The following is a 57671-nucleotide window of genomic DNA, read 5'->3' on the forward strand; positions in this document are numbered from 1 at the left end:
TTAAGTAATTATAATCTCTTAACTTGTGTCGCATTTTATTAGACCATTACACCTACCTACTTTATAATCCCGACTGAACAAGGGCGAGAATGGGTTAATAGATATTGGGAGCTAGTGAATGAGCTTAGGGTTGATTGGAATATTCTTGCCTAACCCATCCATCAAGCGGGACGCGCTAAAGCGTGCCCCTTATGTCAAACGTTAGCCATGAACCGCAAAACCGCCTTGGAAAATTTACTTAATCTCAAACTGCCAATTGAGCAGGTAGTCTTCGATTTATCGCAATTTGAGTGGGATAGTGAAGTTGAGTTGGTGAGCTTAGAGGCTGCGCAAATACAAAACGTACTACAGTTATTTATTCAAGGCACCATTACAGCTTTAGAGGTTGAGGCTTGGGCTAATGCAATTGAATGCCGAGAGGATATAAAAATGGAACCAACATTGGTTAATGAAGCATTGCATGAGTTTGCAAATCCGCAGCTCACTCAGCCACTGTCAGTTGAGCGGGCTAGTTTCTGGCTTTCTCTACTATTGCTGGCTAACCCATCCATCAAGCGGGACGCCTAACGGCGCCCCTTATGTCAAACGTTAGGCTTATCTAAAACCACTGCCCTGCAAGCCGCATGGTTATTGGCTCGCAGGGTATCTGTTTTTGGTCTTAGTTGCCGTTTTAGTTTAGTGTAGTTTGTCAGTTTTAAGGTTGTTTGCTGCGTTGGGCTAAGCACGTAAATCTCAGTTTAGTTTGTGCGGTTGCTGTGTGTTTTAAGCTTTGTGGTTTTAAGTTACTATTTTAGTTATTCACGGTTTTGGGGTCGGTTGTTATGTCACCATTTTTTCAGTTTCACGGTGGGCTGTTTTCTTTACAGCCTAACCCATCCATCAAGCGGGACGCGCTAAAGCGCGCCCCTTATGTCAAACGTTAGGGTTTTAGTGGAGCGTCTAGTTTTTTTACCTGTAGCTTTTGCTCTCGCAATCATTGCATCTCCGTTTCATCTGTCATACTTTGCTTTTGCAATTTTAGCTGGCCTTGGTATCATTCTTTTTGATTTTGTACGGGGCAAAGAAGAGTCTTTTGAACCCCAATTTGGTTATTGGTCTGTGCTTCTCGGTTTAGTTTGTTTGGCTATTGCGTTTTACATAAGTAATAGCTATGCCATTACATTTGAAGCATTAGACCATGATAGAACTTTTCCAAAACTTGTAAGGCGTCTGCCGTATTTTGGTGTTACTTTTTTAACTATTGGGGCAGTCATTGTTATTAAATCTATTTTTAACAGGCGTTAACCCTAACCCATCCATCAAGCGGGACGCGCTAAAGCGCGCCCCTTATGTCAAACGTTAGGGTTTAGCGAGCTAATCAATCTTGACTTTGATGTAATAAAGGTATAATTTATATACCATGATAACTTTTGAATTTGACGAAACAAAAAGTCAGGCGAATCTTCTAAAACACGGTATTAACTTCATTGATGCTCAAGCATTGTGGATTGATTCAAGTTTGTTAGAAATACCGGCCAAAACAGAAGATGAACCAAGATTCCTCATGGTAGGCATTATTAACGGAAGATATTGGTCAGCCGTGATTACATACAGAGTTACAAACATCCGACTTATTTCTGTTCGTCGCTCACGCACCGAGGAGGTTGCATTATATGAAAGCTAAAGATTTTGACCAGCAGTTTGATGAAGATATTGACATCACACAGTCTCTTGATTTATCAAAAGCAAAGCGCGTTTTACTAGAGCAAAAACGCGTCAACGTTGACTTTCCAACATGGATGATTGAGTCACTAGACCGAGAAGCTGGAATCCTTGGTGTTACTAGACAATCTATCATTAAAGTATGGCTTGCTGAGCGCTTGGAACAAGCTACCCTAACCCATCGTTCAAGTCGGACTGGCTAAAGCGCGCCTCTTACCTCTAACGTTAGGCTTTAACAACCATGATGAAAGCTGTTTGAAATGAAAACAAAACAATTTACAGTGTTTCTTACTTTCGCTTTTTGCATAATCGCAATCGCTGGGTGCACTAATCAAGCGTGGTATGAAGGTGCAAAACAAGGTGCGGAAAATAATTGTCGCAGTCAACCTCCAGGCGAAAGTGAGCGGTGTTTAGAAAAGCTGAATAAAAAAACATATGAGGAATATGAAAAAGAACGTTCAGAACAAAAATAACTTTGGCTGCTTAGCAAAGCCTAATCCACTATTAGAGCTGCACATGCTGAATCGCGCCACTTATTTCAAACGCTGGGATTTTTATAATAATGGACTTTAATGATAGTTACTGCCACTCAAATAAAATTTAAGGGCCTACTTTCCATGTTTTATTTTTTCCTTATGGTTAGGAAAATAATGAAGCAACTAGATGAAGTTGATGGGTTATTATTTTACAAGCTAAGTTGGTTTCATACATTAACTGGCTGGAGAGATGTTGAATCAATGAAGCAGTTTCGAAATAATGGTGCTCATCTTGATGCTATGAAAAATAAAAAGAAAATTGGTTTAGCGAAGAGTGTAACATGGGAAACAAAAGATGAGCCTAGCTGGGATGAGGCAAAAAGAAGGCTGATGGGGATTAAATTCTGATGCCAAATCCATCTATCGGGCGATATACGTTGCAGCGCAATTCTTAGTCAAACATTAATCAATGCCATGCTAAAACTCTACTTCATGTTCGTCGTGGCAGTTGGATTTTCTGGTGGTTTATTACTTTTAGTCTCGCATATTAGCCTGTTACTAAATGGTGAAAAACTATTTGGTGACGTTGAGAAAAAAACAAAAACGCGCATGGGGTGATACTGATGTAAGTAGTTACGCTGGCCACTTGATCATTGGATATATCGATAATAACAAGGTGAAAAAATCTTTCACTGAGCAAAACTCAATCCCTACTTTCTTCTACAATGTGGGCGACAGTGTTGCCTTAATCCAAAAACCAAACAAACCTAACAAAATCATGGCTTATAGCAATGTGGTTTTATTTTCAGCACCACTGGCTATTTTGCTACTGTCTGCAATGGCTGCCTATGTTGCGTTTAAGTAGCACTGCCTGACGCATACATCAAGCTAGACGCGCTAAAGTTGCGTTTGTGCTAAACTTTGATGACCGTAACGACGTCCACTACGTTAAAGTTATTTTGCCTATTAATTAGCCACAACCCGTTTAACACTTCATTAAACTGCGCTAGCAATGCTATCCTCTTAACTCAAAAATTAGACAGAATAGGATTTCTCATGGGCCGCACAGTTAGTATTTTAGTCATTTTAATTGGATTGCTTTCTGGCTGTGCGAGCACGTCGCCCAATATTGGCAAAAGTGAAACCGTTATTCCAGTCAGCCGAGCTTGGGTAGATGGTCGGGTTGTTGAATATATAACGACGGATATTTCCGATGCTGATATGGCAAAAATGTTAGGCGTTAACCACGTTCCAAGGCTGGCTGAAGCAGCGAGCGCACAACCTGGGCATTCTTTGCTGGAAAGAGTTTATAAGTTTCCTAACAATGAACAGATGGGTATTTTTCAATCTGCGCCTAGTCCAGCTGGTGGTGAAAATCAAGACCTCCACTATAGCCCTCTATGGCGCGTAGTGCTTGTTCGTTGGAAAGCACCACAATTTGTAAGGGAGATTAAGTCAGAAGCTGGCCTGTTTGAAGCAGAAGAAAGGCAAGAGTTATCTTTGGAGGTTACTAATATCGTGGTCAACTGCCCAATAACCCGAGATAGTAATGGCCAGACGCTCAAGGGTGTTCGCTAACGCCTAGCTATATATCAAGCGTGAGACAATAAAGCGCTAACCAACATTCAAACAGTCGGTACTGTAGTTGAACATAGCGAATTTCAGGAGAAATTAATGGCAGCAGGAACAATTATTACAGTGCTTTCAAACATTCCTTGGGGTCAAGTAATAGAATCTGCACCAAAAGTCGCAGATGCCGCAGAAAAGCTTTGGAATGCAGTCATTAACCGAAAAAAGGGTGATCAACCAACAGGCGCAAATGCCAAGAATGTGGTCGATGCAGCGCAATCTGATACTGAGATTTTGAAGAGCCGGCTTTCAGTACTTGAGGAGCATGTTCTAAGCCTAGAAGATCAAATGAGTGCTTCAACCGAGTTAATAAAAACGCTAGCAGAACAAAATAGTCAGCTGGTGAGAAGAGTTGAGTTAAACCGTACCCACTTACTTTGGCTTGCCGTTACGGTCATAATTGTGGTCATAGCGTTGGCTGGACCTCTCACTTTTCTGTTACTTCGGCAATAAGGCTTAACCAATAAGCCACAGAATTTTATGACTTGCCAAAGGTTGCAGTCATTAATATTGAAGTGTATAAAGAAAATTAAAAACTTAAGTCACTGGCAGTTTAATTGCCACACTTAAGCCGCCAGTAGCTATATTGCTTGCCGCAATTGTGCCGTCATGCGCTTCTATAATCTGTTTGGCAATGGCTAGTCCTACGCCATGCCCATCCGTTTGACTGGTGTTACTGCCTCTAAAGAACGCTTGAAATATGATGTCCAGTTCGTCCTCAGAAACACCTGCGCCTTGGTCGTTTACTTCAATGTTAATGAACGCATTTACGACACTAGTTTTAATTGAAACACGTGATTGACTAGCGCTATATTTAAGTGCGTTGCGCACGACATTATCAACGGCACGGTGTAGTAAATCTTGCTGCCCGAGTATGCTAAGTGGCGCGTCTGGTGTCTCAACTTGCGGTATATAATCAATGGTGATTTTTCTTGCCTCGCCTTCAAAGCGCGCATCTTCTAACACGGTAGTGAGCAATTCGTTTAAATTGACGGGCTCTTTATCTAGCTTAATCACGCCTGATTCTAGGCGAGAAAGCGCGAGCAACTCACCGACTAAATCATCCATGCGTACAGATTCGCGCTCTATACGTTTGAGTGAAGATTCCAGTTTATCTGGTTGTTGACGCGCTAAACCTACAGCTATTTGCAAGCGTGCCAGAGGCGAGCGCAACTCGTGTGACACTTGGTGCAGCAAGCGTGTTTGGCTTTGCAGCAGGGCCCCTAGTCGAACGGCCATCACATCGAAGGCATTGCCTAAATCAACCAGCTCATCTCGCCGCGATCCCATAGATTCGCCAATTCTCACATCAAGATTGCCATTAGCGGCACTGGCGAACGCTTGCCGTAACTGCTTAATTGGTTTTGAAAAATACCAAGCCAAAAGTGCCGCAAAAATGAAACTGGCAAGTGCGCCAACTAATATAGGTATCAGCGGAAACCAACGTTTATGTTTGGGTTTAAAGGGTTTAGAAAGCACAGGTGGTGAAAAAGCTTTATCATGCGTTTGCATTTGAACTTCATGTTCGCGCTGCATCTCCTCTTGCTCATGCACAATGGAGACGCCAATGCCAACACCAATCACTGAAGTTAACTGTGCTAAAAAGAAGAAAATAAAAAACTTCCAATACAAACGACCCATTTGCTATCCTAAATTTTTGTACGTTTGCAGGATTAACTTTTAAGCAATTGATAACCTGAGCGAAACACCGTTTGTATACAGTGCCGCCCATCTGGCAATAGCCCAAGTTTGTGGCGTATGCTACTTAAATGTACGTCTATGCTGCGGTCGAATCTAGCCAATGGACGCCCTAGCGCTTGTTCAGACAAATCTTGCTTAGAAACGATTTGACCTGCATTTTTAGCTAGAATTTCTAATAAACTGTATTCAGTACTAGTGAGCACCACGGGCTGACTATCCCATTCCACAAGTCGTTGTGCAGGCCAAATGCTGAGCGCGCCTACTGTAATTTTAACGCTGGCATTGCTTGTTTCTAGCGGCTGTACTCGCCTTAAAATAGCCCGAATACGCGCGACTAGCTCGCGTGGACTGCTTGGTTTTGGCACGTAATCATCTGCACCGAGCTCTAAACCGACGATACGATCAGTATTATCGCCCTTAGCCGTGAGCATAATCACAGGCACATTGCTATGCTGGCGTATAGCTTTTAGGGTTTCTATGCCGTTTAACCTTGGCATCATCACATCCAATACCACAATATCAAATGTTTGTTCTAAAAGCATTTGTGCACCAGCCAAGCCGTCGTGCGCCACTTGCACGTCAAAATTCTCTTGCTCAATATACTCTTTGAGCATTTCAACCAGTTCAACATCGTCATCAATCAGCAATACTGTTTGCATGTGTCGCTTCTACCCTAATCATTTCAACTTTACTTATTTTAAATCAATATTAAAATCAATCTAATGTTAACCATTATTGATAGCCATCATAACCAGCCATTACGCTTGCCACAATCCTAGATTGTAGACTTTACTCAGATTTACATGCACTTAACGCTCTTTAACATGACCTGAATGCACAATGACATCGTCTTAAACAAGTATGAAAAGTGACTCCATCGCAGCTTGTACACTTTAAGCAACTTTTAATCATACAAAGTTAAAAATACAAAGGATTGATCATGAACACCTCATTCAGATTTAAACAAACGTTTTCATTTAAACAAATACTGCTTGCCTCATTTTTAGCAGTCTCCCTGCCTGCTGCAAGCCTTGCTCACGCAGAACATGATGGTGATAAAGGCCCTCGTTGTGAGCGTGGAGACAAGTCACATCAAGGTATGCATGAAGGTAAAGCGCCCTATTTACGCGGCCTGAATCTAACCAGCGCACAAGAAGACCAGTTATTTAACTTAAACTATGCACAAATTCCAGTGATGCGTGATCAGCATAAACAACATCAACAGCTAATGAAAGAGTTGCGCGAAACGGCGCAAGCTGAAAACTTTGATGATGCAAAAATACAGCAACTTTCGGATAAAGCAGCTAAGTTAGAGAAAGATAAAGTACTCGCATGGGCACGTCACGATGCAAAAGTGTTTGCACTACTAACACCGGAACAACGCAAGAAAGCACGTGAGTTTAAGATGGAAGAACACGACTTTGGTCACGGCGATGAACAAAGAGATAATGACGACAAGCGCCCTACTCGCCTTAAACAGCAAAACCGTCCGCTAGAAAATCGTAGTATTTAATTACTGTTTTGATGGCTAATAAAAAGCGCCTATTGATATCCTCAATAGGCGCTTTTAAAATTACAAATTTGATAGTTTTAAACGCTCTCGAAAGCCTCACATAGTTGGCTTAATAGCTGACCAAATAATGGAATGATGTCGTCTTTATCGTGCGGGCTTTCATCATCCGTCCCAGCAATCACAAAGGCTACGGTTAATTTGTCCAAATTCTCTCTAAACTCAAACCAATGATCCACTTGGGCATCACCTATCAATTGAAATTTTTGTAGCCCTGTCTCTAAAATTTCCATTAACTCCGCATCTGGCAAGCCAGCGAAGAGTGTTTTTGCGATAGTGATTTGTGCGGTTTGAAAGTTTGGAGTGATGTCTTCACGCGCTAATGGCGTGGTGAAGAATGCATACGCTAACAACGCATAAGCTTGATACACGCTTAACATATCAAAGTTATCCATGCGCTCTTCCATGGGTGAGCGTTCCGCCGCTTGAATCGCCTTAAAAGTGACATAACAGCTTAAATAATCAGCAGAAGCAAGCGCATCGTAGTCGTTCAAATCTATATTTGGTTTGGCCTCATCGTCACGTAATGTTTCAGTCAGGCACAAAGCGTGCATCAGCTTGATGCGTTTTGAGTATTGCATTTCCATATTTAACCTTATTTATTTTATTTAAATTTAATTTTAAATGAGTTTAATCCAGTGCAGGTATCGCTTCTAGTAATTCGTGCAGTTCCAGCCAGCGCTCTTCTGCCACTTCTATTTGATTAGCCAGTTCAGCTTGTTTCTTCAACAATTGCTGCAGTTCCGCTTTATCCGCGGCGCTATAGAGTTCGCTGTCATTTAAGCGGTCATCACAGGTTTTTTTCTCAGTTTGCCATTTGGCAATATTCAATTCTAGTTGTTCCACTTCTTTTACTAGCGGACGGCGTTCGGCGATTCTAGCTTGGCGTTCGGCTTTATTGGCGGCACGGTCATTTTTGTTAGATTTTTCAGTCGGATTTTGACTTTCAGCGACGGCTTGCGTCGCTTGTTTTTCTTTTAAACGTTGCTCATTTAGCCACAGGCTATAGCCTTCTAAATCGCTATCAAATGGTTCGGCTTTGCCGTCTGCCACTAAAATAAATTCATCGCAAGTGGCGCGCAATAAGGCTCGATCATGCGAAACCAATATCACGCCACCTTGGTAATCTTGTAAGGCTAACGTTAACGCATGGCGCATTTCAAGGTCTAAATGGTTGGTTGGCTCATCTAGTAACAGCAAATTGGGGCGAGTCCAAATTAGCAGAGCCAACGCTAAACGTGACTTTTCTCCGCCAGAGAAATTTGCACAAGGCGAACGCGCCATATCCCCTTTAAAGTCAAAACCGCCAAGATAATTCATATGTTCTTGCTCGCGCGTGAGCGGGTCTAGCTTCATCATGTGTTGCAATGGCGATTCATCTGGGCGCAATTGCTCTAACTGATGTTGCGCAAAATAGCCGATATTTAAATCTTTGCCTTCAACGCGTTTGCCGCTTAAAGGCTGCAACTCATTAGCGAGTAATTTAATCAGCGTCGTTTTACCAGCACCATTACGCCCTAATAAACCCAAACGTTCGCCTGGCCTAATCGCTAAAACAATATTCTTGATTAACGCAACATTGTTATAGCCAACAGACATTTCATCCAGCACCAATAATGGATCTGGTGCGGCCACTGGCGCCCTGAATTCAAAGTTAAATTGTGAGTCCACATGCGCAGCAGAAATCATTTCCATACGCTCTAGGGCTTTAATACGGCTTTGCGCCTGACGTGCTTTGGTGGCCTGCACACGAAAGCGATCAATATAGCTTTGCAAATGCGAGACTTTGCGTTGTTGCTTTTCAAACATAGCTTGTTGCAATGCTAGCTTTTCAGCACGCTGACGCTCAAAGTCAGAGTAACCGCCGCGATACAAAGTTAGTGTTTGCTGCTCGATGTGCGCAATGTGGTTCACAATCGCATCCAAAAAGTCTCTATCGTGTGAAATCAACAATAAGGTACCACGATAGCTTTGCAGCCAGCCCTCAAGCCAAATCACTGCATCTAAGTCTAAGTGGTTGGTTGGTTCATCTAACAACAGCAAGTCTGAACGGCACATCAGGGCGCGCGCTAAGTTTAAACGCACACGCCAACCACCAGAGAAAGTAGAAACCGCTTGCTGTAAGTTAGCTTGGCTAAAACCTAGGCCGCTCAACAATTCAGCCGCGCGTGCCTTTGCGCTGTAACCATCGATGTCCATCAAGCGATGATGTAGCTCGGCAATCAACTCACCTTTGTGATTGGCTTCCGCATCCGCTAGCGCTGCTTCAATATTGCGCAATTCCGCATCACCATCTAACACAAATTCAATAGCTGGCATCGCCAACGCAGGAGTTTCCTGCGCCACATGCGCCACTACCCAACTGGCTGGCATATCTAAATCGCCAGATTCCAACTGCATTTCACCACGCAACAAGGCAAAAAGCGATGATTTTCCAGCGCCGTTAGCACCTGTTAAACCAACTTTATGGCCTGGGTGGAGCTGCAAAGAAGCTGCTTGAATAAGGATTTTTAAGCCGCGAACTAGCGTAAGTTGTTTGAATTGAATCAAGTGAGGACCAATATTAAATCGACATTAAATAAAGTATTGGTCAACCAGAGTTTGACCAAAAGCGCTATTCTAAATTATTACACTAGACTATTCCTAGAATAGTCTTAATAAATCTCTAAGGAAATATCGTTTGGATTTACACAATTTTACTTACATTTGCCAATATGGCTTTGTATCTAATCGTCTGTAGACGTCAATATTGAAGTAAAATGAATTCAATTGATACGATTCCAAATTTACATCCTTGAAATGTAACATCAGCCACTCTAAAAATAATAAAAGACAAAGTAAACTCAGTTAAATATGGTCAAAAAATCACTACTCAGGCTTTATCGCATCGCGCTTTGGCTTGCAACTATCATCATAGTCATTTTTTTGATTGCCGCACTCGTCATTCAATTTTATGTGTTCCCAAGCATTAATCAATACAAAGACAAAATCGCTAACTTCGCGACACAAGCGGCGCATCAAAAAGTAGTCATCGGCAATATTGACGCAGGTTGGCAAGGGATTAATCCACATTTATCCGTATCGAATATTGACATTTACGATACTGAAAATCGCCCTGCCTTAACCCTTAAAGATACAGACATATCGCTTTCATGGTTAAGCATCCCACTACTAGAGCCACATTTAGCCAATTTCACTATCCGCTCACCTGAGTTAACCATACGCCGCAATTTGAATGGGGATATTTTTGTTGCAGGTATTAGCATGCAGGGACAGTCCAAACCAGATTTACCAAATTGGTTATTGAGGCAATCTCAGTTTGATGTGCTCAATGCGAAAGTAATCTGGTTAGATGAAATGCGTAACGCACCTGCGTTGAGTTTAGAAAAGCTGAACCTGCAAGTAGTCAGCCCTCCTTGGAAAAGCTTTATCAAAAATCATCGCGTGACGCTGAGCACCATTGTTTCAACTGGCACAAGTGAGCCCATTACGATTAATGCTAATGTCTATGGCAACGATATTAGTCGCTTATCTGAATGGCACGGCAGCCTAGAAACCAAGTTAAAAAATGCGAACGTAGTTGCCTTTAAACCATGGTTTGATTACTCAACGATTACATATCCTATTAACTTGCAAGCTGGCGTTGGCAGCACAGACACTACCATTGAGTTTGCTAAAAGCCAGGTGCAATCTGTGACTAGCAACGCAGCGCTAGACAATGTTCAGTTACTTCTCAAAGTTAATACTGAGCCGCTGATATTAAACAAACTAGTGGGCGAGCTAGATTGGAAAAACTCAACAGCAGAGCAATCATTTAGCGTGAGCCACTTAACGCTCAACACTAGCAATGGCTTGACTTTGAAAGATGCCGCTGGTGCTTATAGTAAAACGAAACAGGGTAATGAAAAATTCAATCTCAAGCTTGCACATATAGACTTAGCATTTATTAAAGCCTATTTAGTACAACTGCCTCTGCCTGCGGAAATATCGCAAAAGATTAATAGCTTATCCCCCACTGGCAAACTCAATGATTTGCTGCTTAGTTGGGATGGCAAACAATCTGTGACGCAGAAATATCAATTCAACGCTAAGTTTGACGATTTAGGCATACTTGCCTATGAAAAAATTCCAGGCTTTAGCAACCTGACAGGAGAGATTAAGGCTAATCAAAACTCTGGAAAAGTCATACTTAACTCACAAAATGCCAAGTTAGATTTTAAAGACGTTTTACGCTGGCCAATACCAGCAGACAAGCTAGCTGGAGACATTAGCTGGGACATTAGCAATAAAGAAACTACCATCAAAGCGAGTCATCTGAACATTAGCAGCCAACACTTGGCTGGCACGCTCAACGCTGAGTATTTAATGGATGGCAAACAAGGTGGCTATCTTGATTTGACTGGTAAATTTGGCAAAGGTAACGCGAAATATGCATCATTCTATTACCCGACTATCCTCGGTAAAGACACCTTACATTGGTTAGATACTTCTATTTTGTCGGGCCACGCTGAAGACATCAGCATGACAGTAAAAGGTCGATTAGCAGACTTTCCATTTGTAGACAGCAAAAATAATTTAAACTCTAAATTAGGTCTATTTAGAGTCACCGCCAAAATCAGCAATAGCACGCTGGAATATGGCACTGATTGGCCTGTGATAGAAGGCTTAGGCCTTGATTTACTATTTGAAGGCAAACGCATGGAGCTAAATGCAAATGCTGGCCATATATTTGGCAACCAAATCGTTAAAAGCAAAACCACTATTGCACAATTAGATGCTGACTCGCCAATTCTAAGCATTGAAAGTGAACTCAAAGGACCGACGGCTGAAGCCATTAAATTTGTGAATAAAAGCCCTGTTTCAACGGTAACATTAGGTTTTACTGATGACTTAAAAACCAGTGGTCAAGGTAAGCTCAATTTAGGCTTAAAAATTCCTTTGCAAGATTTAGATTCTGCACAATACAAAGGTTTGTACCAAATCATGAATGGCAGCATGGATAGTGCAAGCATTCCAGCCCTCACCAATATCAATGGTGCGCTGGCATTTACAGAAAGTAGCCTATCAGCAAAAAATATCAATGCAAGTGCCTTCGGTTCGCCTGTGGTGGTTAACATTGACTCTGGCAAAGATAAAGTTGTACACGTCACAGCCAAAGGTAGATTGAATGATGTGGCTATTAAACAAGCACTACTGGATCAGGACCCTGTTAATCGCTCTTGGGTAAAAGGTGCAAATTACATTTCTGGCAGCACCGATTGGGTAAGCGACATCACTATTCAGAAACCAGTTGTTACTATCAATGTACGCTCAGATTTAGTCGGTATCACCTCACGTTTACCTGCGCCTTTTAACAAGACCGCAAGTGAACGCTGGAACATGCGTATGGAGAAAAAACAGGATGCCTCCACAGATACCATCACGATGAATCTTGCTAACAAGCTAGCTGCAAAAATTTTGCGCACTGGTACAAATGACAACCTTCAGATTGATCGTGGCAGTATTAGACTCAATGCTAATACGACAAGTAACGCCATCAATAGCAACGAATTAACCAGCAATGTAGAGCTAGGCAATGTTAAAGGGCTGCAAGTTTACGGTAACTTAGATTATCTTGATGCAGATGCATGGCGTAATGTGATGCAGGATTTTTCTGGGGCATCAAAACCTGGGGAAGCAAAGCTTAGCTTAGCTTTACCAATACAAAAGCTAGCCATTAAAATTAATGCGCTTGATATATTCGATAGACGTATCAATCAATTAAAAATATCCAATAGCTCGGATAAAGATGGTCTACATGCCAACATTCAAAGTAAGGAAATTTCTGGCGACTTACAATGGCTAAGCCAAAACAATGGAAAACTCATTGCGCGCCTAAGTAATTTAACCATACCAGAGCCTGCGCCAAATCGAATCAAAACAACTAAAGAAGCTGCGGCAAAAGAATTCTTTAAACTTGAGCAAGACTACCCATCGTTGGATATTACTGCGGGTAACTTTGAGTTTAATAAGAAAAATTTTGGTGCTTTGGAATTGATTGCTTATCCGCAAAAAGATAATTGGAACATTCAAAAGCTCAAACTGAGCACGCCTGATAGTCAGCTCAACGCTGAAGGCCAATGGAATAACTGGGTGAGAAGCCCAAACACTTTTCTTTCTATCACATGGAATATTAAGAACTTAGGTAAAACGCTTAGAAATATGGGTTACCCTGACACCATTAAAGGTGGTGACGGAACACTTACAGGACAACTACATTGGCCTGGTAGCCCTCATGAGTTTAATCCAGCAGGTATGGATGGTAGTTTTGAATTGGCAATGAATAAAGGTCAAATTTTAAAAGTACAACCGGGTGTTGGGCGACTGCTAGGTCTACTTAGCCTGCAAAGCCTGCCCCGCCGTTTAACCTTGGATTTTAGAGACTTATTCAGCAACGGCTTTGCTTTTGATAAAATAGATGCAACCGTTAAAATCGACAAAGGTGTAATGCGTAGTGATAACTTCGTCATGTCGGGTCCAGCGGCAGATGTCAATATTAAAGGTGAAACTAACTTGCAAAAAGAGACTCAACATTTAACTGTAAAAGTTTTACCGCATGTAAGTGATAGCCTCTCCCTTGCGGCACTAGCAGGAGGGCCGTTAGTAGGTGCTGTTGCTTTCTTAGCGCAAAAAATATTAAAGGATCCCTTAAACAAAATTGCCTCTAGTGAGTATGAAATTATTGGCACATGGGATAACCCACAAGAAGTAAAATCGTCAGAGGTTTATGACGCTAAACCAGCGTCGAGTATTGACTCACCTCTCAATTAATCTTTTCAATTTGAAACCATCTCAACCTAACAATCGCTTAATAACAAAATATTTGGATTAACTATGGCAATTACTTCGCGCTTAAAAACAACCAAAGCAAAACCTAGCAGTTTAAATACTGACAGTAACATGATTAAAATTGCCGCCATTCAAATGGCATCGGGTCCGCAAGTTTCTGCAAATCTAAATGAAGCAGAACGCTTAATTGAAGTTGCCGCGAATCAAGGTGCAAAGTTAGTTGCGCTGCCAGAGTATTTTGCCATTATGGGTCTTAAAGAAACCGACAAAGTATCGGTAAGAGAAGAGGAAGGTAAGGGTCCAATTCAATCGTTTTTAAGCAAAATGGCTAAAAAACATAAAATATGGCTCATTGGCGGCTCAGTGCCGCTTAAAAGCAACTTCCCAAATAAAGTGCGTAATAGTTGCTTGGTATATGACGACAAAGGTAAACAAGTTGCCCGCTACGACAAAATCCATTTATTTGGTTTAGATTTGGGTAATGAGCATTATCACGAAGAAAAAACTATAGAATCAGGCGATCAGGTTCAAGTCGTTGATACGCCTTTTGGTAAAATTGGCTTGTCGATTTGCTATGATTTACGCTTTCCTGAACTTTACCGCGCCATGGGTGAAGTCAACATGATTATAGTGCCCTCTGCGTTTACTGATACTACTGGCAGAGCGCATTGGGAAACCTTAATTCGTGCGCGCGCTATCGAAAACTTATGTTATGTAATTGCACCTGCGCAAGGTGGTTATCATTTATCAGGGCGAGAAACGCATGGTAACAGTATGATTGTTGACCCGTGGGGTGTTATTTTAGACAGATTACCGCGTGGCTCTGGCGTGGTAATTGCCACTATGAATCCGCAATATCAGGCCAGCTTAAGAAAAAGCTTACCTGCACTTAAGCATCGTATTATTAAGTAAATTTTATAAGCACTTGAACGTAATTAATTAAATCGGAATCAGCATTAATGACCACTAAAGTCGATACATTAACAAACTCCTCTAAAACATTAGGCACGCATTTTGACCTAGCTACCGAGTCTTTACTTGCGCCAGCTAGCCTTGATATTGCGAAGCTGCAAAATGTTTTAGGCGATATGATGTCGCATAAAATTGACTATGCTGATTTATATTTTCAATACAGCCGCGCTGAGAGTTGGGGGCTAGAAGAGGGGCAAGTTAAATCAGGCAATTTTTCTATTGACCAAGGTGTGGGCGTACGCGCAGTCAGTGGCGAAAAAACCGCTTTTGCTTACTCTGATGATATTACTTTAAGCGCACTTCAAGAAGCCGCCAAAGCCACCAAGGCGATTGCTAGCCTCGGCACTGAACAAACCGCTAGTTCAGTTATCAAACGCCAAGCATCGCAACTATATCTTCCGCAAGATCCAATTGCTTCGCTTTCAGCCGATGCTAAGGTGCGATTACTTGAGCGTTTAGAAGCAATCGCAAGGAGTTTAGACTCTCGTATTTCCCAAGTGACAGCATCCATCGCGGGTGAATACGAAGTAGTTATGGTCGCACGCCACGATGGTGTCATGGCGGCAGATGTACGCCCTCTTGTGCGTCTTTCAATCAATGTGATTGCAGAAAGTAATGGTCGCCGTGAGCAAGGCTCAAGTGGCGGTGGCGGTCGCTTTGACTATAGTTACTTTACTGAGGCTATTCTGCAAGAATATGCTCAAAAAGCCGTGCATCAGGCCATTGTAAACTTGGATGCGCGCCCTGCCCCAGCTGGTAGTATGACAGTAGTGCTAGGCGCTGGCTGGCCTGGCATTTTGCTACATGAAGCCATTGGTCACGGTTTAGAAGGTGATTTCAATCGCAAAGGTAGTTCGGCTTTTTCAAACATGATAGGTCAACAAGTCGCCGCTAAAGGCATCACCATTGTGGATGATGGCACGATTCAAAATAGACGCGGCTCACTGAGCATGGATGACGAAGGCAACCAAACTAACAGAACGGTATTAATTGAAGATGGCATTCTGCGTGGCTATATACAAGATACACTCAATGCCCGCTTAATGAATATGCCTATAACAGGCAATGCGCGCCGCGAAAGCTATGCACATATTCCCATGCCGCGTATGACCAATACCTATATGTTAAACGGCACATTACCCCCAGATGAAATCATCAAATCAGTCAAAAAAGGTCTATATGCAGCTAACTTTGGTGGCGGTCAGGTAGACATCACCAGTGGTAAATTCGTATTCAGTGCCGCTGAAGCCTATATGATTGAAGACGGCAAAATCACTTACCCAGTGAAAGGCGCTACGTTGATTGGTAACGGCCCAGAAGTGCTAAAACGTGTGTCTATGATAGGTAACGATATGTCTCTAGACAGTGGCGTTGGCACCTGTGGCAAAGAAGGTCAAAGCGTGCCTGTAGGTGTGGGCCAGCCTACCCTTAAAATTGATGCTCTTACAGTGGGTGGAACTGCATAAACACTTCTGCATAGAACCTTAGGTTGAAAAGATGAATATCATCAAAACATTCGATTTTAATCAGTGGAATACCAGCGTTGACTCTTCTGTAAGCGACGAAGTAATAGATGCCTTAGAGCATGGGCACGTGATTGCGCTGCCTCAACTTGAGTTTAAGTTATTACATGAAGAGCAAAAATTCCTCTCTACCGATTGGGCAGATAAAAAATCTAAAAACATCTCATTAAGACCTCGTGCAGGCGTATCTAGCGGATTGAAAGGCGCAGTGGGCAGCGAAGCTGATTTGGCAGCAATTCAGGCGATGATTCAGCGCTACGCCGACCAATCAAAACAACTTATCTCTGCATTATTGCCAAGCTATGTGCCTAACCTTACGGTTGCCAATACAAGCTTCAGACCGCTTGAAGTAGAAACGCGCGCGACTTCTTATCGTAAAGACGATACGCGCCTGCATGCAGATGCGTTTCCATCAAACCCTACGCAAGGCACGCGATTACTCAGAGTATTTAACAACGTAAACCCTTACGGCAAGCCACGTGTTTGGCGTGTAGGCGAACCATTTAACAAAATGGCAGAAACCTATTTACCTAAAACTAATGCATTATTACCTATGCAAGCATGGCTAATGAAGCAACTTCACATTACCAAGAAAACACGTACCGAATACGACCACCGCATGCTGCAATTGCATGACCAGCTCAAAGCCGATATGCATTACCAACAACATGCACCTCAGCAATTAGTCAACTTTATGCCGGGAACCACTTGGATTGTTTATTCTGATCAAGTACTGCATGCCGCCATGGCGGGACAGTACATGATGGAACAAACGTTCTATTTACCCGTCAATGCACTTAAATCACCAGAAACCGCACCGCTTAAAGTATTAGAGAAAATGTTAAACAGATCATTGATTTAAGTGATTAACAGAAAGAAAAAGTAACTCACCATTGCCTGTGCCGTTATAATCTAGCCTTTCAAAATTCCATAAAATTCATTCATGTCGCAGACTTCACTGCTAGTTCCAAAATCAGGTCAATCTAACCGTGTTGAACTCTCAACCAATGGTGAAGATGGGCTAGCTTTAGCCGAATTAGCGCTTAAAATTAAAAGTGCCACGCCTACTAAACCATTAGTGATTATCACCGCCAATGCTTTTGATGCGCAGCGGCTGCTAGAAGAAATTCCGTACTTTGCACCAGCTCTCACGGTTAACTTACTGCCTGATTGGGAAACGCTACCTTACGATCAGTTCTCACCGCATCCTGACTTAATTTCAGATAGACTCACCACGCTTTATCAAATTAGCCAAAATTCATGTGATGTGATTATTGTGCCATTATCGACTGCGCTAACTCGCTTGAGCCCCAAGGCCTATTTAAGTGCTAATACCTTTATGCTTAAAAAAGGTCAGATACTGGATACTGAAGCCTTGCGTCGCCAATGTGCGGAAGCGGGCTACCATCATGTGAGCCAAGTTATTTCGCATGGTGAATTTAGCGTGCGCGGCGGCTTAGTTGATTTATTCCCGATGGGTTCTGCCCTGCCTTACCGTATCGATTTATTTGATAACGAAATTGAAACGATTCGTACGTTTGATGTCGATACCCAGCGCAGTCTTTATCCTGTGCCAGAAATCAGACTGTTACCTGCACGCGAGTTTCCGCTTGATGAAGCGGGCGTTGCGCTATTTCGCGGTCAGTTTAGAGAAGCTTTTGAAGGCGATCCACAACGTGCAAAAATCTATAAAGATGTCAGCAAAGGCATCGCCTCTGGTGGTATTGAATGGTACTTACCTCTATTTTTTGAGCAAACTGCCACCTTCTTAGATTATCTGCCAACTGATTGTGTGCTGTGCTTGCATGGCGATTTAGACCAAAGCGCACAACAGTTTTGGCGCGAAGCGCAATCTCGCTACCGCACATTAGCGCATGATGCGGAACGTCCACTATTAACGCCTGAAACTTTACTGATTAAAACAGAAGATTTCTTTAGTGCCACGCATCCGTTTACACGTATTTTATTACACACCAATAGTAAATCTACTGGCCTGCCTGCGCTGGATATTGAGCGCCGTGCTGAACAACCTTTACACAAACTGCAAAGCTATATTAGCGATTTTTCTGGTCGCATTTTAATTGCTGCAGAAAGCCTAGGTCGCAGAGAAACAATTTCACAGTTATTTGCAGAACATGGCTTGCAACCGACCATGATTGAAACTTGGGCAGACTTTGTTGATTCTAAAGAAAAAGTCATGCTCGGTGTTTCACCGCTGCATCATGGTTTTTGCTTAGAAAGCAAAACTGTTAGCAAATCCATTGCCGTCATTACCGAAGCCGAGCTATATGCCGCTACGGTGCGCCAACAACGGCGTAGAGAAAAAGAAAAGGCGCGCAGTACTGAAGGCATGCTCAAAGACTTATCTGAGCTTCGCATGGATGACCCCGTTGTGCATGAGCAGCACGGAGTTGGGCGATACAAGGGCTTAGTGAATATAGATTTTGGTGAAGGCGAAACCGAGCTTTTACTGCTTGAATACTTTGGTGAAGATAAGCTTTACGTACCAGTGTCACAGCTTTTCTTAATCTCACGTTACTCAGGTGGCCCACCTGAATCAGCACCCTTGCATCGCTTAGGTAGCGGCAACTGGGAAAAAGCTAAGAAAAAAGCACTGAAGCAAATTCGTGATACTGCGGCTGAATTACTTAACTTATACGCACAACGCGCATCACGTCGTGGCCATGCGTTCACATTGAGTCTGCACGATTATGAAACCTTCTGCGAAGGCTTCCCGTTTGAAGAAACACCAGATCAATTAGAAGCGATTGAAAACGTTATCAAAGACATGCAATCTGGTCGCCCGATGGATAGGCTAGTTTGTGGCGATGTAGGCTTTGGTAAAACGGAAGTTGCCTTGCGCGCCGCTTTTGTGGCGGTAATGGGCGGCAGACAGGTGGCTGTGCTGGTGCCAACCACATTATTAGCCGAGCAACATTACAACAATTTTAAAGACCGATTTGCTGAATGGCCGATTAAGATTGCTGAAATATCGCGCTTTAGAACTGCCAAAGAGCAAAAAGAAGCTTTAGCGGGTTTGGAAGCTGGCAGTATCGACATTATTATCGGTACGCATCGTTTGATTCAAAAAGATGTGAAGTTTAAGAACTTAGGCTTAGTCGTATTAGATGAAGAGCACCGTTTTGGTGTGCGTCAAAAAGAACAACTAAAAGCATTACGTGCTGAGGTCGATATACTCACGCTCACCGCCACACCGATTCCACGCACACTCAGCATGGCAATGGAAGGCTTGCGCGAGTTTTCAATTATCACCACGCCGCCGCAAAAGCGTTTGAGCATCAAAACATTCCATACTGATTATTCTGAAGGCATCATTCGCGAAGCCGTCATGCGTGAGTTTAAGCGTGGTGGTCAAGTGTATTTCTTGCACAATGAAGTAGACACTATTCACTCCATGCGTGAAAAACTCGAACGCATTTTGCCTGATGCGCGCATTGCGGTTGCGCACGGCCAATTGCGTGAACGCGAGCTAGAGCATGTGATGCGTGATTTTTATAATCAGCGTTATAACCTGCTGCTTTGCACAACGATTATTGAAACAGGCATTGATGTACCGACCGCCAATACTATCATTTTGAACAAAGCCGATATGTTTGGTTTAGCGCAAATGCACCAGTTACGTGGTCGCGTGGGTCGTTCGCATCACCAAGCTTATGCTTACTTGCTCACAGATCCAGATCGTAAAATTACCGTACAAGCGCAAAAACGCTTAGATGCCATTCAACTGATGGAAGACCTAGGTGCGGGCTTTCACCTTGCCATGCACGATTTAGAAATTCGTGGTGCAGGTGAGTTATTAGGCGATAGCCAAAGTGGTGAAATGCAAGAAATTGGCTTCCATTTGTATTCTGATATGCTCAACCATGCAGTGAAACAGCTTAAAGCGGGTAAAGAACCTGACTTAAATGCACCGCTTGGTGTAACGACTGAAATCAATCTACACACGCCAGCGCTGCTACCCACTAAATATTGCCCCGATGTGCATGAACGCTTAGTTATTTATAAACGCCTCGCTAACTGCGTCAATGACGATGATTTAGACAATATGCAAGAAGAGTTAATCGACCGCTTTGGCTTGCTACCAGAGCAAGGCGAAGCGCTGATTGCCTGCCACAGATTGCGCATTGCTGCTAAAGCAATTGGTATCATTAAAATTGACGCCAGTTCGGAAGCGATTCAGCTACAATTTAACCCCAAAGCCGACATTGATCCAACCAAACTGATTGCTTTATTACAACGTGACCGCCGTTGCCGCATGAATGGCCCTGATAAGTTAAGAGTAACAATAGGTTTAGAAGACCTGAACCTGCGTACTGATTTTGTGAAAACTTTACTAAAAGAATTTATTTAAAAAATTTACATTAGAAAGAAGCTGAAAATATGCTGGAAAAATTTATCGCTATCGTCGCCACATGGATTATGGGCGTCATTTCAACTATGGGCTACGGTGGCGTCATGCTACTCATGGCAATTGAGTCGGCATGTATTCCTTTACCTTCAGAAATCATCATGCCATTTGCTGGATTTTTGGTTTCTAAAGGTGAAATGACACTCCTAGGCATAGCATTAGCAGGCGCGCTTGGCTGTGTAATAGGCTCAATTCCCGCTTACTACGTCGGCATGTTTGGCGGCAGACCGCTAGCCGAGCGCTATGGCAAATATCTTCTAATTAGCAAAAGAGATTTAGACTGGGCAGACAATGCTTTTGCAAAACACGGTCAGTTAATTATTTTTCTGGGTCGTATGCTACCTGGTGTGCGTACTTTTATTGCTTTTCCAGCGGGCGTTGCACGGATGAATATGTCTAAATTCATCATTTACACATTTATAGGCTCGTTCATTTGGTGCTGGTTGCTTGGTTACGCAGGCATGAAAACTGGGGAACACTGGGAAGACTTAAAAGTATATTTCCATGAGTTTCATTACGTGATCTTTGCGGCAGGTTTACTCTTTGTGATTTGGTATGTGCGTCGGCATTTTAAGCAACATTAGAAAAAGTTAGTTTTAAACAAAGCACTCATTAAATGATTTGCGCCCGCACTAGTGATTGATTACTATACGGACAGAGCAAACCTTAACTATAAGATTTAAAAAGAAAAATAATATGCAAAAATCAATATCCACAATGTTATTAAGCGGACGCATGCGTCCGCTTAATAACTGTTAGCCATAAGGGCGAGAAATAGATTGGCAAAACAAATTTCACCTGCTGGAGTTATGGCTTTAAAAGAAGCTCTTTGCTCTGTTTATTGGTATAAATCAGAGTTAAGAGGATTTTTACAATTATGCTTATCAAACCCTTCGATTCTTAATAAATTCAATTGGGAAAATTACAAACGTCAGATTGCATCTGACGTTGTCGATTTTTTGTTTCAAAATCCAGAAAAACATATTGGAGATTTAACAAAAATTTGTTTTGAAATTTGTAAATTGAATGATTTTTCTAATTTAAAACAGCTTGAAGATGGTACTCAAAAGGTTGAAAAAGCCAGAAGCGCTGTTGAAAGGTTAAAGCAACTTGTAGAACCACATCAAGACTTAGCAAAAGAACAAGATGATATAAAAAAACGTCAAAATCAAGCTGCTCAAAAAATTAAGGAAAATAAAGCTGTTCGGGAAAAATTAGACTCTATTAAAAATAAATATATGGCATTGGTTAGTTCAGAAAATGCTCAAAGCAGAGGTTTTGAGTTGGAAAAAACTATGTATGAACTTTTTGATTTATTTGATTTAGACCCCAAAGCATCATTTAAAAATCTAGGTGAACAAATTGATGGTGCATTCTCACTTGAAGGTACGGAATATCTTTTTGAAGCAAAGTGGCAGAAAAATTTGGTCAATAAAGCTGATTTAGCAGTATTCTCCGATAAAGTTAAAACAAAACTTGAAAACACATTAGGGATTTTTCTATCAATTAATGGATTTTCTCAAGATGGTGTATCCGCACATCAGGCTGGTGGCGCGGCTATTATTCTCATGGATGGTGGTGACCTAATGGCTGTTCTCGAAGAAAGAATAGATTTCACTAGCCTACTTTTGAGAAAAAAACGCCATGCTGCTCAGACCGGTGGCATTTATCTAAACTATTATCAAATGGTAGCTACTGGCAATGGCTAACCAATCATTCAAGCGGCACACGCTAAAACGTGCCCCTTAACTCACACATTTATATCCCGTCCTTGTCAGAATAGTTAGGTTTTAAAGATTAAAGTCAACAATCAGCACTCGTGAAACTTCAGTGCACTTTCATCCCCTGCTGCCGCGCCTGAGTTGTTTAGGCTTAATGGGAGGTTTCGGAAAGCGGCTGTTTGAACGAAGTGAGTTTCCGCTTGACGCCCATTAAGGCTAAGCAACTCGGGGAACAAGTGGTAGGGGGTGCTCTTTTCTTTGGTTACTTACTTTTGAGCAAGCAAAAGAAAGTAACTCGCCTAGTGGCGAAATAAACAGTTTGCAAGTCAGCCAGTTTATCAAGCTTTCAAAGCCATCAGCTACAACTCCACCAACTTCCCCACACTTAAAAACAACACCGCCTTTTTAACAGCTAAACCCTCACTGGTAAACAACCCTGCATAACGCTCCAACTGCGGGCGATGCTGTTCTGCCAAAAGACTTAATTCATCCAATGTATTTTTTTCTTCATCCAAAGCCGTCAATTTGTAATCCACAATCCAACGTACACCGCCTTCAACAAAAGTGCGATCAATCACATGATTTTTCACGCCAGCCTCTTCCGTTTGCAATAGACTTAACTCACTAACAGCATCAAAATGATTCTGCAAAACCCACTGCCCCGCTTCACTTGCCAGCGTGTTTTGCAAATCAGTTAATACTTGCGCCGCGCCCTGCTCAGCAAGTTGTTTAGTATGCCCTTGTTGCACCAACCACTTTTGCATGGCTGGCTGACATTGCTGTAAACGTTGACTTGTCCAAGTTTGTAAATCTGTTTTGGCAAACAGCTCCATGTATAAATGCGCGAGTGTGCCGCAGTGTTTTTGAAAATCCATGACACGGGCGCTATCACTTGTGAAATCCTCTAAACTATCAGCTTGCTCACTAATGCGTAGATTTGGCTTCTCCATAACGTTGGAAACGCTTACAAAATACTCACTTGGCAAACGTTGCAATTGCGGTTTAAATTGCGTTATGTCCAGCGTTGATGAAGTACTAGCACTTTGATTAAAAGGAACTGCTTGGGTGAAATCAACCTCCACCGCAGGCCATAAAGCTTGTAATAAGGAGTTTGCCGTAGGTTTAACTTCACCCTCTTTATTAGCTTGCATGCTAGCAATCAAATGTAACTGCCTATGCGCGCGGGTGGCGGCCACGTAAAGCAAACGCACTAACTCATTTTCTGCACGTGTTTTCTCTAGGTTTTTAAGAAAGTCATACACGTCAGCGCCAGTATTATTTTTAGCAACGGCTTTACTCTTTAATGGCGCAACAATTAAATGCAAATGGTTTTCCACCATCACTTCTTGCCACAATACTAATTCATTATCGCTATGCCTAGGTTGTCGGTTTAATGCAGGCAATATCACTGCATCAAACTCTAAGCCTTTAGATTTATGAATCGTTAAAAACTGAACGCTGCCATCGGCTTCTATATCGGGTTTGGCGTAAAGCTTTTTCATGCCTAACTCTAAGGCTGCAATATCAAGATGCCCGCTACGGCCAGTTTTTTCGACCAAATCAAAAAACACTTGCACGTCACGATTATCGCCAGTATCCACCAAGCATTTACCGCCACCAAGTTGTAGCCATGTACTTTCTAACCAACGGCGCAAAGGCATGCGGCCTTGTCCATTAAATGCAGCAGTTAATACGGTATTAACGTGCGCTAAACGCAATTGACCATCGTCACTCAAGCGGCTTAATCTCGCTTTATCCTGCATTAACTGCCAAATGGTCGCACGGTGATTATCCCCAGCCAACGCATGCAAATCTGCTAGCGTTAACCCACACCAAGGAGCACGTAATAAATTGAGCCAATGCGTTCTATCTGCACGATGATGTAGCGCGCAGACCAATGACAACGCATCTTGCACGGTTTGCCGCTCATTCAAGTGCTCTATCTCAACAGCTTGAAACTTTAAGCTTGGATGATTACGTCTAATTTCAGACACCAGTTCTTTTAAATGGCTGCGACTTCTGACTAAAACGGCAATAGTATTGCTGTCACCATTCTCAGCACGAAGTTTGACGATTAAATCCGCCACATAACTGGCTTCAATCTGCTTAAGGTCGGCTTTTGCACTTGCCTCTTCTGCATATTCTAAAATCAACGGATGTAATGTGACGCCCTCGCCTGTCACTTCTGGTCGCGTTGCAGTGAATTTACGGTAACTAATCGCACCTTGATTGATATTATCGTCTGCTGGGAAAACTTGCTTAAAGGCGTGATTAATCCAATCGACCACCGCAGGGTGAGAGCGATTATTACGGCTTAGCTGCAATCGTGTGAGCGGCAAATGACCAATACCAAACTCGCTGGCTTGCAGAAATAAGCTTACATCCGCTTTGCGGAAACGATAGATAGATTGCATAGGATCGCCCACGCAAAATAGCGTGCGCCCATCATCTGGCTGCCAGCCTTCAATGAGCTTTTCTATCAACCGCGTTTGCACTGGGCTGGTATCTTGAAACTCATCAATCAGCAAATGTGAGATTTTATAATCTAGCTTTAACGCTAAATCAGTCGCGCCTTGCTCGTTTTCTAGCGCCAGTTGCGCACTTTGTGCAATGGCAACGAAATCCACCTCGCCTGCCGCTTGAAAGACTATCCACAAATGCCGCTCAGCTAATATCAGTAAGCGAGTGAGTGCTTTAATAATGGCTTGATTCTCGGCAATGTTTGCTAAAGCAGGTAAATCGAGCACGCTGGCAATGACTTGGCTATTTTCTAAGCCATTCACTATTTCAAAATAGGCTTCTTTATAAGTTTTACCTTCATCAGTCGCAGGAAAACCTATATTTTTATTGAGGCTTTTACGAAAGGTACGCTCGGTTTTGGTCACTAGAAAATTTGCAAGTGCTTGCCATTCACTTAAACATTCTGCTTCTGCGATAAGTGGCTGCTGCCATTCACGTAAAGGCGCAATATCAGCATCTGCCTCTAAATTGCCAGCGGCATATCTGGCAAGCGGCATGAGTAAACTTTGCGCTCTAGCAGTTAATGTATCAAGCACATCTTGTAGGCTCTCAGCAATTAAGTGTTGAAGCGCGACCGCTGTATTTTGCGAGACTTCCTCAATATCCTTAGTATGCAAATCTACCGCATGTGGCAGCCATTGGTCACGTCTTGCTAGCATTTTTGCCAACAACTCGGCGAGCTTTTCACTATTGTTATCTAAATAACTTAGGGCAATAGTGACGGTATCATCTAGTTCTGTTTCATGCACAATGTGCGCTATTGCTCTACGTGAGGCTTCTATGTAGTGACTATCCGTATCGTCACTCACGGCAGGTTGACCACCAAACTTACTCAGCAAAGGCATCTGCCGCGTTAGGCTGCTACACAAGGCATCTATGGTTAAAATACGCAGTCTGCTTGGCTGATTAATAATATCCCAGGCTTTAGATTTGGATTGCGTGAGCGCGGCATTTGCTAACTCACGTGTTCTTAATTTGTGAGCGGCGGTTTCTATGGTTTGGTTTTGCGCATTTTCTAAACTGAGCAAAATACGGTTACGCATTTCAGCCGCGGCTTTATTGGTAAAGGTCAGCGCGATAATTTCTTCTGGCTCATTCACTGTCGCCAATAGTTTTAAGTAGCGCTGCGTGAGCAACTCGGTTTTACCTGCACCAGCAGGTGCTTCTACAACAAATGAAGCGAGTTCTAGTGCGCGAACACGATTTAATGTGTCCATTTCATTTAAGTCTAAACTAGTTAAATCAAGAGAATTCAAAGTTGTCACTATGCATTCCCTCCATTTTTCAAAGCCACTTGCATGTTCTCAAATTGCAACAATCGTTCAGGTAAACGCAACAGAGGTTTAACATCGCAGTAAATCAAATCAGCTTCGTTGCTCATGGTCATGTGCGCGACGCCCGTTTTGATTTCTTGTGCAATATTAGTCAAGCTTGTATACCAATGCTCTAGTAAAGCATCCCAATCTGGAAACTCATAAAACGCTGAGCTTTTAGTTACTTTTTCTAAGGCTGTTACTTTTGGTAGCACATCCGGTTCCGCAGACAAGCCGATAAACTTGGTTTCATCACTACGGATTTTGGCAAAACTAACCGCTACCACTTGCTCATACTTTAGCGCCAGCACCACATAAATAGGCAACTGTGGCTCTGTGATGCGGTCTTCTGCCCAACTTGAACTGCTTACAACTGTGCTGGTCTTGTAGTCGATGACGACTAATCCGCCTTCTGCGAGCTTGTCTATACGGTCTATGCTTAAATTAAGTTTTAAACCTTCAACCTCAAGCTCAAACTTCTTCTCGCAGGCATCGACCACAAAATCAGCGCGCTCAAGCTCTAATGTCAGCCATGCTTGCATGAGTTGGCGAAGCCTGTTTCTTTCAATTTGCAAAACTTGGGGAGGAATGTGATAGCTAATTTCAGCACTTAAAGCTTGTACACTTTTTTCGATTGCATCATCAATTTTTTCAATTAACAACGTTTCAGAAAAAGATTTTAGATTGCTCAGCGTTTTGCAATCTTGCCAAAAAAGTTGTAATACCATGTGTAGCAAGCTGCCCCGCGACATGGTATCTAAGCCATCTACAGGCGTTTCTAACTTAGCTGCACCAAGCCGATATTGATAGAACGCCCATGCGGGGCATTTGGCCTGGGTGGCAAATAAATTCACACCACCACGCACGTTTTCATCGGCTAAAACAGTGGGCGCGATAAAGTCATCAAGTAGTTGCAAAGTCGCTGGTTGCGCTAAGCATTCTGCCAGCGTTTGAATGGTATTCGATGTGTAAATCACCTCTTGAATATCTAACAAAGGCGATGGGCGCAATTCGCGCTCATCTTCTTTTGTTGCATATGAAAAAATCACCTCTGGCGCGCATGAGATTAAGCGTTGATGCACCAATGACGCAAACTGGCTCTGCACCGCAGCACTGGCGTTGGGCGTACCGCGACTTCTTTGTAAATCTGCGGGTAATAGCGGGTTAAGTTTTACTGCGGGCGGCCAATGTTGGTCGTTCATATTCAGCGCCCATACCGCATCTAATTGCACCGCTGGCGTTTCTAAAAGCCCTAAAATTTGAATACGAATATCGCCTTTAGCTTCTGCCTGAAACATGGTGGCATTGCAAAGCTCGGTGATTTTTTGCACTGCAACGCTCGCAGAAACATTGCCAAATATGGCATCTAGGCCATTGAGCTCTTTTAAGCACTTCAAAAAAGCTTGCTGAGTTTGAAACTCATGGCTAGTAAGTGAGCGTGTTTTTGCCCAATGCAACTCATCTAGCAATTGCACAAAAGCCGCTACCCACGCAGAAATAACCTGACGTTGCTTGTTCTGCTGATTTTGAAACCGTGAAATTTGCGTTAAGTTTTCAAGCAGCTCGTCCAAAGTTGCGCCGTTGGTTTGCAGCTTACTTGCCTGTTTGATGAGCGATTCTAAGTGATAACTGGCATTCATATTTCTGCGCAAATGCGCATCCAATTGCGCTCTAGCATCCAACTCTTGCTGGTTACCCCAATAGACATCTTGTAAAAGTGGCGTGACTTCATCAAAAATTAAATCTGCTTTGCTAGCCGCCAAACGCAAAAGCTGTAATGCACTATGCACAATTGCGTATTCTGTGAGTGCCAAACCCAATGAAAAATCATAACAACGTGGTGTTTCATATAGGCTGGAATCCAGCGTTTCAGAGTGAAAGGTATCATCGAGTAAATCAGCCAACTCACGACGAATACTACCCAACGCTGGGCTAATAATCGCCAATTGCGCTTTAGGATTTTCTGTCAGCTTTTGCTGTGCCCAAGCCACGGCGGCGCGACATTCGCTATGTGCATCCATAGCGGCTAAGTATTGAACATCAGTTTGAATATGTGTATTGCTTGCCAGCACTTCAATTTTTACACCACAATCTTTTAACAGCTCAAACAAGCGTGCTTCTAATGGCGTAATGCGGTCAAAACCTGCTAACTGAATATGAGTTGGTAATGCTAGTTCACGGATAATTTGTTGTTGAAACTGCGCAAATAGCGCGATTTGTAATGCGGTTAAACGTGCGGACTCGATTGCATTTTGCTTGGTACAAAAATCCTCAAAGGTATGTCGCCAACGCAAAAATTGGCGCGTTTCCTGGGTGATAAAATCGTGGTTAATATCAGCTTCAGCCAGCTCCCAATTGAGCATGAGATTATTCGCCTCAATCGCCGATTTCGCCATCGAACGAATATCAAACAATGCGGCAGCTTCATGCTTGGCTAGACAGCTTTCAATCGACTGCTCCCACAAGTGCGACTCTGCAATAGCACTCAATGTCAGTGCAGGCAAAGCATCGATGGGCAACAATCCCAATAAACTTGCATGGCTTATCAGTTCATCCAGCCACTGTTGTAGCGTATAAGCTTGAGCTGATTGCCACTGCGAAATACCGCTTTCGAGCTGTTGATGTTGGTGCTGAGCAAGTACACCGCGAACAAGGCGTGCAGTTGCACAGATGGTAATGGTATGAGGGGTTAAAGACATGCCGTGATTGTAGCGTTTAGTCGGCAAGCATAGCGGCAAATCTCAATAAATTTCATAAAAAAAGGTCGCGTGAGCGACCTTTTTTAAACTTACCAAACGCATCATAACCCATGCAATTCCTTGTAGGAGCGACGCCCCGTCGCGAAGCTATGGAGCAAATCGCGACGTGGTGTCGCTCCTACAACTGTTAAAACTCTTCCCAATCACCGTCATCCGTACCTGACTTGGCAGCAAGCTTTATAGGTTTAGGTGCTGTTGGTTTACTTTCAACTAGCCTTGGTGCTGGCTTGACCGCTACCGCTTTACTTGCAGCAACGTTACTTGCAGTGCCTCGCATAGGATTGTGCGATACTCGTCGTTCAGCCGGGGCTGTACGTTTAGCTTGGCTTTCACCCTCTAACTGAAACACGCTAACCGCATTCATCAACTCATCAGCTTGCTCCATCATAGATTCAGCTGCAGCGGCCGCCTCTTCTACCAATGCAGTGTTTTGTTGGGTCATGTCGTCCATCTTCATCACGGCTTCATTCACTTGCTCAATGCCAGCACTTTGCTCACTTGAGGCTGCTGCAATTTCACCGATGATGTCTGATACACGTTTAACTGAGCTCACAATTTCATGCATGGTCTTACCTGCATTTTCAACCTGACGCGTGCCTTCGGCCGTTTTGCTCACTGAGTCAGAAATCAGTTCTTTAATCTCTTTAGCAGCGCTAGCAGAGCGTTGCGCTAGGTTGCGCACTTCCCCTGCTACTACTGCAAAACCACGGCCTTGTTCACCAGCCCTAGCTGCTTCTACCGCAGCATTAAGTGCGAGTATGTTTGTTTGAAAAGCAATGCCATCAATGACAGAGATAATATCTTCAATTTTTTTAGCACTACTGTTAATTGAGCTCATGGTAGCGACTACTTCACTCACAACATTTCCACCTTGCATTGCCACACCTGAAGCCGCTGTAGCGAGCTGGTTAGCTTGCTTGGCATTATCCGCATTTTGTTTAACCGTCGATGATAACTCCTCCATACTAGCGGCTGTTTTTTCAAGTGAAGCCGCTTGTTCCTCAGTACGGCGAGATAAATCTGCATTGCCTTGGGCAATTTCTTTAGCAGCAGTGCTGATGGTTTCTACCGCCACTTTGACCGTGCCAATAGGACCAACGATCATTTCCAAGGTTTCATTCACACCTTCTACAATCTTGCGGAAATCACCTTGGTGCGCACTAGCATCTGCGCGAACAGAAACACGTCCATCATTTGCAGCATTAGCTAACATTTGAACATCACCCACTAATGCATTGATAGACTCAATACAAGTGTTTAGATTATCTTTAATATTATTGAAATCACCACTGTAATGTTCTGTAATTCTTTCTGGAATATCTCCACGTGCGATGCTATCTAAGTTAGCGGCAGCCATATTTAAAGGCGTCACAATCGCGTCTAAAGTAGCATTTAACCCTTCAATCACTTTGCGATACTCGCCTAAGTGTTGCGTTGAATCCGCACGTGCAGTTAACACACCTTCTTCGGCAGCTTTAGCCAACATATTGCCATCGGCAACAAGCGCTTTAATAGCAGAGCCACAAGCATTTAAGTTAGTTTTAATGATATTGAAATCACCTTGGTAATCTTTGGTAATTTCCTTTGGAATAATGCCTTTAGATAAGTCATCGACATATTCAGCTGCCATATTTAGCGGGTTAATTACCGCGTCTAGTAACCGGTTCATACCAACACCTGTGTCGCGCAAGAAACCGACTGGTAAAGTTGCCACATCAAGGCGCTCAGCCAAATTACCCGCAACAGTCTTCTCAATCAGTTCAGCCACTTTTTTCTCGGCACCTAGCTCATCTGTTCTGTCTACCCATTGAATCATGCGGCCAAGATAGCGACCCTCTTCATTGTGCACAGGGTTAAACGTTAAATCTAAATGACGGGCGCCAATCACTGTTGATAGCACTTTGGTACTCACAACCGGTGAAACATAATTTGCACGATGCTCTTCATTTTCAATATAGGGTCCAAGCTTGCTGCCTATGAGTTTATCAATTGAAAAATCAGGGTGGCGTTTTAATAAGTCAGGCTCCATTTTTTTCCATAAATCAAAACCTGCATGGTTCATGTAAATAAGCTTGTTAACCTCATCACCCACAGTGACTGGTATGGTTGCGTGATCTAAAGCCGACTTAATTCGATCAATTCCAGCATAAGCCTCTGTATTATCAAAATCAATGCGCGCTTTCAATGCCCGATAAGCATCCATTACCAGCGTTAACTCGTCACGATGTCCAGTACGTATGACTGACTCATGATCAAGACCTTGAGAGCTTGATAGTAGATATGTAACAGCATCACGCACGCGCGGCATAATCGCGTTATACAGCATCCAACCTAGTAAGCCAGACAAACCAAGGCCTATTAGAATGAGCGCAATACTCTGGTTGCGTTTATTCACATAATTGGCTTCAGCGGCAGCATATTCTTCACCCGCCACTTTCAGTTGCAAATTAGTTAACTGACTTATTTTATCGGATAGCGGATCAATCGCTGGATACAGCTCATTAATCGTAAACTCAGCCATCCGCTTAGCATCTTGGCTGCTTAATATAGTTTGCAATGTTGCAGTCACAGCATTTGCTTTAACAAAAAGTGGTTCAGCTTCTGCAACCAACTTCTTCTCGTCCTCAACCAAATAAGTAGAGGTGTAAGCCTTCCAATTTTTATCGACTTGTTTTAAAGCACTATCGACATTTTCCTGACCTTGCGCCCAGCTTAAATTACCATTTCGTACTTTATGTGAAGTATCAACAATATTCACTGCATACATATCAGCAACAACTTTAAGTTGCTGCAAAGGAATGACACGGTCTTGATAAACCGTAGACAGCCTATTATTACTTTCTTCAATACCACTTAAACCATTATAGCCAAGCCCTAAACTACACAAGGCAACTACTATAAAGATAGAGATAATTCTCGATTTCAACTTAAAGTTACGCTTAAAGCTACGATATTTACCTTTGACACTTTCAAGCCAACTCTCACCGTCTTTAAGCACTTGATGATAGTGCATAGCGCCTTCAATCTGCGCACGTGTGACTTTCCTTCTGACTGAAATATACCCAGCTACCTCACCGTTTTCTGCAAAAGGGGAAACCGTTGCTTCTACCCAATAATGATCCCCATTTTTACAGCGATTTTTAACAATACCTATCCAAGGCTTGCCAGATTTCACCGTACGCCACAAATCAGCAAAGGCTTCTGGCGGCATGTCTGGATGTCTAATAACATTATGACTTTGACCGATTAACTCATCCTCTGCAAAGCCACTAATATCTAAAAAATCACGATTAATAAAGGTAATTTTTCCCTTTAAATCAGTTTTTGACACGATTTGACAAGCGTCTTTAAACTCAACCTCACGCTGTGTCACTGGCATATTTATTTTCATTGTAAATCCCTAATTTTCTGGACTATTTAAAATAGCTCTCTTAGCTCAATAATTAAAACTCTTCCCACTCGCTATCGTGTGTTCCTGTTTTAACTGCTCTTACAGCTGGCTCGACTTTAGTACGCATTGTTTGAATGGCACTAATGGTTTTTTTAGAAGCTGTAGCAAAATCACCGCCTAGTAACAACCTAGCAGACTCTTTGTCTTGCTCGTGTACGCTATGCACAATAGCGCCTACTGTTTTATGGAATTCTGCGTGTGAGGTACGTAAGTTTTTGTATTCAGTCATTGAAGAATATTTAGTAGCAGGGCCATGTATCCATTTGCCTAAATCACATTTATCATCACAAGAAACAGCAGCTTCATCAAAGTCTTCATGCGATTGGCCTCCAACAAACTGTACTAAACGCATTTTCCACTTAGCATGGGCATTTTCTGCATCTGTAAAAGAAAATGATTTTTTCTCTTTTGCTGCGTTAGTTGATGTAGTCGTCCTCGCAACGTTAGCTGATGAGCCTTTATGCTTATTACTAGTGCCACTATCTAACTGAAACACACTCACTACCGCCGTCATTTCTTCAGACTGCTCCATGAGAGATTCAGCTGCCGCAGCTGCCTCTTCTACCAATGCGGTATTTTGCTGCGTCACATCATCCATCTTCATAATGGCTTCATTAATTTGCGCAATGCCTGTACTTTGCTCGGTTGATGCCGCGGCAATCTCACCGATAATATCGGTCACACGTTTAACTGAGCTAACAATCTCTTTCATAGTCTCACCAGCCATTTCAACTTGTCTCGTACCTTCTGCCGTTTTGCTCACAGAATCTGAAATAAGCTCTTTAATCTCTTTGGCAGCACCAGCAGAACGCTGCGCCAAGTTGCGCACTTCTGCTGCGACTACCGCAAAGCCGCGACCTTGCTCACCCGCCCTAGCTGCTTCAACTGCAGCATTCAGTGCAAGAATATTTGTTTGGAAAGCGATACCATCAATCACAGAAATAATATCTTCAATCTTTTTAGCACTAGAGTTAATCGCACTCATCGTACTCACTACATCGCCCACGGCATCGCCACCTTTAACGGCCACGCCTGAGGCAGCAATTGCCAACTGATTCGCTTGTTTAGCGTTATCCGCATTTTGTTTAACGGTAGATGAGAGTTGATCCATGCTTGAGGCAGTGCGCTCTAAGCTTGCCGCTTGGTCTTCAGTACGACGTGATAAATCCGCGTTACCTTGCGCAATCTCTTTAGCCGCCGTGTTAATCGCTTCGGCAGATTGTTTAACCGTCACTATTGGTTTAACAATCATCTCTAGCGTTTCATTCATACCAATCACGATTTTGCGATAGTCGCCCAAATGCCTATCTGTATTAGCGCGCACCATCACGCGACCTTCACGTGCGGCATCTGCCAACATTTGCGCATCCTCATTCAATGCTTTCAAATTAGTACGCACCTGCTCAATCGCCTCGTTTACAAAGACTTTTTTACCTGGGAAAGTTTCTAATGGTGCATCAAAATTACCTTCACCAAACTCCTTAACGCAAGCTAATGCTTTTTCAGTAAGTTCTAATTGACCACCAACGATTTTATTCACTGATGCAGCGATTTCGCTAAAACCACCTTTAAACATATGTGCATGCAAACTCATGTCGATATTGCCTTGCTCATGCTCTGCCGTCACCCATTTTACTGAATCCACAATACCTTTGAGTTTGCCGTTCAATCGGTCTAGATTCTTATTGATTTCGGCTTTTTTACCTGGAAATTGTTGCATCTTAACTTCAAAGTCACCATCACCAAGTGCACGTATCAATTGAATCATTTGATTTTTTTCTTGTACATGACCACCAACCATCGTGTTCACACCATGTGCCATTTCTGCATAAGCGCCTTTATACTTATCTTCATCAATGACTACATCCACATCACCAGCATCATGCTCTTTAGACATGTAGTCCATGTCTGCAATAAAGGTTTTAATGTTGCTACGTAATAACTCTACGCCATCGTTAATGAATACACGTTGGCCAGGAAATCGCTCTAATGGCGCTTCAAAATTGCCGTTTGCAAACTCAGAAATACAAGCGGTTACTTTGCGCATTACATCCGCCTGATTACCCGCCATTTCATTGATATTTTCCGCCATGGCTTTATAACTGCCAAGAAATTTATCTGTATTGATAGTGGCTTTGATATTGCCAGCCTTATTTTCAAGTGACATTGCACTTTGCTCTTCAATCACAGCTTTAAGCGTTTGCTGCATGGTGTGCATTGCCTCCATCAAACTCCCAGAGTTACCGCTTTGAATTTCTATGTGACGATTCAAATCCCCTTCGGCAATATTTTTTGCAATGGCAGCCACTTCATCTGGCTCACCACCTAACTGTTTACGTAAGTTGCGGGTAATCATAAAACCAATCATTCCGATGGCTAGTAAAATTAGCGCACCGCTAATTAAAGCAACCTTTTTGGCTGAGTCTTTCACTAGTACAGCTTCGGCGGCCACGCTCTTACCAAGTGCCACTTTATAGTCCATATGCGCTGCAATATTCGCATTAGCGTTTTCTGCAGTCTCGCGAATATCGATATATAACTGGTGTGCAACGTCTTTTTTATTGATTCTTGATGCCGCTAAGATTGGTTCTAAACGTGCATAATATTCTTTCAAACCTGCTTTATCTGCCTCAAGCATTTGTCTTTCTTTATCGTCAGCTAAATAGGTTTCATATCCTTGGAAAAGCACGTCTAATTCACTCTGCAGCTTTTTAATAGCTACTTCAACCTCTGCCATTTTGGCAGCATCTGTAATAATGGTGTGATTTGCCGTGCGAATGCGTAATGTATTGAATTTATATTGCACCTTATTTAGCTCAAGAATACTTGGTGCAATATTCGTATTGGCGTAATTAGCTTCGGCGTAGACCTTTTCCATTTGATGCTGGCTCAAAGCCATACCCCCTATCAATCCAGTCATGGCGATAAAGGTTAGTAACAACATTTTTCTAGTAATAGTAATTTTCATTTTGCTCTCACATTTCGATACAAATATTTAGGTAATAAAACTTATCTACAGAAACTAAAACTCTTCCCACTCGTCGTCATTGGTGCCTGTTTTAGCGACGACTTTAGGTGCTGGTTTGCTTGCCACAGCATGAACTTTCTTGACTGGTGCTCGCAACGGGCTATCCACTGCACGTCGGTTATTACCTGAGCTACTGCCAGTGTTCAGCTTAAACACACTCACCACATCCGAAAGCTGAATCGCTTGCTCAACTAAACTTTCAGCTGCAGCAGCCGCCTGTTCAACTAAAGCCGCATTCTGTTGTGTGGTTTCATCCATGCTCGTCACTGCAGCATTGACTTGATCAATCCCTGCGCTTTGTTCGCTTGAGGCTGCTGTGATCTCACCCATGATGTCTGTGACACGTTGGACTGAGGCAACAATCTCTTGCATGGTTTTACCCGCTTGTTCTACTTGGGTGGTGCCTTCTGCAGTTTTGCTGACAGAGTCTGAGATCAATTCTTTAATCTCTTTGGCGGCACTGGCTGAGCGTTGCGCTAGGTTGCGAACTTCACCAGCGACGACGGCAAAGCCTCGGCCTTGTTCGCCTGCGCGTGCGGCTTCTACTGCTGCATTCAAGGCAAGAATGTTGGTTTGGAAGGCGATGCCGTCAATGACAGAGATAATGTCTTCAATCTTTTTAGCGCTGCTGTTGATGGCGCTCATCGTAGAGACGACTTGACCGACGACTTCTCCGCCTTTAACCGCGACGCCTGATGCGGCTGCGGCTAGCTGGTTAGCTTGTTTAGCGTTTTCAGCATTGTTCTTCACGGTTGAAGCTAACTGTTCCATACTCGCTGCGGTTTCTTCTAAACTAGAGGCTTGTTGTTCGGTGCGTTGGGAGAGGTCGTTATTACCTGTGGCAATTTCATTGGCTGCGGTGGTAATGGTTTCTACGGCTTCTTTAACGGCAATGATTGGGGCTACTATCGTTTCTAGTGTAGCGTTGACACCTTCTACTACTTTGCGGAAGTCGCCTTGGTGTAGCGTAGCGTCTGCACGAACAGTAACACGTCCTTCGGCGGCGGCTTCGGCGAGCATGTTGGCGTCTTCTACCAAGCGGTTAACCGCATCAATACAATGATTGAGGTTATCTTTAATGTTGTTAAAGTCACCTTTGTAATGTTCGCTAATCTTAGCTGGAATATCGCCCCTAGAAATACTGTCAACACAGTTGGCGGCAACGTTTAAAGGTCCTATCACTGAGTCTAGGGTGTTGTTGACGCCTTCTACAATTTTACGGAAATCACCTTGGTGTTTTGTCACATCAGCACGGGTGGATAAGATGCCTTGATCAGCGGCATCGGCTAGCATCGCGGTATCTGATACCAAAGCATTGACAGCATCGACACATTGATTGAGATTGTTTTTAATGGTGTTAAAGTCGCCATAGTAAGTATCGGTGATTTTGGCTGGAATGTTACCTTTGGAGATGTCATTGACGTATTTTGCAGCGACGTTTAATGGCACGATGACCGCGTCTAATGTCTCATTCACGCCTTGTACAATCTTACGGAAATCACCTTGGTGTTTGCTTGCATCGGCACGTACGTCTAATTGACCTTCTACTGCGGATTGAGAGAGGCTGTTCACATCTGAAACCAGTGCGTTGATATTGGCTCTAACCTGCTCAATGGCTTCGTTAACAAAGGCTTTTTTGCCTGGAAACTTCTCTAATTGAGCCGTTAAGTCACCTTCGCCAAATGATTTCACGCAGGCTAGGGCTTTTTTATTCATGTCGATGTGACCGGCGACCATCTTGTTGACGCCAGCTGCCATGTCGGCATATCCCCCTTTAAATCGAGTCACGTCTACATCAACATCAATGTCACCAGCATCATGCTGCGTGCTAACATAATTTAAAGATTGCACAATGCCATCTAAGGTCTTTTGTAGTGTTTTGATTGAGTAGGCTACGCTAGATTTATCGCCTTCAGCCACAATGATTTTTTGAGTTAAATTACCATCAGCAAAATTCTTGGCTAAAAATGCTAAATCAGCAGGATCATTACCCAGCTGCTTCATTAAACTACGTGTAATGTATAAACCGAGAAAAACAATGATTAATAAAACTGAACCTGCAATCACCAAAGACTGAACCACTGCGCCAGTTTTAATTGAAGCCGCTTTTTCAGCACTATCAGTACCTAATTTAACCTTGTACTTCCGATGATTGGTAATGGCTTGTTGTACACCAGAAATCGCATCACCCCCAGCAAGTAAAATTGCTCGTGCATCATCTTTATTATTGGCTAATGACGTTGTAAGTACATGACCACCCATCTCATCAAATACGGCTAACGCAGCACGCTCAGCTGCAACCATTTCACCGTCCTCTTTATCGGACACCATAGTCTTTTCATATTTAGCTAAGGTATCAGTCAACGCTTGGTGCTGTGTAGCAACCTTGGTTTCAATTTCGACCATTTTGGCATTATCTGTGCTGGCCATATGCTGCCAAATTAAGCCATCCATTTCTTCAAAATGCGCTAATGCCTCGTCCAACAACTGCACACTTGGCACAGTGTTTACATTGGCATAGTTAGTAATTTCAAATACCTTGTTAATTTTATATAGACCAATACCCGCCAGTGACAACATGCCCAAAACCGCAGCCAGTATCAACATATACATTTTTTTTGTCATACTCATTTTATTACTCCAATTTATTTAGCTGTTTGTAACGTGGATTCACTAGTGACTTAAAAAACCAACTCGAGTAAAACTAACTAAAGTATATAAAAGTCACCTAAATGCCTATCTAATGCCATTACCCTAATATTTACGACCGCTTTACCTAAAGCTTGAAAACAATTTCCATATAGTGATTTTCCTCTTCGGCAGTCGTATTTGAATTGTCAAATAAAGCAATAAATGCGCATCATTTTTAAGGTTTGGCTTGTTATATTTAGTCTTAGTTGATGTGTTAATGGTTGCCACTGAAACGACAAAGCCCTCTGAAAATAATCCAAAGGGCTTTGTGTTGACTCTGCTAAATAAGTTTAGCTTGGTTAAGTCTGATTTTCTTTGACTTTAATTAAAACTACTTAGCTGCTACTTTTTTAGCTGAAGCGTCATCCTGCTTGCCAGCCGCTTCAGCACGCTTAGAAGCCTCTGCAACTGCAACCGCATCGCCTTTCATGTGTGCTGCGGTTGCTTCCGGGCTGCCCTCTTCAAAACAAATACGTCCCATCATTGAAACTTTACATACTTCACCTGCATATACATTAAGTGAAGCAACTGTTAATAACGCGGTTGCTAAAGCTGTAACTGTTAATTTTTTCATCATATGATTCCATTTCTATACATTTGGGTTTTGCCGTTAATAACACCTCAATACGGCAAATGAGGCGGGAGATTATGCCTAGGAAACAATCGCAAAACCGCATATGTGTTATTACGTCATTTCTGTTTAAAACTTTAGGAAATATTGAAAATAATTATTAAAATAATCCGCATAAAAAAACAGCACCATTAGGTGCTGTTTTTTTGTGCTTATTTTGCTATGTGATGGCTAAAACTCGGCCCACTCGTCATCATTAGTACCTGTTTTAGTGGCAATCTTTGTAGATGCTGATTTGGCAGGTACTGATTTTGGTGCTGGCTTCGCTTTAGTATGACTTGAAGCTAAACGCAATGGTGCTCTATTTTTAGTTTGGCTGCCCGAAAATGAAGCACTCCCCATTAATTTAAAGGCACTCACAACATCAGTCAAGCTACCTGCTTGCTCTACCAAGCTTTCAGCCGCCGCTGCTGCTTGCTCAACTAAAGCCGCATTCTGTTGTGTGGTTTCATCCATGCTCGTCACTGCTGCATTCACTTGGTCGATGCCTGCACTTTGCTCAACTGAAGCGGCTGTGATTTCACCCATGATGTCTGTCACGCGTTGTACAGATGACACGATCTCTTGCATGGTTTTACCAGCTTGTTCAACTTGTGCAGTACCTTCTGCGGTTTTGCTGACTGAGTCTGAGATAAGCTCTTTAATCTCTTTAGCAGCACTGGCTGAGCGTTGCGCTAGGTTACGCACTTCACCTGCAACCACAGCAAAGCCTCGGCCTTGCTCGCCAGCTCTTGCAGCTTCAACCGCTGCATTCAAGGCTAGGATGTTGGTTTGGAAAGCAATACCGTCAATGACTGAAATAATGTCTTCAATCTTTTTAGCGCTGCTGTTAATAGCGCTCATGGTAGAAACGACTTGACCAACCACTTCACCACCTTTGATTGCTACGCCTGAAGCCGAAGCGGCAAGCTGGTTGGCCTGTTTGGCATTTTCAGCATTGTTCTTCACGGTTGATGCGAGTTGTTCCATACTTGCAGCAGTTTCTTCTAAGCTAGAAGCTTGTTGTTCGGTGCGTTGTGATAAATCATTATTACCTGAGGAGATTTCACCTGCGGCGGTATTAATGGTGTCGCCTGCTTCACGCACTTGTACAATCACTTCGGTCATTTTGTCCATGAGGGCATTCACACCGTCACACAAGCTGGCAATCGCGCCTGTTTTACCTGCTAATGGTACGCGGCTGCTTAAGTCGCCTGTTTTAGCGCCTTCAATAATGCCTTGAGTTTCTTCAACGGCTTCAGCTAAAGTAGCGGCATTGTTATATTGCTCGGTAATATCCGTTGCATATTTCACTACTTTGAATGGTTTACCATTCATGTCCATAATCGGGTTATAACTTGCTTGCAACCAAACTTCTCTACCGCCTTTGGCAATGCGTTTGTATTGACCAGCCTCAGCTTCACCACGCCCTAACCTCTCCCAGAACGCTTTGTATTCATGGCTAGATTTATAGCTAGACTCTACAAACATGCTATGGTGATTACCGATGATTTCTTTCTCGCTATAACCACTTACATTGGCAAAGTTTTCATTCACAGAAATAATCTTACCTGTAAGATCAAACTCGATTACACCTTGTATTTTACTAATGGCTGCAAGTTGACCTGCATTATCCGCAGCTTTTAATTTTTGCTCAGTAATATCCATGGTGTAATTGACGATTTTGAATGGCTTACCTTTTAAATCATAAATAGGGTTGTAAGAGGCTTGAATCCATACTTCACGACCATCTTTAGCAATGCGTTTGTATTGACCCGCGTCTGTGCCGCCTTTGACCAATTTATCCCACATAGCTTTATAGGCTTCACTCTTGGCAAAAGTAGGATCTAGCACCATGCTTACATGCTTGCCTAATAACTCATGCTCTTTGTAACCCAGCATATCCAAATACACTTGGTTAACTTTAGTAATATTGCCATCTAAACAAACTTCAATCACGCCTTGAGATTTACCAATCGCCGTCATTTGGCCTTCAAAATCGGCATTTTTGAGTTTTTGTTCGGTAATATCTGTGGCGTACTTCACCACTTTGTAAGGCTTACCTGAAGCATTTAAAATCGGGTTATAAGAAGCTTCTAGCCAGATTTCTTTGCCGCCCTTACCGATACGCATAAATTGGCCTGTGATGGACTCACCACGATTAAGTTTTTCCCACATCGCTTTATATTCCGCACTGGTTTTGTATTCAGGCTCAACAAAGGTACTGTGGTGTTGACCAATCGCCTCTGTACGGCTGTAGCCTAAAATACTCAAGAAAATATCATTGGCAGCAATCACTTTGCCATCGAGGCTAAATTCAATCACGCCAGTGGATTGACTAATCGCCGCCAATTGATTTTCGTATTGGGTGGATTGCTCTAAGGTATTGGCAGCGCTTTCTTTTAATTGATGTTCATTGATGCTCAAAATGGTTTGCATGGATTTTAAAGACTGCAATACTTTGCTTAACTCATTATTACCATAAGCATCAATCGCTGTGCTGTAATTGCCAGAAGTGATTTTACCAAAGGCATCAATGGCGTTATTTAAAGGCTTAGTAATTGAACGTGCGATGATTAAACCAATCCAAAAAAGCAATAGCGTGATAAAACCTAAGCCAGCAAACGTGAGTAATTGCGTGGTTTTGTATTGGGCTTGTGCAACATTAAATTCTTTAACGGCTTCATCATTTTGCAATTTAAGCAGCGCTTCTATATCCGGCTTAGCCGTATTAAATAAAGTTCTGGTATCGCCAGCGTACTTCATTGCCTCTTTAATATCGCCCGCCTTCATTGCTTTTATGGCTGGTTTCAACCCTTCAGCCACAAACTTTGTACGACTTTTAATGAATCTATCAGCCAGTACTTTTTCTTCCGGGGCGAGATAAGTCGCCATGTAGGCTTTCCATAGCGAACTGATCGTCTCGATATTTTGCTCAATTGCAGTAGCTGCATTGTTAACCTCTTGTTGATCAAGCACTAGGACTGGGGTTTTGCCAACAAGCTGAATTTTAGACTCACTCAATGCGGTTCTTAATATGGCACGGTTCTCTACCATGAGCTCGGCAATTTTGCCTAAATCTCTGGTTGGGATTAAACGATCTTCTTGAATGGTTTTAATTGATTTATTTGCGATACTAATTTCATACAAACCAATTAAAGCTTGTACAGTGAGCGCCACCAATCCAAACAAAATCATGACTGTTAGCCGTTGGCCTACTTTAGTATTTTGGAATTTACTTTTTAGTTTTTGACTCAGTGAATTTTTTACCACTTGGCCATCGCTAATACTTAAGCCTTTGGCTTTTCCGTCTTTAAACAGGTGATAAGCATCCGCTGCTGACTCCACTTGCTGTCTACTTGGTTTTCTACGCACAGATAAATAACCTGTCACGGCACCATTTTCTAGCACAGGTGTGGCATTGGCTTCTACCCAATAAAAATCACCATTTTTGGTACGATTCTTTACTAAGCCAGTCCATGGCTTGCCAGATTTAAGGCTACGCCACATGTCCTCAAATGCCTCAACAGGCATATCTGGGTGGCGCACGAGATTATGGCTCTGCCCAACGAGTTCTGCCTCGCTAAACCCACTAATCTCAATAAAATCCTGATTGGCATAGGTAATCGTGCCTTTCAAATCGGTTTTGGTGAGCATAAACTGTGTGTCATCAAACATAATTTCAGTGTTGGTGACTGGCATATTGATTTTCATGATTGTCTTCTTTCTAAATACTTAAATAATAATTTTTGCGCACGGCGGCCAACAGGATTAATGCACTGCAACGCTATCTATTAAGGCCATCTCTTCACTGCCCATTAACTGTTCAATATCCACCAAAATGAACATTTGCTCTTCAACTGAGGCTAAACCAACAATATATTTAGTATCAATATTTGAAACTAGCGAGGGTACGTCGCGAATTTGCTCTTCTTTAAGCGCCATGACGTCTGAAACGCCATCCACCACTATGCCAACCACACGGCCATTGAGATTTAAAATAATCACCACGGTAAATTCGTCGTACTCCACTTTGCCTAAGTGAAACTTGATGCGTAAATCGACAATCGGTACAATTTTGCCGCGTAAATTCACCACACCTTTAATAAAGTCTGGCGTGTTGGCGATTTGCGTCACGGCATCGTAACCACGAATTTCCTGTACTTTTAAAATCTCTAGACCATATTGTTCTTCACCTAAAACAAAGGTCAGGTACTCACCTGCGGATGTTTTTGATTTTGCTGAAACGCCTGATTTATTGGCTGTGCTAACGTTTTCTGTACTCATTTTGTAAACTCCTTAGAGATTGCTTTATGTTCGATGGCTTGATTCTGATAATGTGAGAAGGGTTTAGCACCAGTTAAGTAATTGCTGGTTTGCCCCATTTGAATAATGGCTGAAACATCTAAAATGAGCGCAACACCGCCATCGCCCATAATCGTGGCGCCAGAGACACCAGCGACTTTTCTGTAATTGGTTTCTAAGCTCTTAATTACTACTTGCTGCTGACCTACTAACCTATCGACAAACAAGGCTGATTTCTTGCCATCAGATTCAAGCAATACCAACACGCCTTCAGTTGGGTCTGTAATGTCAGTGTGTTGATTAAATAGGCTATGTAAGGCAATAATGGGTAAATATTCACCACGCACATGCACCATGCGGCCTTCGCCAGTCACGGTTTTAATGTCTTCAGCACGCGGCTGTAGTGTTTCTACAATGAGATTTAACGGAATAACGTAAATGCTATTGCCTAGCGACACTGACATACCGTCTAAGATTGCGAGTGTGAGTGGCAATGCAATTGAAATTGTGGTGCCGTAACCGAGTGCCGAACGAATCTCAACCACGCCATTCATGGCAGCAATATTACGTTTCACTACATCCATACCTACGCCACGACCTGAAACGTCTGTGACGACTTCTGCGGTTGAGAACCCTGGTGCGAAAATAAGCCCGAATACTTCAGTGTCCGTCATGTTCTCGCTGACGGTTAAACCATTAGATTTAGCTTTAGCGAGTAGTTTTTCACGGTTCAAGCCTGCGCCATCATCAGTCACTTCAATGACAATGCTGCCGCCTTTATGCGCGGCAGAAAGTGTCAGCGTACCTACTTCATTTTTACCTGCAGCCTTACGGCCAGCTGGCATTTCAATGCCATGGTCTACGCTGTTGCGCACTAAGTGAGTGAGTGGGTCGACAATGCGTTCGATTAAGCCTTTGTCTAATTCAGTCGCTGCACCAACAGTAACAAATTCTACTTTCTTACCTAATTTTGCAGCTAGGTCACGCACCATACGTGGGAAGCGTGAGAACACAAAATCCATCGGCATCATACGAATCGACATCACAGACTCTTGCAAATCACGCGTGTTACGTGTGAGTTGTCCTACGCTGTTAATTAACGGTTCATGTTGAACTGGGTCTAGCTGGCTGATACGTTGTTCTATCATTGCCTGGGTAATCACCAGCTCACCCACCAAGTTAATGAGTTGGTCTACCTTTTCAATCCCCACGCGAATAGATGAAGTTTCTCCACTAGCTGGTGCTTTGTCTGAATCACGACGACCTTGATTGCGTCTATCAGTGGCTTCAGAGGCCGCAGCATCTGCTGTCGCTTTAGTAGCCGCAGTAGCAACCTCGGCTTTAACTAGTTCGGCTTTGCCAGAGTTAGCTTCTGTTGTAACCGTGTCATCACCAATCAAATCAGCCACTACTGCATCTTTATGCGGCTTGAACGGGGCAAAGAAACCGTAACCTTCTTCCACATTCTCTTTACCGTTTTCGGCAAATAAGCCATAACCAACTTCTTCATGAATTTTCACTCCTGAAGTACTGTCTTTCTCTGCACTTACAGAAGGATTCACTGCAGCACTAACCGCGGCAGGTTCTTCGTCATCTTCAAACAGACCAAAACCTGGATCTTCCACCACCGCTGGCTTAGCTTCTACTGGTGCAATAGTTGCAGTTACGGTGGCATTGATAGTAATCACCAAATCATCTGGGTCTAACACAAATGAGCAGATTGAGATAATGTCTGCTTGCGTTGAATCTGTAGTTAGCTTAAATACATAACGGTTACTTTCATTTTTACTAGATTCCACATCACCCAATAAACCTAACTCTTCCTTTAGGTTATTCATGTCTTTTTCTGTGACTTCTGGCAATACGATATTGAAACGAGTTAAACCATCGTCAGGCACTGCAGCAATAGCCGCTGGTTCAGCCACTGGCTTAGGCGCCTCTATAACAGGGGCAGCAACAACTGGAGCCTCTGGAGCAACTGTCGCTGGCGTTGGTTTAATCACAACGCCGCCTGCTTCCGAGAGTTCTTTTAACATCATTTTGACATCAGCCACCTGCTCTTGATCAACCTCTGTGGCTAATCGATGTCCATCGACTTCCATTTTCAGCACATCTTTTGCGGCTAAAAACGCATCCACATGTTCGGCAGTAAGTGCCATTTCATTTTTACGGATTTTATCTAATAGATTTTCTAGCACATGGGTAATTTCAGTCATGTCCATAAAGCCAAAAGTGGCAGCGCCACCTTTAATAGAATGAGCTGCACGAAAAATCGCATTTAAATCTTCGGTATCGGGATCTTCAATTTCAATACCAAGAAGTAAACGCTCAGCTTCAGCTAATAGCTCTTCTGCTTCATCAAAGAAGACCTCGTAAAACTGACTCATATCAATTGTCATTGCTGTACTCCATATATCTATTTAGCTACTAAGTAGGAGCGGTCTGTGGCCGCGAATAAATGTGACTATCAACATTCAATATTCGTGGTGTAACAACCTTCCTACAAAATTTTTAAGAACCTATCACTTTTTGCACAACTTCAATTAAGCGCTTTGGGTCGAAAGGTTTTACTAACCAGCCATTGGCGCCAGCAGCTTTGCCTTTAGCTTTCATTTCATCACTTGATTCTGTGGTGAGCATTAAAATTGGCACTTTTTGATATGAACCCAACTCACGCAGATTTTTAATCAGCGTTAAGCCATCCATAATCGGCATGTTTTGGTCAGTCAGCACAAGATCAACGGTCTTCTCTTTTGCTTTATCCAAGCCATCTTGCCCATCAACCGCCTGCACTACATCGTAGCCAGCGGCCTTAAGACTAAATGCCACCATCTGGCGAAGAGAACCTGAGTCATCTACTGCTAGAATTGTTTTTGCCATTTCATTTACTCACTTTTTCGTTGTTAATCTTGCACGTTGTTAAACTTGCCTATTGTTAATTAAGCACCAGAATTACTTAAACCGTTTTTTACTCATTGCACTTTACTTACTGTTTTTTTGGAGTCATTAAGCGTGCCTAACACTACTTAACGACAAAAATTAATTAATTTTCAATCATTATGTTAAAAAAGCTCAATATCCCCGGTCGCCATGTCTTGCTGGTCAACCGAACGTCTTAATCCGCCAGAAAGCGCCCTACTACCAGCATGCAAACTGTGGCTCATTTCATCTAAAAATTTAGCAATCTCTTCATGCTCATGCTCAGGATCTATCTCATCACTGTGATTACCCAATTCATTAAGTAAATCTTTTAAGCCATTCACACGTTTAATCGTTCTCACCAGCAACTGACTGGTGAGATCTTGAAATTGCAATCCAGTCACGGCCGCATTCACTTCTTCACCTATTTTTTTCTTAAAATCTTCTAATTTCTTTGTTTCTTGAGTGTCAAATTGATGGGTAATCATCAAGCTATTCAGCACAGCCTGTTGCGCTGTCACGGCCTCATGCACAGCCATAAAACTCACACCAAGCTTTTCAATAGCCTCGCTGAGTAAAAAAGTGGTTTGTAGCAAATCAGCTTCAACTTCCACTAAATGTTGCTTGCCATGGTCTGCAACCGTGGCAAGTAAGCTTCTTAATTCAGTGGTTGGTAGTGTTTTCATGTCCATCTCATCATGCTCCAAAATGCTGTATTTCAATTGAGTGAATACGAGCAGTTAAATTAATCAATTCCATTTTTATATTATTGTTAGCTTACAAATATCATTACGGGGCTTTTATAGCCGTGCTAATTTCAGAAGCACTGGAGTCAGAAGGCACATTGACTGCAGCGCCATCTTTCAAAGCATTTTCTTCAGCTTGTTTGTTCATAATAATGATGCTGATACGACGATTAGTGGCATCGAATGGATTTTCTTTGTTAAACAAACTTGCAGACGAAAGCCCTACGACGCGCAACAACTTGGTTTCATCCATGCCACCTGCCACTAACTCTCGACGTGAAGCATTGGCGCGATCTGACGACAACTCCCAATTGCTATATGACTTTTCACCATTAGGATACGGCGTTGCATCGGTATGCCCTGACAGGCTAATTTTGTTCGGCACATCATTCAGCGTTTTACCCAGCTCTTGTAATATCTGCTTGGCATATGGCTGCATATCCGCTTTTGATGAATTAAACATGGCACGATTCTGCTCATCTACAATCTGCACACGTAAGCCATCTGAAGTAATATCTAGCAATAATTGGTTCTTAAATTTGCTTAAAGTTGGGCTATCATCAATCGCTTTTTCAATTTTTTTCTTAAGTTCTTCTAATTTCACTTTTTCAGCTTGTTCTAAAGCTTTTTTAGCCTCTTCAGCATCCACTTTTGTTTTCTTACCATCTGGTCCTTCTACTTTTTTCACTTGTCCAGATTTTTTTGTAAAATCGCTTCCCCCACCATTTTTAATTAGCGTATCACTAGCACCTACTGCGGTACCACCAGTCATAGCAACCAATAGCGGCGTTTTAAAGTAATCAGAAATACCTTCTTTTTGCGCTTTTGAAGTCGATCCCAATAACCACATCAACAGAAAGAAAGCCATCATTGCAGTTACAAAGTCTGCGTAAGCAATTTTCCATGCACCACCATGGTGACCACCGCCGCCTTTTTTAATCTTTTTTACAATAATCGGTCTAACGCGTTCTTCAGCCATTACATGCTCCGTATTCAGTCATTGTTATGTTTAACAATTCGTTATTTGCCTTTAGCTTGTTTAATGTGTGCTTCTAGCTCTGCAAATCCTGGACGTTCTGTTGAGTAAAGAATTTTCCGACCAAATTCAACGGCAATCGCTGGTGCATAACCATTTAAACTAGAAATAAGTGTGACTTTTACGGCGTTATACATCTTGGTACCTTCTTCTAGTTTCTGCTCTAACAAGCCTGAAAGTGGACCAACGAAACCATAGGCGAGCAAAATACCCAAGAATGTACCTACCAATGCATGACCAATCATCTCTCCTAATTCAGGTGGCGGTTTATCTAAACTGCCCATGGTATGTACTACACCCATTACCGCTGCCACAATACCAAACGCTGGAAGCGCATCGCCAAGCTTGGCAATACAATGAGCTGGCACATGGCCTTCCATATGGTGCGTTTCAATTTCACTTTCCATGAGTGTTTCAATCTGAAATGCATCCATATTTCCAGACCCCATTAAACGCAAATAGTCAGTGATAAATTCAATTAGATGATGATCATGCAATAGATTTGGATATTTGCTGAATAGCGGACTCGCCTCAGGATTTTCAACATCGTTCTCAATCGACATCATGCCGTCTTTGCGGATTTTGGCGAGAATCTCAAACAACATTGCTAGCAAATCTAAATAAAGCGCTTTGTTATATTTAGAACCTTTAAACAAAGTTGGGAGTGATTTACCTGTTGCCTTAAGTGCTTTCATGTCATTACCAACAACAAAAGCACCCAGTGCCCCACCAAAAATCATAAGTAACTCTAAGGGTTGCCACAATCCACCCAAGTGGCCGCCGCCCATGGCATAGCCGCCAAAAATTGTGCCTAATATCACTACGTACCCGATGATGACAAACATGTTTGATTACTCCAGACCTAAACAATAGAATTTGTAGTGCTAGATAATGATGGTTATCTAATTAAGTTCAGAATATCAAGCTACACTGCAAATCAATCTGTGGAATAAAGGGCTGTTTTTAGGTTTATATTGTGAATAGTACTTAACAATAAAACTAAGTAATAGCTGTAGAAATGGCTAGAAGTAAAGCTTGGGGGGTAAGTTTGTAATTAAATTGAAAATGACTAGTTCTACTAGCGCGTAAACACTAAGGCCTGCTAAACAATTTTCCAAACATAAATATCTGGCGTGTTTTTGTTACCGAGAATACGTATACTTTCAGGCACGTTTGGTATCTCAAATTCAAGACTGATTAATAAGCTACCAGGACGCATTTCTTTACTGGCTTTATTCCACAACATGCGCATAGCTGCTGGTGATAGGTAAGCGAAAATAACATCGTAATTTGCAAAATCCAGCGCCTGATAATTACCCAAGGTAAACCTAGCGGATGACCTGCGAAATTTGGCTCGAATAAAACTAATCAACCACGGTAATGGTGCAATTTCAATGCCTTCAATTTGGCTATCTGGCCGTGTTTTAGCCATATACATGGACATATCACCCAAGCCGCTGCCAATATCAATTAAACGCACGGGACTGTCTTGCGGAATGAGGCTTGCTACTTGATGCCAAACCACGGGACGAGAAGGGAAAAATGGAACTTGGGTGCGAAATGTCGTCCAAAACAGACTCAAGCTGATCATAAAACCAACAAGATAAACCGCACTAGGGATATGCCACTGAAGCATCATCCATGCGGCAAGTGGAAAACATAAGTGTATCCAGCGCCACCAACTTGCCATACCTGCAAGATAAGAAAACGTCGCAGCAAGCAGTGCCTGCATCAGCACCAAAGTAAAGATAGTAATATTTAAATTCATGCCTAAATAGGCTGCCGCAGCAAAATTCACCGCCCACACTATTGCGGCGACTGTCAGCAAGGCGGCACATTGAATGAACACCGCAAGTGTTGCTGGTACTAAGCGCATATTAGGCCTAACTAACGTTCGTATCTTACTTTTAGCAGTCTGTAATAATGATTCTTTATACAAATATTTATCATCACCCTGCTTGAGAGGTTGAGCCTTATGCTCTAACCTTAATTGCGCCAGTTCAGATTTAACCTCATATTTCAAACTATATTTATTAAGCACTTTTTGCATAATTTATATTGGAAACTAATTTTTTATAACAAGTTGTTAACTCAACAATTAAGCTGGCATAGCAACCACTTTATAAGTTAATTCTTTAGCTTTTTTAGTTTTACCTGCGCGTGAAGGTACGTGGCATAAATTGCATACATATTTGTGATTTAAGTCATAGGTATTCACAATAAAACTGCCACCACAACAATTACAACTTTGCATTTTCAGCATTTTGCTTTCAACAAAACGTACTAGCGTCCAAGCGCGTGTCATTGACAATACTGGTTCTTCTTCAGCCTTTTCGCCCTCTTGTTCCACTTGTTGCAAGTAAAGGCTATAAGCTTTAATGATCGCGTGTATCCCTTTTTCATCGGTGTAATCCACCATGAATTTATAAATATTAAAGAAAATTGATGAGTGAATATTTGGCTGCCAAGTTAAAAACCAATCAGTAGAAAATGGCAACATACCTTTTGGTGGCGATACGCCTTTTAACTCTTTGTATAACTTGATTAAACGTTCACGAGATAAACTTGTTTGAGATTCAAGCAGTTGTAATCTAGCACCTAATTTAATCATTTTAATGGCTAGTTGAATTTGTTCTGCTTCATTCACTACACTTTTCTTTTCCATCATAATTCCCCTTAACTTAAAGTCAAACGCTATTCGTTAACTCATGTTGATTAATGTGCCATGGCTTCGGCAGTTTGACCTGCCATTAAAACGGCAGTATGCAAATGGGCTTGTGCGCGGTCTTTTGTATAATTTGTTAACATACCCAAAATTGCACTATCATCAAAACGGAAACGTGCTAGCATCATGTTGGCATTGCTGAGTTTTAGAAGTTGTAAATTGCTGAGACCCTCAAGCAAGTCAGCGATGTCTTTACTAATACCTAAGCGAAAAATTGCAGTGGCTTTATCTGAACGAATCAACTGTTGAGCCAACATTAAGTAATTTAAGTTTGCATCTTTAATTTCTGCCATCATTTCTAATTCGTTCATTTTATGTCCCCATTCACTTTTTCTTCGGTTGTAAATAATGTGTTGCGCGTATGGGTGTACTTTGAGCTTGTTAACATTTCTTCACAATTAGGGTTTGTCGGTTAATTCGGTAGGATAAGCGGACGCGCCCTTGTAGGTGTTTGTCTTACAAACACCTACAAGGGGCAAGTTGAGTCTATATATATCAATCACTTAACCAATCTAAAGTAGCTTAAGCGTGTGTAAGAATATGTTAAATCTGTAATTTCATTCTTAAAAATATCCTAATAATTTTCTTAATTTTCACAAAGCTCTGCCATTAGCACTGTTCGCGCCTTAATTTCTTTTCCTAAAACTCAATGCATCAAGAACAGTGACGGCATTCATTTCAAATTCTTTAATCCGATCACAAAGTAATGTGTAAAAACATTTTCGGTTTCATCTAGAAATATTTATCGGCAGCACTTTATAAAACTTTAGGGAAATTTTAAATAAATACTAATTATTTTTTATAAAAATTCATAAGCTATTGAATTTATTTATAAAAATAATTAAAAATATTTACATTTTGATCTATATAAGCTATCAAATTTGCCTTTATTTAATGCTAGGCACTTAAGAAAGGGCTGTTTTCACCCTTTTATTCCAAAGATGCAATCGCATCAATCCGCCTGATAATTCATCCCATGTAGTCAACAAAGTAACAAAAAATATTTTTTACTTAAATGTTGATTTGAACAAACTTTAGGAATCGTCATGGCAGAAGACAGCGATTTAGAAAAAACAGAACAGGCCTCCTCCAAGCGCTTAGAAGACGCTCGGAAAGATGGTGATGTGCCACGCTCTCGCGAGTTGGCAACTGTCACTGTGCTTTTCACCGCTGGCTTAACCATATTGATGATGAGCGAACATCTTAATCAAGCATTGAAAACCACAATGAGTTCAGGTTTACAGTTTGATCGTACTGCAGCGTTTGAACCAAACGTTTTGTTGATGAGAACAGCAGATTCTATTTCATCACTATTAACGGCATTTGCGCCCTTAGCTTTCATTTTAGTTGCTGTTGCCATTGCAGCACCAATATTAGTGGGTGGCTGGATATTTAGTGGTAAGGCATTCGTACCACAATTTAATCGCTTGAATCCTATTAAAGGCTTAAGCAATATTATTTCTAAAAACTCACTCGTTGAATTAGTTAAATCAATTGCAAAAGTGATGCTCGTTGGCGTAGTGGCTTATACCGTCATTTCACATGATATGGAACCGATACTAACACTATCTACTATGCCGTTAAAATCCAGCGTCTCTCAAGTAGGAAGTTTAATGTTGACAGGATTTCTAACCATCGTCAGCACCTTAGTGTTTATTGCTGCGATTGATGTGCCATATCAACTTTACCATTACGCTAATAAGCTAAAAATGACTAAAGAAGAGGTTCGTCAAGAATCTAAAGAGTCTGATGGTAACCCAGAAATTAAAGCCAAAATTCGCCAGCAACAACGTGAAATGGCTAAACGCAGAATGATGTCTGAAATTCCAAATGCAGACGTAGTGATTACCAACCCAACCCATTATGCTGTGGCGATTAAATATCAAGATGCGGGTATGCGCGCCCCTGTAGTTGTGGCTAAAGGTGCAGATGAAGTTGCACTTAAAATTCGTGAAATTGCTGGTGAACATAAAGTGTTAATCATGGAGTCACCTAAATTAGCGCGTGCTTTGTACGCACACACCGAACTTGGTAACGAAATCCCTGAGGCTTTGTATTCAGCAGTAGCTGAAGTATTGGCTTATGTGTTTCAAATGCGCATATTTAAAAAAGATGGTGGTTTTTACCCAGACATTCCAACAACGCTTGCCGTGCCTGATGCGTTAGATCCACATAGCTTGCTACCAGCACCTAGTATTATTGACGCTGAAGATGCTGGTTTTACTGATACCAGAGTATTTATCTAATGAACGCGCTTAACTTACCACCTTGGATGAATAAACTCGCAAGCCGTAATATTGCGGCACCAGCTATTATCATCTTGTTGTTGGCAATGATGATATTGCCATTACCAGCAGTTATTCTAGATGTGTTATTTAGTTTCAATATTGCCATCTCCATCATGGTATTACTCATTGGCTTACAAACCAAAAAAGCACTCGATTTTATCGCATTCCCAACCGTATTATTAATGACAACCATGCTGCGTTTGTCACTTAACGTAGCTTCAACTCGCGTAGTGTTAGCTGAAGGTCACAATGGCCCTGATGCTGCTGGTAAAGTGATTGAAGCATTTGGTCACTTCTTGATCGGTGGTAACTACACAGTCGGTATCGTGGTTTTCGTAATTTTGACCATTATCAACTTTACGGTTGTGACTAAAGGTGCTGGTCGTATTGCAGAAGTTGGCGCACGTTTTACTTTAGATGCTATGCCTGGCAAACAAATGGCGATTGACGCTGACTTAAATGCAGGTTTGATTGGTGAAGATGAAGCACGCCGTCGCCGCGCTGAAGTTGGTCAAGAATCAGAATTCTACGGCGCCATGGATGGTGCAAGTAAATATGTACGTGGTGATGCAGTCGCCGGCATCATGGTCATTATCATCAACATTGTTGGCGGTTTAGTTGTAGGTATCGTGCAACACGATTTAGCCTTTGCTGATGCGGTTAAGAACTACACCATGTTAGCCATTGGTGATGGCTTAGTTGCACAAATTCCATCACTAATTATTTCAGTAGCAGCCGGTGTGGTGGTATCGCGCGTAGCTAACAATGAAGATATTGGTGGTCAGTTAGTCACACAGTTGTTCTCAAATTCTAAAGTAGTGTATGTCACAGCTGGCATTGTCGGCGGCATGGGTGCCATTCCAGGCATGCCTCACTTTGCATTCTTATTATTAGCGGCAATTTTGGCTGGTATGGCTTACTTTATTGCTGAACAGAAAAAAGTTGAAGATGCTGAACCTGTTATAGAAGAAAAGGTTGAAGTGCTTTCAACGATGGAAGAAGCTACTTGGGATGATGTTACACCTGTTGATTTAATCGGTCTTGAAGTTGGCTATCGTTTGATTCCATTGGTAGACAAAGCTCAAGGCGGCGATTTACTTAAACGCATTAAAGGTTTACGCAAAAAATTTGCACAAGAAGTGGGTTTCTTAGCGCCTACTGTGCACATTCGCGACAACTTAGAACTCAAACCTTCTAGCTATAAAATCACGCTTAAAGGTGTGGAAATTGCGAGTGGTGAATCTAATTACGCTCAGTTCTTAGCAATAGATCCAGGCATGGTGTCTGGTCCATTACCTGGCACCATCACGACCGACCCAGCGTTTGGTTTACCTGCGGTGTGGATAGATAGCAACATTAAAGATGAAGCGCAAAACATGGGCTACACCGTGGTGGATGCTGGCACTGTGATTGCTACACACTTGAATCATATTATTTCTCTTCATGCTGCTGAGTTGCTTGGTCGTCAAGAAGTACAACAATTACTAGACCATATCAGCAAAGATTCACCAAAACTGGTGGAAGACTTAACACCAAAACTATTATCACTGTCTGTGATTCAAAAAGTATTGCAAAACTTATTATCTGAAGGCGTACATATTCGCGATATGCGCACTATTGTAGAAACACTTTCTGAATATGCCACACAAACGCAAGATACTAGCGAGCTAACCGCTGTAGTGCGCGTTCAGCTTGGCCGTGCCATCGTGCAACAACTATTCCCTACTGGCAATGAAGTCACAGTCATGACGCTTGATAGCAACCTTGAGCGCTTATTAACACAAGCAATGCAAGGCAATGGCACAGCTGGTTCAGCCATTGAGCCAGGCATGGCAGAAACATTGTCTAGACAAGCAGAAACTGCTGCTAAACAACAAGAACAAATGGGCATGACACCAGTATTGCTGGTTTCAGCCCCACTTCGCGCGGCGTTATCTAAATTTTTACGCCGCGCAGTACCGCATCTTCGTGTGCTGTCACACGACGAATTACCTGATTCAAAAACCATACGTGTCACTAGTCTTATTGGAGGTTCAGCATGAACATTAAACGATTTTTCGGAAAAAACTCACGGGAAGCACTAAGCATGGTGCGTAAAGAACTGGGAGAAAATGCGGTCATTTTATCTAACCGCGCGATGAACGGTGGCAATGAAATCATGGCTTTCAAAGAAGAAGACATGAATGCGATGGTCGCCAGAGATGAAGGTCAGCAACGCTCATTTAATGAAGAGAGCAATGACGCCCCTACTCTGCTGTCTTTACTCAGTAAAAACAATCGCAATAAATCGGCTGAAACGGTTCTAGATAAACGCGAATCGTTGCCAGCTGAAATTGATGATTATGATGAGATTGTAAGACGCGCTGAGTTAAAAAATAACGCTGCCGCTATGCATAAACAAGCTGAAGCTCAAAAACAGGCTGCTCAACTAAGACCAACTGCCCCACAAAAACCTGTGATGCAACAAGCTAGTCGCCCAGCAGCGCCTGTTCGCCAGCCAGCAAACCCTAATCCGTTGCCGACTTTACAATCTAGCCAACAAATGACTGACATGCTAAACGAAATGCGCAACATGCGCAGTGTGATTGAGTCACAACTCACCGCTATTTCATGGGGCAATATTCAACAGCGTGACCCCATTAAATCAAAGATGTTAAGTACGCTACTCTCTGCAGGTTTTAGCGCAGCACTCTCAAGACAACTCACTGAGAAAATGCCAGAAAATTTAAGTGAAGAAAAAGCAATGGCATGGATTAAAGCCATTCTCAGCATTAATTTAAACACGATAGAAAATGAAACTGAAGTATTAGATCAAGGTGGCATTTTCGCTCTAATTGGCCCAACTGGTGTAGGTAAAACCACTACTACGGCCAAACTAGCGGCGCGCTATGTGATGAAACATGGTACAGAAAATTTGGGCATTATTACCACAGATGCTTATCGTATCGGCGGTCATGAGCAATTAAGAATCTACGGCAAAATTCTAGGTGTGATGGTACATGCAGTGAAAGATGAAGCTGATTTAAAAATCGCGCTTAATGAGCTAAAAAACAAACATACTGTGCTGATTGATACCGTAGGTGTTAGCCAACGTGACCGTATGGTAGCGGAGCAAATCGCCATGCTTTCTAGCACCAATATGCCAGTAAAAAAACTGTTATGCCTCAATGCAACCAGCACTGGTGAAACACTGACCGATGTGATTAAAGCCTATAAGCGCAAAGGCTTAGAAGGTTGCATCATCACTAAATTAGATGAGGCAGCAACAATAGGCAACGCTTTAGATGTCGTGATCAGAGAAAAAATTAAACTGTATTACGTGGCTAATGGCCAACGTGTGCCAGAAGATATTCATCTAGCCAATAAAGCCTATTTGATTCAGCATGCATTAAAACTTAAATCTATTAACAATCAACCATTCCAATTCTTGACTGATGAGCTGCCATTTGTCATGGGCAATACGGTTGGCAGTACTATTCAATCTAAGTTAGCGGGGTTAAGCCATGTCTAATTTACATCATGACCAAGCCGCAGGGTTACGCCGCATTATGGCTGCACCAAAGCCAAGAGTAGTGTCGATTATTTCTGCTGCGAACACTCAAGATCAACCACGCATGATGACTAATTTAGCCGCTTCAATATTCGACCAAGGCAGTGATGTACTGGTGGTGCATGCATCTCAAGATTCACGTGAAGTGAAGTATGGCATAGACAAATCACCTTCATTATTCGATGTGATTGTTGAGATGAATAGCGAAGTACTCTCTATATCTGACGCCATTAGCAGCACTAGCTATGGCTTTAATGTAGGTAAGCTTATGCAAAAACATCAATTTAACCTCGCGATGGATAGTGATGAATCTGAGCTTACCAATCAACTTCTTAACGAGTTAGCCCATCAATATGACATTGTGTTGGTAGATGCTACCTTGAACAAAGATAAGTTACTTCCACTTAAAATTCTGAACAATGGCGAAATTATCATTCAATTAACACGTCAGCCAGAATCTATTACCAACGCATACGCACTCATCAAACAAATTTGCAGTGAGCTTGGCAGACGCTCTTTCGGCATTATTGTAGACAACGCGACTGATGCTCAGGCGCAAATTGTATTCCGTAATATATCGCAAGTTGCACGACGTTTCATGCAAATTGAACTAGAGTTTTTTGGCTCTATTCCGAGCGATGACCACCTTAGCCGCGCTGCTAAACTTGGTCGTTCAGTGATTGATGCATTTCCATTAGCAAACGCTTCAACCGCTTTCAAGCAGATTGCGCAACGATTAGATTACAAACAGGATAGCGCCGCCATCAACAACATGGCATCTATCATTTAGGCTAAAGGTTCACTATGTATACCATTCATGGAAAAAAAGACCAGAAAGACGAGCTGCTGAACAAGCATGCCGTTTTGGTTAAAAAGCTCGCCTATCAGCTTAAAGCCAAACTGCCACCAAGTGTTGAACTAGACGACTTAATTCAAGCTGGTATGATGGGTTTACTCGACGCGATTAATCGCTACGAAGATACGCATGGCGCACAGTTTGAAACCTATGCGGCACAGAGAATCCGCGGCTCTATGCTAGACGAGCTACGCAGTGCCGATTGGCTGCCGCGCAGTGTACGCAAGAGCATGCGTGATGTAGAAGTCGCCATAAGTCAGCTAGAACAACAGTTAGGTAAGCCTCCATCAGAAAATGAAGTAGCTAAAAAACTACAACTTTCAT

Annotated in this window: 43 protein-coding genes (1 of these 43 running past the window's edge); 23 read left to right on the top strand and 20 right to left on the bottom strand. The window is 42.4% G+C overall.

The features are described from left to right. The first annotated feature begins 207 nt into the window (after positions 1–207). The 10 genes from PSU78_RS11020 (at position 208) to PSU78_RS11065 (ending at position 4259) form a co-directional block, all read left to right on the top strand. Entirely contained in the window at positions 208–567 is a 360-nt protein-coding gene (locus tag PSU78_RS11020) for a hypothetical protein (RefSeq protein ID WP_300387936.1), read from the top strand. A gap of 342 nt (positions 568–909) precedes the next feature. Beyond that, positions 910–1284, top strand: coding sequence for a hypothetical protein (locus tag PSU78_RS11025; RefSeq protein WP_300387937.1), 375 nt, complete (start codon positions 910–912; stop codon positions 1282–1284). 115 nt (positions 1285–1399) lie between these two features. Then, positions 1400–1663 (top strand): BrnT family toxin, encoded by a 264-nt coding sequence (locus tag PSU78_RS11030; RefSeq protein WP_300387939.1) that lies wholly within the window; start codon positions 1400–1402, stop codon positions 1661–1663. Continuing rightward, entirely contained in the window at positions 1653–1904 is a 252-nt protein-coding gene (locus PSU78_RS11035; RefSeq protein ID WP_300387941.1) for a CopG family antitoxin, read from the top strand. The genes PSU78_RS11030 and PSU78_RS11035 overlap by 11 nt, the downstream gene beginning before the upstream one ends. A gap of 57 nt (positions 1905–1961) precedes the next feature. Beyond that, positions 1962–2174, top strand: a complete 213-nt coding sequence (locus PSU78_RS11040; protein ID WP_300387943.1) for a hypothetical protein — start codon at positions 1962–1964, stop codon at positions 2172–2174. Positions 2175–2351: 177 nt separating this feature from the next. After that, entirely contained in the window at positions 2352–2585 is a 234-nt protein-coding gene (locus PSU78_RS11045; RefSeq protein WP_300387945.1) for a DUF3291 domain-containing protein, read from the top strand. 66 nt (positions 2586–2651) lie between these two features. After that, on the top strand, positions 2652–2795 hold the full coding sequence (locus PSU78_RS11050; protein ID WP_300387947.1) for a hypothetical protein: 144 nt from the start codon (positions 2652–2654) through the stop codon (positions 2793–2795). Further along, a complete protein-coding gene (locus tag PSU78_RS11055) occupies positions 2764–3042 on the top strand; it encodes a hypothetical protein (protein ID WP_300387949.1) in 279 nt (92 codons plus the stop codon). Before PSU78_RS11050 ends, PSU78_RS11055 begins: the two co-directional genes overlap by 32 nt. Before the next feature lie 191 nt (positions 3043–3233). Continuing rightward, a complete protein-coding gene (locus PSU78_RS11060) occupies positions 3234–3755 on the top strand; it encodes a hypothetical protein (protein WP_300387951.1) in 522 nt (173 codons plus the stop codon). A gap of 96 nt (positions 3756–3851) precedes the next feature. Beyond that, positions 3852–4259: a hypothetical protein gene (locus PSU78_RS11065; protein WP_300387953.1), complete on the top strand. Its 408-nt coding sequence runs from the start codon at positions 3852–3854 to the stop codon at positions 4257–4259. Positions 4260–4343: 84 nt separating this feature from the next. Here PSU78_RS11065 and PSU78_RS11070 read toward each other — a convergent pair whose 3' ends face one another. Beyond that, entirely contained in the window at positions 4344–5447 is a 1104-nt protein-coding gene (locus PSU78_RS11070) for an ATP-binding protein (RefSeq protein ID WP_300387955.1), read from the bottom strand. A gap of 32 nt (positions 5448–5479) precedes the next feature. Continuing rightward, positions 5480–6166: a response regulator transcription factor gene (locus tag PSU78_RS11075; protein WP_300387957.1), complete on the bottom strand. Its 687-nt coding sequence runs from the start codon at positions 6164–6166 to the stop codon at positions 5480–5482. A gap of 281 nt (positions 6167–6447) precedes the next feature. Between PSU78_RS11075 and PSU78_RS11080 the strand changes: the two genes are divergently transcribed. Then, positions 6448–7020, top strand: a complete 573-nt coding sequence (locus PSU78_RS11080; RefSeq protein WP_300387959.1) for a Spy/CpxP family protein refolding chaperone — start codon at positions 6448–6450, stop codon at positions 7018–7020. Positions 7021–7097: 77 nt separating this feature from the next. On the opposite strand, the gene PSU78_RS11085 is transcribed toward PSU78_RS11080, so the two are convergent. Together PSU78_RS11085 and PSU78_RS11090 are read right to left on the bottom strand one after the other, a co-directional pair. Then, positions 7098–7664: a hypothetical protein gene (locus PSU78_RS11085; protein ID WP_300387961.1), complete on the bottom strand. Its 567-nt coding sequence runs from the start codon at positions 7662–7664 to the stop codon at positions 7098–7100. 43 nt (positions 7665–7707) lie between these two features. Beyond that, the gene (locus PSU78_RS11090) at positions 7708–9627 is read right to left on the bottom strand and encodes an ATP-binding cassette domain-containing protein (protein ID WP_300387963.1); all 1920 of its coding nucleotides are present in this window, start codon (positions 9625–9627) and stop codon (positions 7708–7710) included. A gap of 303 nt (positions 9628–9930) precedes the next feature. On the opposite strand from PSU78_RS11090, the gene PSU78_RS11095 reads away from it, so the two are divergent. The 7 genes from PSU78_RS11095 (at position 9931) to PSU78_RS11125 (ending at position 22538) form a co-directional block, all read left to right on the top strand. Beyond that, the gene (locus tag PSU78_RS11095; RefSeq protein ID WP_300387965.1) at positions 9931–13887 is read left to right on the top strand and encodes a YhdP family protein; all 3957 of its coding nucleotides are present in this window, start codon (positions 9931–9933) and stop codon (positions 13885–13887) included. A 63-nt stretch (positions 13888–13950) separates the two neighbouring features. Then, positions 13951–14817, top strand: coding sequence for a carbon-nitrogen hydrolase family protein (locus PSU78_RS11100; protein ID WP_300387967.1), 867 nt, complete (start codon positions 13951–13953; stop codon positions 14815–14817). A 47-nt stretch (positions 14818–14864) separates the two neighbouring features. After that, the gene (gene tldD, locus PSU78_RS11105) at positions 14865–16343 is read left to right on the top strand and encodes a metalloprotease TldD (RefSeq protein ID WP_300387969.1); all 1479 of its coding nucleotides are present in this window, start codon (positions 14865–14867) and stop codon (positions 16341–16343) included. A 31-nt stretch (positions 16344–16374) separates the two neighbouring features. After that, a complete protein-coding gene (locus PSU78_RS11110) occupies positions 16375–17262 on the top strand; it encodes a Kdo hydroxylase family protein (RefSeq protein ID WP_300387971.1) in 888 nt (295 codons plus the stop codon). A gap of 81 nt (positions 17263–17343) precedes the next feature. Next, positions 17344–20772 (top strand): transcription-repair coupling factor, encoded by a 3429-nt coding sequence (mfd, locus tag PSU78_RS11115; RefSeq protein ID WP_300387973.1) that lies wholly within the window; start codon positions 17344–17346, stop codon positions 20770–20772. 29 nt (positions 20773–20801) lie between these two features. Further along, positions 20802–21413 (top strand): DedA family protein, encoded by a 612-nt coding sequence (locus PSU78_RS11120; RefSeq protein ID WP_300387975.1) that lies wholly within the window; start codon positions 20802–20804, stop codon positions 21411–21413. A gap of 195 nt (positions 21414–21608) precedes the next feature. After that, complete coding sequence (locus PSU78_RS11125) at positions 21609–22538, top strand: hypothetical protein (protein WP_300387977.1); 930 nt, start codon at positions 21609–21611, stop codon at positions 22536–22538. A 371-nt stretch (positions 22539–22909) separates the two neighbouring features. Here the strand turns inward: PSU78_RS11125 and PSU78_RS11130 are convergent, their stop codons facing one another. The 16 genes from PSU78_RS11130 to flhD all read right to left on the bottom strand — a co-directional run bounded on the left by PSU78_RS11130 (position 22910) and on the right by flhD (position 50964). Further along, positions 22910–26287 (bottom strand): exodeoxyribonuclease V subunit beta, encoded by a 3378-nt coding sequence (locus tag PSU78_RS11130; protein ID WP_300387979.1) that lies wholly within the window; start codon positions 26285–26287, stop codon positions 22910–22912. 47 nt (positions 26288–26334) lie between these two features. Further along, complete coding sequence (locus tag PSU78_RS11135; RefSeq protein WP_300387981.1) at positions 26335–29082, bottom strand: PD-(D/E)XK nuclease family protein; 2748 nt, start codon at positions 29080–29082, stop codon at positions 26335–26337. A 187-nt stretch (positions 29083–29269) separates the two neighbouring features. Beyond that, positions 29270–32533 (bottom strand): methyl-accepting chemotaxis protein, encoded by a 3264-nt coding sequence (locus PSU78_RS11140; RefSeq protein WP_300387983.1) that lies wholly within the window; start codon positions 32531–32533, stop codon positions 29270–29272. 52 nt (positions 32534–32585) lie between these two features. After that, positions 32586–35561, bottom strand: a complete 2976-nt coding sequence (locus tag PSU78_RS11145; RefSeq protein WP_300387985.1) for a methyl-accepting chemotaxis protein — start codon at positions 35559–35561, stop codon at positions 32586–32588. 54 nt (positions 35562–35615) lie between these two features. Next, the gene (locus PSU78_RS11150; protein WP_300387987.1) at positions 35616–38252 is read right to left on the bottom strand and encodes a methyl-accepting chemotaxis protein; all 2637 of its coding nucleotides are present in this window, start codon (positions 38250–38252) and stop codon (positions 35616–35618) included. Between the two features lie 391 nt (positions 38253–38643). After that, on the bottom strand, positions 38644–38889 hold the full coding sequence (locus PSU78_RS11155) for a hypothetical protein (RefSeq protein ID WP_367186354.1): 246 nt from the start codon (positions 38887–38889) through the stop codon (positions 38644–38646). Positions 38890–39114: 225 nt separating this feature from the next. Next, the gene (locus tag PSU78_RS11160; RefSeq protein WP_300387989.1) at positions 39115–42636 is read right to left on the bottom strand and encodes a PAS domain S-box protein; all 3522 of its coding nucleotides are present in this window, start codon (positions 42634–42636) and stop codon (positions 39115–39117) included. 57 nt (positions 42637–42693) lie between these two features. Continuing rightward, positions 42694–43209 (bottom strand): chemotaxis protein CheW, encoded by a 516-nt coding sequence (locus PSU78_RS11165; protein WP_300387991.1) that lies wholly within the window; start codon positions 43207–43209, stop codon positions 42694–42696. Beyond that, on the bottom strand, positions 43206–45626 hold the full coding sequence (gene cheA, locus PSU78_RS11170) for a chemotaxis protein CheA (RefSeq protein WP_300387993.1): 2421 nt from the start codon (positions 45624–45626) through the stop codon (positions 43206–43208). Before cheA ends, PSU78_RS11165 begins: the two co-directional genes overlap by 4 nt. Positions 45627–45738: 112 nt before the next feature. Then, complete coding sequence (locus PSU78_RS11175; RefSeq protein ID WP_300387995.1) at positions 45739–46107, bottom strand: response regulator; 369 nt, start codon at positions 46105–46107, stop codon at positions 45739–45741. Positions 46108–46289: 182 nt separating this feature from the next. Then, positions 46290–46838, bottom strand: coding sequence for a chemotaxis protein (locus tag PSU78_RS11180; RefSeq protein WP_300387997.1), 549 nt, complete (start codon positions 46836–46838; stop codon positions 46290–46292). A gap of 97 nt (positions 46839–46935) precedes the next feature. Next, on the bottom strand, positions 46936–47871 hold the full coding sequence (gene motB / locus PSU78_RS11185; RefSeq protein ID WP_300387999.1) for a flagellar motor protein MotB: 936 nt from the start codon (positions 47869–47871) through the stop codon (positions 46936–46938). 41 nt (positions 47872–47912) lie between these two features. Beyond that, the gene (gene motA, locus PSU78_RS11190) at positions 47913–48773 is read right to left on the bottom strand and encodes a flagellar motor stator protein MotA (protein WP_300388001.1); all 861 of its coding nucleotides are present in this window, start codon (positions 48771–48773) and stop codon (positions 47913–47915) included. Positions 48774–49030: 257 nt separating this feature from the next. Next, positions 49031–49978 (bottom strand): class I SAM-dependent methyltransferase, encoded by a 948-nt coding sequence (locus tag PSU78_RS11195; RefSeq protein WP_300388003.1) that lies wholly within the window; start codon positions 49976–49978, stop codon positions 49031–49033. A 48-nt stretch (positions 49979–50026) separates the two neighbouring features. Then, complete coding sequence (flhC, locus tag PSU78_RS11200; protein ID WP_300388079.1) at positions 50027–50593, bottom strand: flagellar transcriptional regulator FlhC; 567 nt, start codon at positions 50591–50593, stop codon at positions 50027–50029. Positions 50594–50643: 50 nt separating this feature from the next. Then, on the bottom strand, positions 50644–50964 hold the full coding sequence (gene flhD, locus PSU78_RS11205) for a flagellar transcriptional regulator FlhD (protein WP_300388004.1): 321 nt from the start codon (positions 50962–50964) through the stop codon (positions 50644–50646). A 735-nt stretch (positions 50965–51699) separates the two neighbouring features. Here flhD and flhB point away from each other — a divergent pair. The 5 genes in view from flhB to PSU78_RS11230 are tightly spaced (at most 14 nt apart) and all read left to right on the top strand, a layout consistent with a single transcriptional unit that may run on beyond the window. Next, positions 51700–52899, top strand: a complete 1200-nt coding sequence (flhB, locus tag PSU78_RS11210; protein ID WP_300388006.1) for a flagellar biosynthesis protein FlhB — start codon at positions 51700–51702, stop codon at positions 52897–52899. Continuing rightward, a complete protein-coding gene (gene flhA / locus PSU78_RS11215; RefSeq protein WP_300388008.1) occupies positions 52899–54983 on the top strand; it encodes a flagellar biosynthesis protein FlhA in 2085 nt (694 codons plus the stop codon). Before flhB ends, flhA begins: the two co-directional genes overlap by 1 nt. After that, the gene (flhF, locus tag PSU78_RS11220) at positions 54980–56452 is read left to right on the top strand and encodes a flagellar biosynthesis protein FlhF (RefSeq protein ID WP_300388011.1); all 1473 of its coding nucleotides are present in this window, start codon (positions 54980–54982) and stop codon (positions 56450–56452) included. Before flhA ends, flhF begins: the two co-directional genes overlap by 4 nt. After that, the gene (locus tag PSU78_RS11225) at positions 56445–57281 is read left to right on the top strand and encodes a MotR (protein WP_300388013.1); all 837 of its coding nucleotides are present in this window, start codon (positions 56445–56447) and stop codon (positions 57279–57281) included. The genes flhF and PSU78_RS11225 overlap by 8 nt, the downstream gene beginning before the upstream one ends. A gap of 14 nt (positions 57282–57295) precedes the next feature. Further along, positions 57296–57671 carry the 5' portion of an RNA polymerase sigma factor FliA gene (locus PSU78_RS11230; protein ID WP_300388015.1) on the top strand. Its footprint extends 359 nt past the window's final position, so the window shows 376 of its 735 coding nt (coding positions 1–376); the start codon lies at positions 57296–57298; its stop codon lies off the right edge, out of view.

The organism is Methylotenera sp., assembly GCF_029945705.1.
Lineage (GTDB): Bacteria > Pseudomonadota > Gammaproteobacteria > Burkholderiales > Methylophilaceae > Methylotenera.

Excerpts from the sequence above, each read along its gene's own strand:
- PSU78_RS11020 (WP_300387936.1), top strand. The coding sequence starts at position 208 with ATGAACCGCAAAACCGCCTTGGAAAATTTACTTAATCTCAAACTGCCA.
- PSU78_RS11025 (WP_300387937.1), top strand. The coding sequence starts at position 910 with ATGTCAAACGTTAGGGTTTTAGTGGAGCGTCTAGTTTTTTTACCTGTA.
- PSU78_RS11030 (WP_300387939.1), top strand. The coding sequence starts at position 1,400 with ATGATAACTTTTGAATTTGACGAAACAAAAAGTCAGGCGAATCTTCTA.
- PSU78_RS11035 (WP_300387941.1), top strand. The coding sequence starts at position 1,653 with ATGAAAGCTAAAGATTTTGACCAGCAGTTTGATGAAGATATTGACATC.
- PSU78_RS11040 (WP_300387943.1), top strand. The coding sequence starts at position 1,962 with ATGAAAACAAAACAATTTACAGTGTTTCTTACTTTCGCTTTTTGCATA.
- PSU78_RS11045 (WP_300387945.1), top strand. The coding sequence starts at position 2,352 with ATGAAGCAACTAGATGAAGTTGATGGGTTATTATTTTACAAGCTAAGT.
- PSU78_RS11050 (WP_300387947.1), top strand. The coding sequence starts at position 2,652 with ATGCTAAAACTCTACTTCATGTTCGTCGTGGCAGTTGGATTTTCTGGT.
- PSU78_RS11060 (WP_300387951.1), top strand. The coding sequence starts at position 3,234 with ATGGGCCGCACAGTTAGTATTTTAGTCATTTTAATTGGATTGCTTTCT.
- PSU78_RS11065 (WP_300387953.1), top strand. The coding sequence starts at position 3,852 with ATGGCAGCAGGAACAATTATTACAGTGCTTTCAAACATTCCTTGGGGT.
- PSU78_RS11070 (WP_300387955.1), bottom strand. The coding sequence starts at position 5,447 with ATGGGTCGTTTGTATTGGAAGTTTTTTATTTTCTTCTTTTTAGCACAG.
- PSU78_RS11075 (WP_300387957.1), bottom strand. The coding sequence starts at position 6,166 with ATGCAAACAGTATTGCTGATTGATGACGATGTTGAACTGGTTGAAATG.
- PSU78_RS11080 (WP_300387959.1), top strand. The coding sequence starts at position 6,448 with ATGAACACCTCATTCAGATTTAAACAAACGTTTTCATTTAAACAAATA.
- PSU78_RS11085 (WP_300387961.1), bottom strand. The coding sequence starts at position 7,664 with ATGGAAATGCAATACTCAAAACGCATCAAGCTGATGCACGCTTTGTGC.
- PSU78_RS11095 (WP_300387965.1), top strand. The coding sequence starts at position 9,931 with ATGGTCAAAAAATCACTACTCAGGCTTTATCGCATCGCGCTTTGGCTT.
- PSU78_RS11100 (WP_300387967.1), top strand. The coding sequence starts at position 13,951 with ATGGCAATTACTTCGCGCTTAAAAACAACCAAAGCAAAACCTAGCAGT.
- tldD (WP_300387969.1), top strand. The coding sequence starts at position 14,865 with ATGACCACTAAAGTCGATACATTAACAAACTCCTCTAAAACATTAGGC.
- PSU78_RS11110 (WP_300387971.1), top strand. The coding sequence starts at position 16,375 with ATGAATATCATCAAAACATTCGATTTTAATCAGTGGAATACCAGCGTT.
- mfd (WP_300387973.1), top strand. The coding sequence starts at position 17,344 with ATGTCGCAGACTTCACTGCTAGTTCCAAAATCAGGTCAATCTAACCGT.
- PSU78_RS11120 (WP_300387975.1), top strand. The coding sequence starts at position 20,802 with ATGCTGGAAAAATTTATCGCTATCGTCGCCACATGGATTATGGGCGTC.
- PSU78_RS11130 (WP_300387979.1), bottom strand. The coding sequence starts at position 26,287 with ATGGACACATTAAATCGTGTTCGCGCACTAGAACTCGCTTCATTTGTT.
- PSU78_RS11135 (WP_300387981.1), bottom strand. The coding sequence starts at position 29,082 with ATGTCTTTAACCCCTCATACCATTACCATCTGTGCAACTGCACGCCTT.
- PSU78_RS11140 (WP_300387983.1), bottom strand. The coding sequence starts at position 32,533 with ATGAAAATAAATATGCCAGTGACACAGCGTGAGGTTGAGTTTAAAGAC.
- PSU78_RS11145 (WP_300387985.1), bottom strand. The coding sequence starts at position 35,561 with ATGAAAATTACTATTACTAGAAAAATGTTGTTACTAACCTTTATCGCC.
- PSU78_RS11150 (WP_300387987.1), bottom strand. The coding sequence starts at position 38,252 with ATGAGTATGACAAAAAAAATGTATATGTTGATACTGGCTGCGGTTTTG.
- PSU78_RS11155 (WP_367186354.1), bottom strand. The coding sequence starts at position 38,889 with ATGATGAAAAAATTAACAGTTACAGCTTTAGCAACCGCGTTATTAACA.
- PSU78_RS11160 (WP_300387989.1), bottom strand. The coding sequence starts at position 42,636 with ATGAAAATCAATATGCCAGTCACCAACACTGAAATTATGTTTGATGAC.
- PSU78_RS11165 (WP_300387991.1), bottom strand. The coding sequence starts at position 43,209 with ATGAGTACAGAAAACGTTAGCACAGCCAATAAATCAGGCGTTTCAGCA.
- cheA (WP_300387993.1), bottom strand. The coding sequence starts at position 45,626 with ATGACAATTGATATGAGTCAGTTTTACGAGGTCTTCTTTGATGAAGCA.
- PSU78_RS11175 (WP_300387995.1), bottom strand. The coding sequence starts at position 46,107 with ATGGCAAAAACAATTCTAGCAGTAGATGACTCAGGTTCTCTTCGCCAG.
- PSU78_RS11180 (WP_300387997.1), bottom strand. The coding sequence starts at position 46,838 with ATGGACATGAAAACACTACCAACCACTGAATTAAGAAGCTTACTTGCC.
- motB (WP_300387999.1), bottom strand. The coding sequence starts at position 47,871 with ATGGCTGAAGAACGCGTTAGACCGATTATTGTAAAAAAGATTAAAAAA.
- motA (WP_300388001.1), bottom strand. The coding sequence starts at position 48,773 with ATGTTTGTCATCATCGGGTACGTAGTGATATTAGGCACAATTTTTGGC.
- PSU78_RS11195 (WP_300388003.1), bottom strand. The coding sequence starts at position 49,978 with ATGCAAAAAGTGCTTAATAAATATAGTTTGAAATATGAGGTTAAATCT.
- flhC (WP_300388079.1), bottom strand. The coding sequence starts at position 50,593 with ATGGAAAAGAAAAGTGTAGTGAATGAAGCAGAACAAATTCAACTAGCC.
- flhD (WP_300388004.1), bottom strand. The coding sequence starts at position 50,964 with ATGAACGAATTAGAAATGATGGCAGAAATTAAAGATGCAAACTTAAAT.
- flhB (WP_300388006.1), top strand. The coding sequence starts at position 51,700 with ATGGCAGAAGACAGCGATTTAGAAAAAACAGAACAGGCCTCCTCCAAG.
- flhA (WP_300388008.1), top strand. The coding sequence starts at position 52,899 with ATGAACGCGCTTAACTTACCACCTTGGATGAATAAACTCGCAAGCCGT.
- flhF (WP_300388011.1), top strand. The coding sequence starts at position 54,980 with ATGAACATTAAACGATTTTTCGGAAAAAACTCACGGGAAGCACTAAGC.
- PSU78_RS11225 (WP_300388013.1), top strand. The coding sequence starts at position 56,445 with ATGTCTAATTTACATCATGACCAAGCCGCAGGGTTACGCCGCATTATG.